We start from the raw sequence: 44,866 nt of genomic DNA on the forward strand, positions 1-44,866 counted from the left end.
CCTTTCACATAGTAGCCACTCTCAGGATCCGTAGTACTTTCTTTAATTGCTTTGGTTTCTTCCTTATCAAATTTATCTGGTGGAAAAGGCTTCTTTCCATGGTTTTCACGATCTTGATTGATTTCTTCTTGAAGACGTCCTTGATACGCTCGTGTTTCTTTACGAACGATTTTCTTTTCAAATTTCCGTTTATTCGCACTGGCTTTCACATGTGTGGAATCCACGAAAACGTGTTCTACACTTATTAACTTTTTATTAGCAGCTGTCATTAAAATGCGACAGAAAATCTGTTCAAACAGGTCTGTATCTTTAAAGCGTCGCTCATAATTTTTTCCGAACGTAGAGAAATGAGGTACTTTATCATGGAAACCATAGCCTAAGAACCAACGATAAGCCATATTGGTTTCAACTTCTTCAATCGTTTTACGCATGGAACGAATACCGAAGGTATATTGAATGAAAGTCAGTTTAACTAAAATAACTGGATCAATACTTGGGCGTCCTACCTCTGAGTACATATCTTTCACCAAGTCATAAATGAAAGTGAAGTCAATGGCAGCCTCCATTTTACGAACCAAATGGTTCGGTGGCACCAGTTGATCTAAAGTAATCATTTCAAGTTGATCTCGCTGAATAGAATCATGTTTAGAAAGCATCCTCATCACCTCAAGTTTTAATCCTTCAATTTTAAAACAAAAATGACTCCAGTCAAAAGTGTTCTATCTAAAAGGTACGACAAAGTTGATTGGAACGGAAGGTACGAGACTCCTGCGGGAAAAGCGCGTCTAGGGGAGACCCCGCAGGCAAAGCCGAGGAGGCTCCCCGACCGCCCGCGGAAAGCGAGTGCCTGGAGTGGAAATCAACGTCTAAATTGTACAGGCCATAAAAATAGACAAACTCGATTTTCATCGAGTTTGTCTACAGTCTGAAATCCCTTATGCATCGACTTGCATAAGGGATTTTTTCATTTCATCAGGAATAACAATCTTTTTTCCGCTGCAATGCCTCCATTCACTTTCTGAAATTTGTGGTCGTTTAGCTTCGAATGAGGTGAAAAGATGCTAAATTGATCGAATCCTTTAATCTAAAGTACCCTTAAGTTGAGGTGCCTGTGATGGATAGAGTAGTATGAAAAGTAGAATGTTTTCTATCTCGGCATGCGTAGTCTCATATTGACATGCTGGAGTCATTTTTTTAAGCTGAAGAATGGTGAAAGTCGATAGGAAGAAGCGAGCATCAAAATGTGAAAGGATGTTATTATGAAATTAAAGCTGCAATTGACGATTGCCTTTTTAGTGAGTGTGTTTGCTTTACTCGGGTTCAGCTTCATGGCCATTGCCGTAAGTGCCAATGATTACTTGCATTTTGACAGTGAAGTGATTTCCTTTATACAGGGATGGGAGTCGCCGCTACTTACAGGTATCATGAAGGTCTTTACATACATAGGTTCCACCGGTTCCATAATCGTTCTATCCTTGTTCATTTTAATTTTTCTATATAAAGGTTTGAAGCATCGTGTGGAGTTAGTGTTGTTCATTGCCGTCATGGCTGGGTCTCCGATCCTCAATGCAATGGTTAAGCTTTGCTTTCAACGGACAAGGCCCGATTTACATCGCCTCATCGAAATAGGAGGCTATAGCTTTCCAAGCGGGCATGCGATGAATGCCATGTCATTGTACGGGATTCTCACCTTTTTGTTGTGGCGGCACATCAAGGTTAAGTGGGGAAGGATTCTCTTGATCGTGTTGAGTACATCGATGATCCTCACGATAGGGATAAGTCGGATATACTTGGGAGTCCATTATCCTAGTGATATAATAGCGGGTTATTTGGCAGGCGGTTTTTGGATTGCGACGTCGATTTGGTTCTTCCAGAGGTATCAGGACCGCCGGCAGGACAAAAACGATAAGCAAATGTAGGTGATACATGCTTTTGGGAGATTCAATACAGTTAGGGGCGTTAGGTATGGAAAACTGGATTACGGAATTCATGAATGATTTTGGTTATATAGGCATCTTTCTTTTGATAGCGTTGGAAAATATTTTTCCGCCCATCCCATCGGAGGTCATTCTGACGTTTGGCGGTTTCATGACAACGACAGCGAATATGACGATCCTTGGCGTCGTGATCGCGTCGACCTTTGGATCGGTGGCAGGAGCGGTCATCCTTTATTGGATTGGTTCGATTCTTGATGTGAAAATAATTGAAAGGTTCGTCGAAAGGTGGGGGCATATTTTCCGGTTAACGGTATCTGACGTCCACAAGGCGAACGCATGGTTTGAAAAGTACGGTGCATGGACCGTATTCTTCTGCAGGCTCGTTCCGTTGATCAGGAGTTTGATCTCGCTGCCGGCAGGCATGTCGCATATGAACTTTTGGCTATTCCTGCTATATACAACATCCGGAACGTTAATTTGGAACATCATTTTAGTGAATATCGGGGCGGCTGTTGGATCTTCGTGGGAAGATATCGTCGGATACATGGACATTTATTCAAACATCGTGTATGCCGTATTGGCAATGCTTTTGATTCTTTTCATAGTCTGGATTTTCAAGAGAAATAAAGGCAAAGTGAAATAATTGGATGATTGGGCCATCCAATTCCAACAAAACCGAATAAACCTCAAAGACTGTCGATTTGGCGGTCTTTTTCTTTTGTCTTCGATTCTGGTTGAAATGAACTGAGGAAGAAGGGAAACACAGAATAAAGGGTATACCCTTTGGACAAAATGAGTGAAACGAAAAAGGAATGAGGGTCGGTGCAATGGTTTCTTTTTTCAAACAAAAAAGACAAGGTAAGCAGCATGATACGAAAAAGGAAGAGGACAAACAATCGAAAACGGCTGATTATATCCAAAGCTCCCTTTCTGCCAATATGGAAATCGTGAAGCAAAGAACGGGAAACAGTCCGGATATCATTATCAGAACGTTGAAAATCAGCCAAAGCCCTGAAATAAAAACGACGATTGTGTACGTCCAGGGTCTGATCGATAATCCTAGTGTTACGGATTTTTTAATTGAATCGATGATGAAGAACCCTCATCTGGCAGAGAAAATACTTCCGCAAAAAGCGTTGGACATAATCACCGAGGACGTGGTTTCCCTCGGTGGTGTAGCGACCGTCAATGACTGGGAAAAACTGTTTTTGGCGTTATTATCAGGTGATAGCATCATTTTTGTTGATGGGATAAACACAGCGCTAGTTGCCAGTACAAAAGGGGGAGACCGGCGCTCCATCCAAGAACCAAGCACCCATTTGACCGTCAGGGGATCGCGGGAGGGCTTTACGGAATCGATAGAAACGAACATCGCCATGTTGCGCCGCATCATCAACAGTCCGGATTTATGGATCGAATCGATGAAAATCGGTACGGTGACCAAAACGGATGTTTCGATCATGTATATAAACGGAATTGCGAAAAAAGATATCGTCGTGGAGGTCAAGAAACGCCTCCAGCGAATCAATATCGATAGCATTCTTGAATCGGGATATATAGAACAATTGATAGAGGATCAGGTCATGACCCCATTTCCCACCATGAATCATACGGAAAGGCCAGATATGGTCGCGGGGAACCTGTTGGAGGGAAGGGTCGCAATATTCGTTAACGGCACTCCATTCGTCCTCGTGGCACCTGCACTATTCGTCCAATTTTTCCAATCTGTCGAAGACTACTATAATCGCTTTGACATTGCATCAGCCACACGTTTTTTACGGATCATCGTATTTATCATTTCAATCGTGGGACCTGCCCTCTATGTGGCAGCCACGACATTCCATCAGGAAATGATCCCGACGAAATTGCTCGTCATCGTCGCGGCGCAAAGGGAAACGGTGCCATTGCCCGCCGTCATTGAAGCCCTTCTCATGGAGATAACCTTTGAAATCCTGAGGGAAGCGAGCCTCCGGATGCCAAAGGCAGTGGGAGGGACAATGTCCATTGTCGGTGCCCTGGTCATCGGACAGGCGGCCGTACAGGCCGGCATCGTATCTCCGGCGATGGTCATCATCGTCTCGATCACGGCGATTGCCAGCTTTGCAACGCCTTCCTATTCCATTGCCATTTCTGCCCGGTTGGTGCGTTTTGCATTTATCATCTGTGCCGGCGTAATCGGATTCTATGGCATGATCTTAGCCTTTATCGTCCTCATCGTCCACTTATGCAGCCTGCGTTCATTCGGTGTCCCGTATATGTCACCGCTTGCGCCATTGAACCCGCAAGGATTGGGCGACACATTCTTCAGAAGGCCGATGTGGGCGTTCAAGGAAAGGCCCAAGTTGATAAGCTCCAAAGATAACCTGAAACGGGAAGGCGATAATCAAAGACCTCTGCCTCCTGAATCACGTGGAATGAAAACATCTGACGAGGGAAAAGGTGATGGAAATGAATCGTAAAAGACTCGTTCTGCTCTTGATGTTGATCGGCACAACCTTCACCTCCGGCTGTTGGGATAAAACGGAGTTGAACGAAATGTCGATCGTCTCTGCCGTCGGAATCGATAAAAATAAAGAAGGAAAGCTAGTGGGAACGTTTCAAATCATCAATCCGGTCAATGTGGCGGGTTCACTCCAGGGCGGAGGGGGGACCAATCCCCCCATCTCCATTTATAGGGCCACTGGGGATAATGTGCTTCAATTGGACAGTATCGCTTCAACCAAAATATCGCGTGACATGTATTTTGCCCATGCAAACCTGGTGGTCATAGGTGAGGATGTCGCAAAAGAAATGGGAATCAATTCGATTTTGGATGCCTTCGAGCGCTCCCCGGAATTCCGGGCCACCACGAGGCTCGTCATTGCCCGTGGTGTAAAAGCAAAAGATATCGTCGAAACGCTGACGGCGATCGATAAGTTATCGTCTGAAAAAGTCATCAAAACGATTGAATCGACGGAAAAGCAGCAGGGCGGAAGCATTAACGTCAATTTGCAAGAGGTAATCAAGAATCTCGTCAGCTCCGGTAAAGAGCCGTTAATCAGCGGATTTACAGTGAGGGGGAATACCGGTAAGGAGAATAAGATGGAGAATACCCAATCCTCCAGTATCGCCGCTAATCCAAATGCCGTCGGGATAGGTGTTTTTAAGGATGGCAAATTGGTTGATTGGCTGGATGGTAAAGAGGCAATCGGAACAATGTGGGTGATGGATAGGATCGTGAATACGAATGTTAACATTGATTGGGGAGGCAAAAAAGGCGCAGTCACCTATCAAGTGCTTCGCCAAAAAACCAATATCGAGCCAAGAATGAAAAATGGCAAACCTAAAATGCATATTACGGTCCGTGCTGAAGGCGATATCCGCGAAGTGAATGTTCCGCTTGATCTTGTGAGTCCGCACGAACTAATAGATATCGAAAAGGAGCTGGCGAAGGATTTAAAGAAAGAAATGGAGAATGCGATCGCAATCGCCCAAAAAAATAAATCGGACATTTTTGGCTTTGGGGAACTGATTCATGAGTCCCATCCAGGATATTGGAAGAAGCATGAAAAGAATTGGGATGATGTGTCTTTTCCTAAGCTGGAAGCAGAGATACAGGTTGAGTCATTTATCCGCCGCACAGGATTACGGAACAAGCCGTTTCTTTCGGATATTAAAAAGGGCGACCAATAATGGAAAGGAAGTGCCAACCACATGGAAAAGGCAAAAATCAGCGGCTACCAGCTGTTCGTCCTTATTTTCTTGTTTGAAATGGGCAGTGCACTTTTGGTTCCCCTTGCAGGTGAAGCCAAACAGGGTGCCTGGCTGGTCATCCTCATTGCGACAATCGGCGGCATTTTATTGTTTTTCGTTTATTATGCCCTGTTCCGCTACTACCCAGATCAGATTCTTACTGAATTTGTAAGGAGCATATTGGGCAATTTTTTCGGAAGGATCGTGGCTTTTCTTTATATCCTTTATTTCATGTATCTTGCGGCAAGAGTTTTGAGGGATTTCGGCGAGACTCTGCTTACCTTTGCCTATCCGCACGTTCCGCTATTTTTTGCCAATGCCGCCTTCATTTTAGTTGTGATATATACCGTCCGTAAAGGAGTGGAGGTACTGGCAAGGACAGGGGAACTATTCTTCGTCCTCGAGAATTTGCTTTACATTACTTTCTTTATTCTGATCATCGTTTCAGGCATGATCCATATGAACAACCTCAAGCCAGTTCTTGAAATCAGTGTCGTCGAGATGGGCAAGATGGCCTTTTCCAAAACGATTTTCTTTCCTTTTGGCGAACTCATTGTCTTTTTGATGATTTTCCCTTATTTGAACGAGCCTCAGCGATTGAAAAAAATTGGAGTCGCTGGCTTGGCAGCAAGTGGGATCTTCCTTTCTTTCACAATGGCATTGAATATTGCGGTGCTGGGAGTCGACCTTACATTACGCTCCCAATATCCGCTGCTGACCCTGATTCAATCCATCGAGGTCGCTGGCTTTTTGGAACGTCTCGATGTATATTTTTTGTTGAAGCTGATGATTGGCGGATTCATCAAAATAACTGTTTTCACCTATGTAGCGGTATTGGGAACGGCCAATGTGTTCAATGTAAAGCAATCATCGCGGCTTGCCTATCCGGTCGGCATCGTCATATTGCTGGTATCGATCGTGATAGCAAGCAGCTATACGGAACATATTCATGAAGGTCTCGAGGCCGTGCCGATTTACATCCACCTCCCGTTTCAGGTGATCATTCCGCTGCTGCTCCTGATCATAGCTTTTTTCAAGAATCGGAGAAAAACAAACAAGCACCAGCAACATACTGCGGAGCTGGAAGGTGGAGTGGATAATAAATGAAATTCTTCGGTATTACGCTAATGTTGCTGGTTCCCTTGGTGCTCTTCTCATTAGGGATGGATATTCTATTAGGATTCGATTTGGATAATTCCATTAAGCATGCCTTCAATCCATTTTTGGTAAAGGACCGTGCGGAATTGATTCTGTTCATGGTGCTTCTTGTCATCTTATTGTTTAGTTTCATTTATCGAAAAAAAGAGAAGGATAACAAATCCAAAGGCCAGCAATGAACGCTTACCTAGCCAGTATGGCATGATAGATGAACTCCATTTCAAATCTTGGTTTGAATGAGGGGTTTGTCTTTTTGCTTTTTTACCACCCCGTTCATCCATTTCATAGTATGATGATGAAATGGGCTTATCTTTCATATAGGATGGTTACATAGAAATCCTCAGCAAGGAGGTCTGCCATTTTGGATATCAAATTAAATCAAAAAATCATAAAAGACATGTGTGGGACAGTTTCCTTCAAAAGAGGGGGGCCTTCCAGCGGACGAATAAAGTGACTTTTGAAAGCTACCGCCCCGATGGCTGTGAAGCAATTGTCGCTGGAAAGGAAATCTTTCATGTTTCCGTTGCAGCGGATGCCGCCGGCGGAATAAAATCGACATGCACCTGCCCTACACTCGCTTCCTTCGCAAAGGATTGCCAGCATATTGCAGCCGTACTGCTGTCGGTTTACGATCATCAGCGCCAAGGAACGGTCCCTGAAGGGGCAGACACAGCCCAGGTAGATGCGTCAAGGCTGTCCGAGGGGTTACTGACGCTGTTCAATAGCCAGACTGTACGAAAAAGCGGGCATCAGCTCCACTTCGAAAACCGGCAGATGCTTGAAGCCGAGTTTACGCTGAAGCCAATATTGATGGGCAAGAGGCAATATATGCTCGGAATGGAACTGGAAATCGGTAAGGTTCATGTAGCGGATGTCCGGGATTTCCTGAAGCGAGTAAAAGAAGGGGAACCTGCCTTGCTCTCCCCGTCATTTCTGTATGACCCTGAGCTTCATTGTTTTCAGCGTGAAACGGACGCAGTCCTGCAGCAGCTCATTACCGTGCTATCGGATGAAAAAGTCTATGCAGACGCCCTAGCGGATGAATCGGAATACAAGATGGACGATCACTTATTGCTTCTGCCTCCATCTTCCTTTACCAGGCTCCTCCCTTTCCTTGCCAGTGTACCGTGGGTGAAGCTCGCTCATGGCGGCAAAACGTTTCAAGGTCTGCTGATTTCATGCGAGTCGCTACCTTTGCGTTTTCATTTTAACCAAAGCGAGGGTGAAGGATATCGACTGGATATTAACGGCCTGAATGAGATGATCGTCATGGATGCATATAAAACGGTTCTTTTTGATGGAAGTCTCGTCCAGCTCGAATCCGAAGATTGCCAACGCCTATCGGACTTGAAGCAAATGCTTGAAGATTCAGGGATGGATCGAATTCCCATCCATCATGATCAACTGGAATTATTCTTCGACAAAGTCGTGCCGGGCTTGAAAAGGCTCGGGGAAGTCCAGATTGCAAGGTCCATCAGTGAACGGTTTATGACGGCACCGCTTGTGGCAAAGCTATATCTGGATCGAGTGAAAAACAGGCTGCTTGCCGGTTTGGAATTCCATTATGAAAATATCGTGATCAACCCCTTGGATGAATCCAAAGTACCTGCGATGCTCATAAGAGATGCAAAAAAGGAGGCGGAGATACTTACGCGTATGGAGGATGGCCGATTCGCCAAGACGGACGGTGGTTACTTTCTGCATAATGAAGAGTTGGAGTACGAGTTTTTATACCATATCGTCCCGAAACTCCAAAATTTGGTCCAAATCTATGCCACGACAGCGATAAGAAACCGAATATCGCGGGGGAATTCGGCACCGCGCATCAGGGTGAAAATCAAGAAGGAACGAACGGATTGGCTGGAATTCAAATTTGAAATGGACGCGATCCCCGATAAGCAAATACGGGAGGTGTTGGCAGCGCTTGAAGAAAAGCGGAAGTATTACCGCTTAAGGAGTGGATCGCTGCTTTCCCTAGAGACGAGGGAGTTCGAGGAAATCCAACGTTTCCTGAAGGCACTTCCCGTGCAGGATCAAGATCTGGAAGGCAGTCTGAACATGCCAATCGTAACAGGGCTTCGGCTTCTGGATTCCGTGAACGACAGCGGCACATTCACGTTCGAGGAATCATTCCGTAAGTTCCTGGAAAACATCAAGAATCCGGATGAATTGGAGTTCCCAGTGCCAATGAGCCTGGAGCCGATATTGCGTGATTATCAAAAACACGGCTACAAATGGATGAAAATACTCGCCGGATACGGATTCGGAGGGATTCTTGCAGATGATATGGGACTCGGGAAAACCCTGCAAAGCATAGCGTTCATCGTATCGGAGCTGCCCGACATTCGTAAGGAAAAGCGCCCGGCCCTCATTGTCTGCCCCTCATCCTTAACCTATAATTGGCTGGCTGAATTCGTAAAATTCGCTCCGGATATCCAAGCTGTCATCGTCGATGGGCACAAGCTGGAGCGGACAAAGCTATTGAGGGAAGCGATGGACATGGATGTCGTGATCACCTCGTATCCGCTGCTGCGGAGGGATATTTTATGGTTTGAAAAACAGGACTTCCATACGGTGTTCTTTGATGAAGCACAGGCGTTCAAGAACCCAGGGACACAAACGGCCCGGGCGGCCAAGAAGATAAAGGCCGGACATCGTTTTGCGCTGACGGGCACGCCGATCGAGAATTCGCTTGAAGAGCTCTGGTCACTATTTCATGTTGTCTTTCCCGAGCTGTTCATGGGGTTAAAGGAATATAGCAACCTCTCCAGGAAGAAGATCTCCCGGAGGATCCAGCCTTTTCTGCTGCGGAGGATGAAAGAGGATGTACTGGGGGAGCTTCCGGAAAAAATCGAGTCGCAGAAATCGATGGAGCTGCTTCCAGATCAAAAGAAATTATACGGTGCCTATCTGGCGAAGCTTAAAGCTGACACGCTCAAGCATCTCGACAAGGATACCTTCCGCAAAAACCGGATCAGGATTCTCGCTGGCTTGACCAGGCTTCGGCAGATTTGCTGTCACCCCGCCTTGTTCGTGGACGGGTATACAGGCAGCTCGGCAAAGTATGAACAGCTTATGCAAATCATCGAGGAATCGAAGCTTTCAGGAAGACGGGTGCTGATTTTCTCGCAATTTACGAAGATGCTTCAAATGATCGGCAGGGATTTAGCGAGGCAGGGACAAGACTACTTCTATTTGGATGGGCAAACACCATCGAAGGAACGTGTGGATGTCTGCAATCGATTTAACTCAGGAGAACGGGATATATTCCTCATTTCTTTGAAAGCTGGAGGGACTGGGCTCAATTTGACCGGTGCCGACACGGTCATTCTTTATGACCTTTGGTGGAATCCGGCCGTTGAGGAGCAGGCTGCCGACAGGGCCCACCGAATGGGGCAGGAAAACGTGGTCCAAGTCATCAAACTTGTTGCCCGGGGCACCATCGAAGAGAAAATGAATGAGCTTCAAGAGAAGAAGAGACATCTGATCGAGGAAATCATCGACCCTGGAGAGAAGTCATCATCCGCACTTACGGAAGAGGACATTCGGGAAATTTTGATGATATAGGAAGGGGGGAAGCTGTTTCAGCCACCGTCATAGCCCTTCCTGTTAGGCCGCCTGCAAATGGGCGGCCTTTTTTTCTAAACTAGGAAACGAGTTTCAAGCCGACAGCTGCACATAGCACCATCGCTATGAACACGATTCTCCGCCAATCTTTCGATTCACCATATAGGAGCATCCCGATTATCGCTCCGCCAGATGCGCCGATTCCAGTCCATATCGCATAGGCCGTTCCCATCGGCAATGTTTGCATGGCATAAGCAAGAAATAGGAAACTTGCACCGAATCCGGCGAATAACAGCGTCAAGGATTGCCAATTCCGGTCTTTATGCAATTTATTGATCATCGCAACACCAAACATTTCACATAGACCCGCTAAGATTAAAGAAATCCAAGCCATCATGATTCCTCCCCTTTTGCAGCTTTATCATCGGTCACTACCTTTAAACCGATTACCCCTCCTAATAATAGGAGGATCAATAGCGTTTTGCTTAACTTGAATGATTCTCCAAAGAAGATGATTTCAGATAAAACGGTCCCGGCGGTCCCCATCCCTACAAAAACGGCATATACCGTTCCGACGGGAAGCTTCCGTCCAGCCATGATCATCAAATAAAAACTGATGATGATGGAAATGACGGTTCCGGTCCAAGTCCAAAAACCATCCGCATGTTTTAAGCCAACCACCCAAAAAACCTCAAAAAAAGCTGCAATGAATACTTTAATCCAGTTGATATGCATGACACCAACACCTCCAATATCATTATTCTTTACCAAAAAACAAAAAAGCCAAAGAGATGACTGTTAAACAGTATCTCCCAGGCTTTTATCCTTCCGTGACACAGCAAGCTGTGAGTTTTCTCTCGGACCAGGCCAGCCATTAGACGTGCTGCGGAACCCTAGAAAACATTTGACGTATGCAATTACCTTACATTATACATACTTTTGAAACATACTCAAGAGAAAAATCATGACAAAATCAAGTAGCGCTTCATGATGCAAAGCACCAATCAGGCATTGACTGTCCGTTTTCGGGCTGGCCCTTCATTTTTATGTGATACATAGCTATGCAGGATCATTCCGATGATCACGATGAAGATGCCGAACCACGATAAAAGGGAAGGAATCGCTAAAGCAAGGAATAGTAATTCGCCAGCCAGGGCAAATAGCACTTCCATCGATTGAGTGGCTTCCACGGAAGCTAATTTCTGCATATTTCCGCGTGCCATATCGGTCGCCTTGAAAAAAAGGACGGTCGCAATAACGCCGGAAAACAAGGCTACCAAAAGGGATTGAAAGCTCTGCATCTTCGTCGGGGCGCCTACTGTCATGAATCCGTAAATGGAAAGCAGGAACCAAAACGGCAGACTTGCCAACGTCATGCCTAATACCCTTTGATAGGCATCCAGCCTCCCTTCTGACACTTCCATCATTTTACGATTCCCCAAAGGATAGGCGAATCCAGCGATGATGATTGGAATCACGCCTAACCAGAGGTTAGCCATGGAAATATGCTTCGTATGCTCCAGTTGCATCAGGATGATACCGAGCAGGATGATCATCGACATGAAGAGCCCCTTTACGGAAATCTTCCCTCTTTTCCTTTCAAGCCCATCTTTTGTTTCGATATTTTCAAAAAAGAGCGGGGCCAGTAAAGCTCCCGAAATGATCGTGATTTGCCAAGTTCCGGCAATCAGCCAACCCGGTGAGTAGGCGGAGGCAAAGCATAAGGGGGCATAAAATAACCCGAAGCCCACAAAACTCCAAAGCAGCCAAGTTCCCGGCCGTTCTCTCATCACACGCAATAGGGGAAGCAGGTTTTTCCTGCTTAAAACGATACACAATAGAAAGGGCACCATGAAAATATATCGCAGCGAAGCACTCCAAATCCAACTCCCGCCAGACAATTCCATCGCCTGATTCAAAACGAACGTAAAGGCAAAGAAGAAAGCTGAACAAATCCCTAATATAATCGGACGCAATGGACTCACCTCCATCTGTTTTATGAGCCAATAATTAGCCAAGCCCCTGAAAGAATGGCAATCGTTTCGGCTTTCGTTATGATGGTACGAACATATTCGCAGTGGGAAGGACTTAAAGAAATTTTCTGAATAGATAATCAACCAATATAAATTGTCCTTCAAAAGTGAGGGAAAATCAACAGGATTCTGCTAGATTTGTAAAATCATCCTTCATCGTTCGACATGAACGTTTTGTCGGCACGGAAAGGAAGCGCTATCATGTTTGCGTTTGATTTGCCAGTATATTCTATAAGGAAGGAGGATAAACGCTGACACGACGGGGTTCAGATCCGTTTAAGCTGAAAAAATCATATAAAGGTAGATAATATCCGAAGATGCGAGAATTGACGGATATGGTAGGGAGTGGTATCTTTATAGAAGTGCAAATAATGTCGAATGCTGACGAAATACATAGATGCAACATTCGCAAGAAAATGAGTGGGGTAAATAATCATGAAATCTACAGGTATTGTACGTAAAGTTGACGAATTAGGACGGGTAGTCATTCCGATTGAACTGCGCCGTACATTAGGAATTAAAGAGAAAGACGCTTTGGAGATCTATGTCGAACAAGATCGTATAATCCTTCAAAAATATAAGCCAAACATGACTTGTCAGGTAACAGGTGAAACATCCGATGACAATATGAAACTAGCTGACGGAAAATTGATCCTAAGCGCTGAAGGTGCTGAACTTCTAATCAAGGAAATTCAAGCTAGCCTCGAAACTGCTAAATAAAGCTAAAAGGCATCCAAGAGCAGGGAAATAACATTTCCCTGCTCTTTTTTTATTGGACGATGGAGAAATGATAAAAATAATTCGTTTCGCGAGCGAATCCTATTTTTTCGTAAAGGCTTTGTGCCTCCACATTATCCTTGCCTGTCTCGAGTGTAATCCCTTTTGCGCCTGATTCCCGTGCGAAAGCGATCGCCGCCTTCAATAACTCCTCGCCATATCCCTTTTTGCGCGCTGAATCCTTCACGAATAAGTCGTTCAAGATCCATGAATGCCTCATGCTTACTGATGAAAAGGAAGGATACAGTTGTACAAACCCTACAGCATCCTCCTCTTCACTGGCCATGAACACGACAGAATCTCCATTCGCCAGCCTTTCACCCAAAAAATTCCTTGCCGAAACAAAATCAGACACCTGCTCATAAAACACTCTGTATGCATCAAAAAGACCCGTCAGAGATTCGAGCTGGTCCAATGTAGCTCTCTGGATATTCATATAGGATACCTCCAAATGATTAGAATACTCATAATTTACCATTTCTTCGTGCGTAATGAAACGTATTCATGACTTCTTTACGCGTGTTGCTCGTTTTTTTGAAGGTTTTCCATTGTGTTTGGCCATTAACTCGAAATGTGGTGCACGGGGCTTGTATTCAGTAGTTACATATTGTGCGAATGAAGCATTGCGCCATCATCTTAAAGGTTTAGCTTCCAAGCCGCCTGTGTTCTTGATATGGACTTTGACGTTGATCGCATGGATTGAATGGGGATCCAGGTAATCCTTCGGTTCTTTAATATCATTTTCCTGCCAGTATTTGGTTTCTTTGATATAGAGGATTTTGCCTAGGCTTAGTGGATCTGCATTCTTTTTGAGTCCTGCTTCAAAGGTCGATTGAATTTCTTTTTTAATTTGGCTTTCAAATTTCCGTTTTATTTTATTCATATCCATTTGGGTATCGAGTCCGAGTATTTTGCCTGGCACGACAACCTCGATATCGTATTTAAACTTTCCGTTCTTGAAAACTGGTTTTACTTTATGATAGGGATGGGAGAAGGACGCATAGATATCTTCCTTGTTGAAGCTAATATTTACGGGTGCCTTGTTGGTTCTTTTAGTTAGCCAGCGGACGCCGCTCAATTCTTGTTCAGAAAACCAGGGCTGTGACACTTTGAAGAAAATGACAAAGGCTCCATCCATATAAAGGCTTTTGCGTTTAGTCCCTTTTTCTTTCCACACCTTATTGTTCCAGCTAATGGAAGGCAAAATGGTCGTCGATGCTTTTTCACGTTGATTGGAATAATATTTTTGAACGGTAATGGGTTTAATGAATGAGCGATTACGATAGATATCTTCCGGAAGATATAAAGTCGTGTACAAAGGTGACAAATTAAAATAGCCATTGATGGAAAAAAGCTCATCCATGGAACTTTTCGTGGCGAAAATATTGGCTGAGTATCTAAGCAGTTGGTTCCTATAAATATAATCGACTATTTCGGTGCTTTGCTGTTTCAGTACATTTTCACTGAGCACAAAGGTGGAAACATGCCCCATATAAAGGGCTTGCTGTGTATTGTGCATCAGTTGGTTCATGGCCGTCGAAATGGAACGGCCTTTTTCCTTTCCTACATATACAGGAGGGTTTTGCGTCGGTTTCGCTTCCGTTTTAGCTACGGCAGCGAAGTCCACAAGCTGCGCATAAACGATATATTCCCCATCTTTGAAATCGATGCCGATCGCTGTTGTATAGTGGAAATCCTGGATCGTTTTTTCGTCCCAGCAACCGGAAAGTAACAGGAATAAGGGAATGGTCAACAAAATTTTAGTGATGCGGAACATGTCCTTATTGCCCCTTCCTTGTTTTATCTTTGGCACCTAGGGATCGCTTGGCCATTGAATTCCATGGCCTCTTTATGAAGGAATCCAGGACCTTCGTCAATCTTGGGGGATTTAGTCCGCCAAGATAGGAAACACCGAATGAATCGAGCCTCGATAATAAAGTGACGATGGACAGGAAGCCGATGATGCAGCCGTAGATTCCATAAATGCAGCTGAGTGCCAGGACGAACATGCGTAAGATGGTGACGGCTCCAGTTAATGATTGATTGACAAGGGTATAAGACGCGACAGATGTAACAGCTGTTACCACTAGCATCGTTTGGGAGGTCAGCCCTGCCCGGATTGCGGCATCACCGACGATGAGCCCGCCGACCACTGCGACGGTTTGGCCGACGGCTTTAGGCAATCTCACTCCGGATTCACGGAATAACTCGAATAAAATGAGCATGAGAATGAACTCCATCGTCGCAGACAACGGAAGCCCGAGTCTTGAAAGGGTTATGGTCGCAAGTAAAGGAAACGGCACCTGTTCGATATTGAAAGCGGATATCGATATCCAGAATCCAGGCAATAAAATGGTAATGCCCAGTCCCAGAAAACGAAGAAGTCGTTCAAGGCTTACATATAAATAAGGAAGATTCGAATCTTCAGCTGTCTTAATTTGCAATAATAAAGTAGAAGGAGCGACAATGACCGTGGGCATCCCGTCAACGATCAGGATGAACCTTCCTTGATTGATGGCCTCGACTACAAAATCGGGACGGCTCGTATAATGAGTGAGTGGGAATATGCTGAATTTACTGTTTGAGATCATTTCCTCCAATTGCTGGCTGCTGACCAATATATCAATATCGATCGAGTTCATCCTGGCTCTAATATTGGCGATAAGATCTTTATTGACGATGTCATCCATGTACATCAGCGCTACTTTCGTTTGACTTCGCCTGCCTACGATAAAATCCTCGTAGGCGAGTGATTTTGTTTTTAAACGCTTTCTGACCAAGGCTGTATTTATGCTTAAATCTTCGACAAACCCATCTCTTGGCCCCCGTACTGAAACCTCGAAGGAGGATTCCTCAGGCTGCCTGTTCGGGACATTGGACAAATTCATCGAATACACCTTCTGGGTGGAAGGGATGAACAACAAAGCATAACCGGAGAAAATCGACTGTTGTACACTAGTGAATTCATCATCGATGGTTACCTTCGTCAAATCCACCAACGGGTTCAGCTTGTTAATGGTTGCCTCGGCATCGATTTTCTCATCCAACGCCATCATTTTGTTCAGTTTTTCCAATATCCCCTCATTCAATAAACTGATATCGACCATGCTCGTGCAATAAAAGATAAGGGCAGGAATGGGATTTTCGGTTTCCCCGATATAAATCGTGTCAAAGAGGATGTCTGAACTCTTGCAGAACAACTTGCGAAATGTTTCCTCCTTCAATTCAGGCAGTTCCGGTTCATTTTTGGATCGTTTCATTCTCATGCTTTTTCCCCTCCTTCGAATGGATGAATGTGCCGATAAACAAAAAGGCGGTCAAAAGTAAAAGGAAATAAAAGGTGCCAGGGTAATAATAGTTTTGACTGATATGCAGGAACTTGAAATTACTGAAGGGCACGATGGAGATGATCACCATGAGAAAGCCGATGGCGAAAAGGATTCCGAGCTTCATATTGTTCGATTTTCCTTTAAAGGTCTCCGTTATAAGGAACAACGCCAAAGAAACACGGATATAAGCACCGGCAAGCCATTGATAAATGGAAAAGAAATCGGTATGTTCGATATATTTCCCAATTGTCAGCAAGCGCCACTGTTCATAGGCGGGGTATCTCATCGCTTCGGCTAAGATCGGTCCGAATTCCGCAATAGCTGCAGTCAGCGGGCCAAGAAGCAGGAACAACATGCCAAGGCATAAAAGGGCCAATCCCTTGCGGCTAAGTGTATCGGTAAGTTTTTCCTGGAAAAAAGCAAGTAAAATCAGTTCAGCAAAGCCGTACGATGAGTAAAGAAAGGCTCTAGTGCCGTGAAAATACCCATTTTCAAAAAGGGGAAGAAGGTGGCTATAATCTTTTTTCGGAATATTTCCCGTCGCAACGAACAGGCCAAGAATTACGACGATCGGCAATAATACTGAAGAACTGATGGCAATGGAACGCAAGCCAGAGTGGGCCATGAATATGCATAGCAGGGCAAACGGAAGGATGATGGCCAAACTAGGGGTTTCAAAAAGGAAGCTTGTCGTGATCCAATCCATCGTTTCCTTCGTGGTGGCCAAAACCAGGCTTATCAGATAAATCTTGATGAAGAATAAAACGATATTTTTAATCGGTTTGCCGAATTTATTTTCAAGCCAAGCCGCCAGAGTATCATTATTCATATTCTTGATTATCCTTGATAAGAGATAGACCCAAATCGGGATCAACCCGATAGTAAGAGCGGCAAAAAACCAAGCATCCCTTCCGCCGGCAGAAAGAAGGAAGGGGATCAAGATGACATGATTAAGAAGGCCAATAGATAAAAAGAAAATACTAAGAACTTGTATCGAACTAATTTTCTTCAAAATGCTCTGATCCCCATTTCCATTGTTGAGTAAAGTGTTTAAATAACCGCGATCATATATTTGTTTATGGTTGCTAAAAGTGGAAATAGTATACCTTTAATGATTTGGATTAATATTCCTGCTGAGAAATCTTTGAAGGAGCAAGCATAAATGCCGTCGATTCAGAGGATTTATCATGAGCGATAAAGAATGTAATAAGATAGGTTGATGAACATAAAGGGAGCGATGTAGATGGAGTTGAAGTACCCGGTTGGGACATTTCGATTTGAGGGGGAAATCGCAAGTATGGCCGATGGCTGGATCAGAGAGATTGGGGCTTTGCCTGGACTGCTTAAGGAGGCTGTAGGCAACATGGATGATGAACAGCTTGATACGGCTTATCGTCCGGGCGGGTGGACGGTGCGTCAAGTCGTGCACCATGTTGCAGATAGTCATATGAATGCGTATGTCCGTTTTAAGCTTGCTCTTACAGAAGAAAATCCAGTCATCAAACCTTATGAACAGGGACGCTGGGCAGAGTTGCCTGACTATGAAATGCCGGTTGATATATCGCTGACTCTATTAGAGGCGGTTCATGGCCGCTTGCACAAGCTGTTATCGGGCCTTTCCGCCGAAGATCTGAACCGGACATTCCTTCATCCTGAATCAGGAGAGGTGAAGGTCGGGGAGAACATCGGCATGTATGCGTGGCATGGCCGCCATCATCTTGCTCATATCACTTCTTTATCAAAACGCCAGGGGTGGTGAATGGGTAATATCCCTGCTGGAGGTTGTGAAACTAAAATTACAGGGTGAGGTAGGCGGGCGCGTACAGTTGCATGGATGTTTAAAGCAAAACGGCAACATGAACGATCGGGACTGGTTGTAAACGAAGTGGCATAGGACGTTCACTCATGGAAAAGACTGTATTTATCCTGTATACATGGGAGGGGATTCTTCCAATAATGTGTATATTCCCTTGATAATGTATCGGAATATGAAAAAAATGATTGGGGTGATCTAGATGCAAGCTGTCATCGAAAAAGAAGGGAACGGGATTATCGCTAGATTCGATCGCCAGTACAATCATTCAGTGGAAAAGGTATGGGATGCTTTAACGGAGAATGATAAGCTGGAGAAATGGATGAGCAATCTGGAAATAAAGGATCTTCGAAAAGACGGAAACATTCAATTCCATTTCAATGATGGGTCAGGGAAATCCTTTGATATGAAGATAAGGGATTTTCGGGAACGTGCCGTTTTAGAGTTTGAATGGGGCGATGGCTGGGTTCGTTTCGAATCATCTCCTGAAAAGGGCGGATGCGCGCTGATTTTGACGGAATCCATCAGTACGCTCAGTAATCATACATCAAAGGATTTGGCAGGCTGGCATGTGTGTCTCGACATGCTAGGGGAAGTATTGGATGGGCGTGCGATTGACTTTCCGATGGATGCATGGGAAAAGTGGCATGAGGAATATATCATTGCCGTCAAACGGATCGACGGATAGAAGTCATGGAAATACATAAAGATGGGTACGAAACACAGGCAGCTGGCCTGTGTTTTTTTTGTATATGGAACGAGGCGGAAAGGTTATCGCGGGTTTAATCCGTTTCTTCTTACATGGAGCAAGGCTGACTCACAGATTGGAAGGATGATGGTCATGAAAATCATGTAATTTATGGAAAATTGATTGACTCGAAAAAACCTTGGAAAAAAGGGTGATTGGGCGAGAAATGCATGTTTTCTGTTAATTTACACGGTCTAAATGGTATTTTTAATGCGACTCGAACCTTTGGACCCATCGGATTCAACAAAATTGGTAATTGACAATCTTAAAATAGGTATATAGTATGTTTATGTGGAAAAATAAAGTAAGTCATGGAGAATAAGGTATGAACCATTTTGTGCATAGATGGCATCTGTGTTTTCACGTGAAAGAATTAGGAGGAAAATGTTAATGGGAAGTTCACGGGGTGGCAAGAAGGAAAAAGTAAAGAGAAGGATATCAATCCGGGTAAAGTGGTTACTATTCATTTGTTTATCCGTTTTTCTTGCGATAGTCGTAGCCGTTTCGATTATGGGGGTAAAGGTAACGTCCATTTTTAAAGAAGATAGTATATCCCTCAACAAAAGTTCGGCACAAAATGCTGCGACACAAATCAATCTGAGCATGGCTACCTATGAAAATTCGCTAGAGCAATTATCTCAATTAATCTCCAATCAAGTTAGAAGCGGTGATTCGATCAAGGATATCCGCAAGACTGTAGAAGCATTCCAGACAAATAATGAGGATTTGATTTCGGTTTATTATATGGATGGGAAGGATGGTTCCCTGAACGCTTCACCCGTAATGGAGTTCAATCAGGATGCGCGGGAGACCAAAACTTATACGCAGCTGACGGAAAGGCCGGAAACGAAATGGATGGATGTGTATAAGGATACGACTTCAGGAACGATCATGACTTCCGTTGTCACACCGGTTTTAGTGGACGGAAAAATGGTCGGGGCCCTTGGTTATGATATTGACCTCTCGACCATCGGGAAAATGAGGTCCAATATCGAAAAAGATTCCACTAGCAGTCTGATCATCTTGGACTCGCAAGGGTTTATCGTAAGCTCCTTCATGAAGGACATGGACGGTAAGAATATGAATCCTGAAAAAAGCGGGATGGAAGAGGGCGTTGAGGATTTCGTTTCGGACACCGACCGCTTCGATTCGGAATTCAAGTGGGTGGCGGACATGTATAATGGAGAAACGACAGCCAATCAACCTTTGACCCTGGGAGATGAGGAGTTTACTGGTGAAGTGAGTGAAGTACCAGGAGTAAACTGGAAAGTATTGGGGTTTACTCCGGATAAGATCCTCCAATCCAAGTTGGATGATATGAAAAACATCGTCTTGATATCGATAGTATTAGGATTGTTATTCGGGACTTTATGTGCCCTTTATTTAGCAGGAAAGTTAACGAAGATCATGGCCGACTTCAAGAAGGTAATCGAAAAGACGGCGAATGGTGATTTAGTAACCGAATTTGCCTTTACCTCGAATGATGAGATCGGGGATTTGAGCAAAAGCTATAACTCGATGCTCGCGAAATTAAGGGGATTGGTTGCCAAGGTGAACGGCAATGCCGAATCGGTGACGAATGCCAATGCAGGACTAAGCCAAATAGCTGCAGAGAATAGCTCGGCGATTACGGATGTTTCACGCGCGATAGACGAGATTGCATCGGGTGCATCCAATCAATCTGAGCAAGTCGAGCATGGAGCGGGCACCATCCAGGTATTAAGTGATGAAATCGATGGATTGTCCAAACAATCCAGGGAGACCCAATCCGTATTGGAGCTCGCATCAGAAAAAATCGAATCAGGGAAACAACAGGTTGGCAGCCTGGAAACTTCTTATCAAAAATTGGAGCTGGCGTTTACGGCAGTCACCGACATGAGCTTAAGGCTTGTGGAGAAATCGAAAACCATTTCCGATGTTACGAATGCGATTTCGAAAATATCGGAGCAAACCAATTTGTTATCCTTGAATGCATCGATAGAGGCGGCACGCGCCGGTGAATCTGGCAAAGGATTTGCGGTCGTGGCCAATGAAGTGCGAAGCTTGGCGGATGATTCGAAAGAGGCTACTAAAAACATTCAGGATATCATCCAGAGCATTCTTTCTGACACGGAGGAACTTTTGAAAACGACCAATGAAACGAACCAAATCAGCAAGGATCAAAAGAATGCCGTGATTACAGTAAGTGAGGCCATGAAAGAGCTGGAGGACTCGGTCGGGAGGATTTCCAATTCCATTCAAGAAGAAACAAGATCGATCGAAAGCATCAATCAGCAAAAAGAAACGGTCGTTCAAGTGATTGAAGAAATCACCGCTGTTTCCCAGCAAACAACGGCTTCATCAGAAGAAATTGCCTCATCTATGGAGGAACAAGCTGCTTCATCCATTGAACTTGCCCAATATACGGAGCAGCTCACACAATTAATAAATGATTTGGAAACCACGCTTGGGGAGTTCCAGATAAACAAGTAGAGTCACGGATAAGGCAAAAGGGGAGACCGCTCAATCGGGTTTCCCCCTTTTGGCATGCGCATACGGTGGACTCTCTTGTGATGATCGCAGGGGTCATCTCTCTTTGGCGGACATTTCCACTGGAAGTACAAAGGTACAATTTTACGAGTCTGGTCAAGCAACCGGTGCCTTTTCAGGTAAGGGGAATATACATATAGGAATCGGACATGTAGGGTCCAAAGGCTCAAGGCCCAAAGGGGAGAACAGCATGCATTTCGAAATTGGAATGGCTATTTTTGTGTTTGTCATGACAATGATCGTTATATTATGGAGGCCGGGAGGAATAAATGAAGCTTGGCCAGCTTCGATTGGTGCAGCGATCATTTTGCTATCCGGCACAGTGTCCCATGGAGATATTTTGGATATCATCAGCAAAATTGGGGGGGCATCGATCACGATCATGGCAACGATCGTGATGGCGGTCATCCTTGAGAGTTTCGGTTTTTTTCACTGGGCGGCGGCAAGGCTCGCCATCCTTGCCAGAGGATCTGGATATCGTCTATATTGGTACATTCAATTATTGTGCTTTTTAATGACTTTGTTATTCAATAATGATGGCAGCATCCTGATCACGACGCCCATCTTGATCTTGCTTCTGAAAAATCTCAGGCTGAAGCCGCACGAAGCGGTTCCCTATCTATTGAGCGGAGCATTGGTTGCAACCGCTTCCAGTGCCCCGATAGGTGTAAGTAACATTGTGAATTTAATCGCTTTGCAAATTGTGCATATGACGCTTTATATGCATACAGCCATGATGTTTGTACCTGCAACCCTGGGGCTGCTTTTCATGTCATGCTTGATGTTCTTGGTGGTCAAGAAAAAATTGCCCAAGAAATTACCTGAGCTTTCATATGACATTGAAGAAAGTTTCTTTACGAAAAATTTCCATCCCTTAAAGGGGGGCATGACGGTGGAAACAAAACGGCAGCGTACGATATTCATGCTAAAAGTATTGCTCTATGTGTTTGTTGTGCGCTGTTTACTCTTCGTCGCCTCTTATTTTTCCATTCCCATTGAATGGGTTGCCGTGCTCGGCTCGTTATCTTTGCTGATCTGGAGATGGTATCATCTACGCACACATCCAGCCGATATCTTGAAGAAAACCCCATGGCACATCCTGATATTCGCGTTCTCCATGTATGTCATCATATACGGACTCCATAATGTAGGGCTTACGGCCATACTCATAAAAATTTGTGAACCGATCGTGAACCAAGGCTTATTGAGTGCCAGTTTTGTCATGGGCGGGTTAGTATCGCTGCTATCAAACATATTCAACAATCACCCGGCATTAATGATAGGCACCATTACCTTAACGGAGATGGGACTTGATCCAATTACCTTAAAAACCATCTATCTGGCCAATATAATCGGCAGTGACATAGGCTCGTTGTTGTTGCCCATCGGTACTCTTGCCTCTCTTATCTGGATGTATATCCTGAAGCAAAATAAAGTGAAAATAACGTGGAAAGATTATTTAAGCGTATCCCTGGTAGTCATACCGCTGACTACAGCGGTGACACTGCTATTGTTATATTTTTGGGTCCAAATGATATTCAGCTAAATAACCTTCTAGGAGGAGATAGTAATGAGTGATGCGGGTGCATTACTGGGTAAGCAAATCGATGTCCAACTCTCGGGAAAAAAAACGTACAAAGGAATATTAACGGATCTGGGCATGGATATTCTCGTGCTGTACAACGGAAAGCAGTTTCTGTATTTTCCGATGCTGCAAATCCATCAATTGAATCTCAGTAAAGAAATAGATAACGAGATTGAATATCCGCTGGAATCTCCGATGATGGAGGACATGGGATCGATTTCCTATCGAAAAACGTTAATGAATGCCAAAGGTGTGTTTTCAGAAATCCACGTTGCAGGCCACATTCCGCTGCACGGTTATATCACCAATGTTTTCAATGATTACTTTGCGTTCTACTCGCCAGTATACAAAACGATGTATATTTCACTGCATCACCTGAAATACCTTTCCCCCAATAATCAAAGTGCCATCCCCTACTCGCTCAGTAAAGAATGCTTTCCCGTCAATCCATCAGCCGTGCCAATGGTGCGCTCCTTGGAAGAGCAATTAAAGAAAAATGCAGGAAAACTTTTGGTCCTTGATGGAGGGGAAGACCCCATGAAGATCGGGGTGCTGAAAACGGCTGCGAATAACTTTGTCGAGTTAACGACAGCAAGCGGCGATCAAGTGTTTTTGAAGCTTGCGCATATTAAAAGTGTGTACATGCCATAGATTCATGGAGTGAGGGGAAAGCTATCTAGCTTTCCCTTTTTAATTCTAGCGCGTCACTGAACATCCCATCCGTTTTCCTTATGTGATAGCCGAAAGGAGCGTTGGTTTATTAATTTAAATGATTGATAGGCTAAAAGATTCATTCGTTTTACCGATATTAGGTATATTAGTGAGTATTATAGGATGTCAATTCGATTTTAATAGGTAATTAGTTTTACTCCAGTGGCATTTTTATTGGATATTCTGATCAAGAAGGAAGGGCTGAAATGTTTAAGGCAAAATTAAGCAGCAGAGCATGGATTGTGGTGTTCATCATCAGTTCAATTTTTTTCCCGGGATTTATGGCGGAGGCGGCAGATCGTGTTCATACGGTGGCTGCTAATGAAACGGTAGAATCGATTGCAAGGACCTATCATATATCCCCGGCGCAGTTAATGAATGCGAATGGATTGCCCGATAACAAGCTATACGCTGGCCAGAAGGTAAAGATCATTCAAACGGCATCCACTCCTGCCGCCTACCAGTGGTCGGAGAGGGGAAAAAGGATTGCCGACTATGCGAAAACATTTGTTGGGTTTAAAAAAATGGCCGGAGAAGAGACGCCTGCAAACGGCTTTGACTCCAGCGGGCTGATTCATTGGGTTCTTTCCAGGCAGAACATTTCCATCGACCGTTTGACAGTTGACGGTTTTTATAAGCAGGGAATGGATACAGCGGCTCCGAAAGCAGGAGATCTTATCTTCTTTCTTGAAAAAGCAAGTTCGAAGGTCGTGACTGCCGGAATCTACCTCGGCAAGAACCAATTTGTCCATTCCGGATATGGGGCAGAAACGGTCCAGGTGAGATCGAGTACGGAGAACTACTTTGGAAAATATAAGATGGCCTATAAAACGTATACCCCAAAAGGTGAGCACATCGTCCAAAGCGGGGAAACACTAAAAGGGATAGCGGAAAAATACGGCATTTCCATGAATGCGATCAAAAACCGAAATGCCCTTCCAGCTGCTGGGCTGATACAAGGGCAGTATCTTCAAATATACAGCAGTCCTTTGTTTCCTTTTTACGTTAATCAAGAGGCTGCTTATGATAAGGCTGAGGCTGTCATTAAGTACGCTTACACATTTCGCGGCTTTACCTATGCTTTTGGGGAAGATGATCCCACGCTCGGAATGGACTGCAGCGGATTCATCTACTGGGTGATGAAGGAGCAGGGCCTTTCGGTAAAGCGTGGTTCGGCGGAGGAATACTTCTCCTTGCTGCCGAAGATCGAAAACCCAAAAGCAGGCGATTTAGTGTTTTTTAGGGATACTGGCGCCAGGCGGGGTGTAACTCACGTTGGCATCTACCTGGGGGGAGGAAGATTCCTTCATACAACCGAGAAACCTGGCGTTCATATTTCCAGCCTATCGTCAGGTTATTTTGCCGAAAAGTTCGAAAGCTTCGGTCAAGCTGAAGACCTAATGAACTAAACCGTTCCTTGTCACATGATAAACCGTTTATAAGTGAGGGCCCCTGTTTCAAGTGCGTGAACGAAGCGGTGAAAGGATTCCGAGTGATTGGTCCTGTTCTTGCTGCTAAAGTCATGGCCTTCGAACAAGCTTTTCCGAAGCTTTGTGGAAAGCTCCAACTGTACGCCGGCACCCATTTTGCAGCTGTTCGTGATGTTGCTTGCATTCGTGCCCGAAAGGCGCCTAGGGGCGTCATATGTTTGAAATCCAGCTCGATTCAGAGAATGCTTGATCACGTTCTTGAAGGTTTCATTCCGCCCTCCGATGTAAACGAACGAAGCCTGTTCGTTGCGGTGTCCATGAATGGTAAGGGTGGTTTCTGCATCCGCCGCCATGGACACCCCGACCGGTTCATTGAACAAACTGGACTTTATATGAAGGATCTGGTTTTCCCGGGATTTCAGTCCTTCGAAAGAATAGGTGCTCGCACCCATTCTTTCGCCAAGGGCGACAGCCAGTTCACTGGTTCCAGGTTCAATATTCCCGCCATGGATGGCAAGGACGGCAATAACCGGATTCCTGTGATAAGCGATGATGCGATAATCGAGGAATTCTTGTTCATTATTTGTAAGCTCGGCGAAATTTGTGTAGCTAGTAGAAGTCATGGCGATCCTCCGGTTTTCGTAGTTTAATGGCGAAAATAAAAAAGCGGGGTATCAGCCCCGGCTTTTTCATTTTTCAACTGTCGTATATCGTTCGATTTTCTTTTGTTCGTCAGGTGTTAAAGTTTCGGTCCGTTTGAATGTATTCATCGTCACAAGCAGGGCTGCAATGAGAATAACAGGTATGACCCAGCTCGTTATTTTTTTTGCGATATTCATTATCTCGCCCCCTTAGATTGTATTCAAACTGCATTTTTATTGATGTGCTTTCCAACTTCCGTTTCTTCGCTTATCCCCAGCTCCGGATAACCGTCCATTGTGCTCGTTTCTTACGAGAACTTGAACTCCGCCATAAAACATGGGGTTTGTATCGTGAATGACTTCATATCCTGAATCTTCCAGATCAGATATCGTTTTTTTCGACAGTCTTGCCTCTGTGTGAATGTTCTTTCCATCAAAGACGAAACGTTTACGGTCGATGATATCCTGGAAAGAGCCTTCTTTCTCGGAATATGAGTAAAGAACCTGCATCAATACTTGGGGAATCCTATCGCCGCCGGGTAAACCGATCCCAATCGATTCCTGCCCGTTTTTTTTGAGAATGGTAGGTGATGTGAACGTTCTGGATCGTTTATAAGCCTCTTGATCATTCAAGTCTGAACCGAAGTTTTTCAGTTGATCATTAAGGAAGAATCCATTCGTATAGTCACCCGATCCAAAAAAGTTACTAAGCGTATTTGTTGCAGAAACGATCGTGCCATACTTATCCATGATCACAAAATGTGTGGTGCTTTCATGTTCTTCCGATTCATGCGATTGTTTATATTCCCAGCCACCATTTTTGATTTTTTGGTTAAGATTGGTTATGTGGATGGGGGAGAGCAGCTGTTCCGCTTTAGCTGGGCTGGTTCCGTCCCCGATATGGTCGATCCGATCTTCGTAAGCGGTATGGGTGATGGCCCCCAGTACTTTCATATAAGCTGATTTGCTTTTTGCATCACCAAGGTTCGCTTCCTCGGCAAGTTTTAACATCTCAAGAACTGTTACGCCTGAAAAGGGGGGAGGGGCCGTCCAAACGTCGTACCCTGCAAATGTTCCCTGAACCGGTTCCCGTTCTTTCACTTCATAGCGCTTTAAATCCATCAAGTCGACGTCTGTTTCTTTTTTTATATCCCGGGCGATTTCCCCTTTATAGAAACCATCAGGGCCTTCTTGTTGAATTTCCTTCAATGTATCGGCAAGCTTTTCCTGTCTTAGCGTCTCGCCTGGTTCAAGAGCCTCGCCATCCGGGTAGAACAGTGAAGTTTCATCGGATGAAAGCCTTGGTTCGGCTTCAGCCAAGCGTGCGGATAACATGTCGTTCACTTTAAACCCGTCTTGTGCCAAATCGACTGCCGGCTGGATGAGATCTTCCATCGGTACGCTTCCATATTTATCGTGGATAACCTGCATGCCGGCCACTAAGCCGGGTATCCCCGTTTGGTGTCTTGAACTTGGGTCTTCCGGAGAGGATTCCCGATAATCGATGAAATTCGGTTTGCCGGATTTAGGGGCAATCAGCATGCCGCCGCCACCGCCTATACCAGATCCATAAGGCTCGGTTACCCCCAATGCATAGGAAACCGCAATGGCGGCATCGGCCGCCGTGCCTCCGTTATTCAATATCTTCATTCCCACCTCTATTGCGATCGGGTTGGAAGAACTGACTCCATAGGATTTATCATCAATTGGGTCATTCGTGTCAGAATTAGGGGGTGACTTCGAGCATCCTGCAATATATATGAGCATGCAAAGGGAAAGGAGCACTTTTCTCGTCATATGGTTAATCATCGTTGGATCCCCCTTTTTCGGTGAGTATCTAAGTTGTGTGTCTCTCTTGTTCACGTAGTAGTCAATCGTTCCCTATTGAATGGGCTGTATGTCCTTTTGTTTCGCTTGGGCAGCTTTTTTTGCATCCGCTGCTTTTTCCGCTTGTTCACGCTCTGTTTTATGGTCGATTACCTTTTTGTGGTTGATGTTGATTTCGATATGATCCGCTTTTTTCGACCATTGCACGTTCTTACCCGTTTCCTTCGTCAGCTGTCGGTAAACCCGGGATCGGTCCGCTTTCGAGGTTGCTGGCCTTGGTGTGGCCTCTTCTATTTGCAGGGGAACGACATCGATTGATGCTTTTCCGTCCTCCGCCAAATGGTATTGGACCATGGCGGAATCCTTTGTCCGTGTCCAGCCTTGATCGAATATGAAGTTACCTAAACTATAGAAAATGATACCGTCCTTATAAACGTCAAACGACTGAAGGACATGGGGATGATGCCCGATGATGATGTCAGCCCCCGCGTCGATGACCGCTTTGGCCAAGTCTTTTTGGCGCAAGGTTGCGGATGTGGAATATTCCTGACCCCAATGCATATTCACGACAACCAAGTCTGCATTGCCTTGCTTGGCATCCTTTGCTTTTCCGATCATTTCAAACAATAAATCAGGATTTGAATTCAAAATCCCGGCTTGAGTATCCGTCGGTACGGCATCCTTGCCATACACATCGGTGAAGCCAAGAGTTGCCACCCGCACGCCGTTAACATCAGCATAGTCGATGCTAGCTTTAGCCTCGGCGGTGTTTTTTCCAACACCAACAAAGTCCATATCGGTCCGTTTGAATTGATCAATCGTATCCAGCAGCCCTTGCTCCTCAAAGTCCATCATATGGTTATTGGCGAGAGTCATGACAGAAAAGCCTGCATCCTTGACCGCTTTGACGCCGCTTTTATTGGAGTTTAACCTGATGGCTGTATCGGCTTCCTTGTAGCTGGATGCCTCTTCTTTTAAAGCTGGGTGTTCATAATTTCCACTGACATAGTCCGAATCGGCAAAATAGGGTTTCATGTAACGGAACAGGTAATCATACCCGTGTTTTTCCGTCACTTCCTCCACATAACGACCCATCATCACATCACCGACCATTGTCATCGTCGATGGATGATCGGATTCGGGAGCGACCGTTTTCACTTCCTCTGCCCGTCCCATCCACGTGGTGATGACTAAGGCGATCAATAAGATCGGCAGGATGATACCAGCGTATTTAAGGTTATTTTTCTTCGTCCGTTTAATAAAAATAAGTGTTTTTTCTTTAGCGTTTAAAGTCCGTTTCATCTTATGCACCTCAGAATAGGTAATACACGTTCATTAAACCGAAAGTTAAGCCGGATAATAAAAGCGTGCTGCCAAGTGTTAATGGCATTCCTTGTCTTTGAATGGTATTCGCGATCAAGCCAGGTACGATTATCCCGATTCCCCGAAACTCGAATATTTCAAATGGCATGACGGGATAGACGAAGTCCAATAGTAGCTTCAGGCAAATTCCTGTCACCATCATCGCTGCGAATTTTCTTCTTCCATATAAAATCACCCATCTTGAAAGGCCGTGGGTGACGATTAAATACGTGACGACACTGATGATCATGATGACCAGCATGATTTCCCATTGATCAAATACGAGTGCCAAATAACCTGGCACGATAAGTCCTGCGGGCACGACACCCGTTTTTTCTGAAAAAATAAGGCTAAGCGTTACTCCCAATACTAGGGCTACATATAAATCCGATCCAAACATTAAGGTTCCTCCTACTTAACTCGCTTTTTGCTTTGTTTTAGATTTCATGAATGCTTCAATTAATGGTTCCGCTGCACCATGTATGTTACCGACACCGTATACGACGCGGTTTTTCATGGCTGGGCTGAGACGGGCGACGATTTCTTCCGTCGTCCAGTTTTCCAGATCCCAATACTCATTGGTATCCAATTTCCCTTGTTCGAATGCCCGGGTGATCGGTGATGTCGTTTCACCAATGGCAATGACGATGGTGGATTTTATGTAAGGCAATACATCTCTTGCAAACTGCTCGGTACGGTCCACGCGGTCGGGCCGGCAGTTCATGATGACGATAGGAGGTTCTGTGCTGTATCCAAACGTATTGACACGTTCCCAGATATTCAAAGTCGATGATGCGTCATTTGCAGCAAAACCATTTACAAAGTATGTAGGCTGTCCTGGATTCCCGAATTTGGTGATCCGCATGGCGCCTGGATCGGGATGTGCATTCAACATGCCGCGAAAGGCTGTTTTTTCATCGATGCCCAAAGCTTCCGCAACGGCCAAAGCGAGTGAAGCGTTATCCGGAAATACCATATAGTCGAATTCTCGCAGGAACTCTTCCGAGATTCTGGAATTATCAGCGACAATCACCTTTGTGTTGCGTTCCCTGGCAATATTTTTGAAAAAGTCCAGATACTCACTTTCGATCGTGATTAAGTGACCATTATAGGGGATGGTAGCAGTGAATGCTTCGGCAACCTCGTCCAAAGTCGGACCCATGACATCCATATGGTCTTCCAGTACATTCACGATGACCCCGATATTGGCTTGAATCATTTTATTTTGGAAGATTAGTTGATAATCAGGCTGAACGGCCATACATTCACAAACTAGTGCTTCCGTGCCTAAATCAGCCACCTCCTTGACGACACGCCGTTGTTCGCCAATGTTCGGTCCCTCCGGGCGCCGTATGATCGGTTTTTCTTTGTCCGTAAACCAATAAATCATCCTTGCTGAGGTTCCGGTCGTTTTTCCTACTGTTTTATACTTGGCTTCTTGAATTACACCTGTTATCAGACGCGTTACAGTCGATTTTCCGCGAATCCCATTCACATTCACTCTTACCGGAATGGAGTCGAGACGTTTCTGATGGCGCTTTTGTTCAACTAGGCCATAGCCAAGCAAAAAGATCGCACATATAAGTATTGGTGCCATTTTTTACCCTCTCTTTTTTCACATATTTGATTTACTGAATACACACTACATGATTTTAAACTTAATAGGCAAGGGTCAATTATTCTATCGTAATATAGTTATTCTCATTTTTTGCAAATAAATGTATATAGAAGTGTAATAATATCTAATGGAAGGAATTGTTTTATGAGTCTAAAGATAGGGGAGGGAACTGGGGAATGCCTCGATTTTTTTACACTAAAATATGGTATTTGTAATAGGAACACTATATTAAGAGAACAAATGTCAATAAATGAGTATTTGAACCCGATTCTTAATGACTATATTTATATAATAAATAGTCTTTAGGAGTGACCTTTATTACAGGTAGATAATTGTTTTTACCCATGTATTTGCTGCTTGTGTAACATTAATTATTCATTTGTCATTCAATGTAAGATATTGCGTCTATCGACTCAATTATTTAGACTGTTTTGAATATGTTTAAAGATGAGTAAAAGAACACAGCTCTTTTTTTACGGTTTTTTGGGTTTTTACACAATAAAAACCGATTTGCCTATTTTGTGAACCATTACCTGAAACATGAAAAATGCTAAAGTTAATCCATTTTATAAAAAAATACCTAGTTTCTTCTATTAATATAGTGTTAATAGAAGAATCGAAAAATCAAAAAAGCCCAGAACTGAATCCTGAGCTTTTCGTTAATATATTTTCTCTAAATGGATTGTGTTTTGCGGATGTGATTAGGATCTTACGGATGAGTGTAAAAGAAATAGGGTTAACTGGATTTCTTTCTATCAGAAAACGCATGAGGAGCGCCTTTTTTACCACCATCAATAACATATAGTTTAGGAGCTAATCTCTTTTTTGCTCCGTTTTCAGGATGGAGCTTCATATAATTTTCGTATTCTTTGCGAAAGAATTCGTCGGTTTCCCGTTCGAGTGCTTTCCTTTCGTTAAACTCTGCTACGAATCTAAATAGATGCTTCATATGAATTCCTCCTTGTGGGGTTAAAAGGTCTTAGTTTAATAGTAACATAAAGCGGGTGAATATTAACCTTTTTTTACAATTTTGGAGAAAATAATGGATATTTATGATAGTAAAGACTTAAAAAGATAATGTATAAGAGAACCTTACATTAATCCTGGTGGTTAGATATGCCTGGGTTTCAAAAAAAGGAAACGAAGGCATGGTTTCATTTCTTTAATAGTAAAAAAATTCCTTTGGATATATCTATTATACACTAAATATTCTGATAATGGAGCAAAATATTGATTCTTGCTTTCTATTGATAGAGAGTGTCACTAATGTTTATTTAATGTCCATAGTGATTCATTCCCCGAATCGACGAAAATAAAACAACCCCGCCATAGGGGAAAACGCCGATTCCCGCCTGCAAGTGACGGGAATCGGCATTGTCATATCCTGAAATTCTGGACTTGTTCAATCAGTTGCGCCGCTGAAGATTCGAGCTCACCGGCATGTCTGGTAATTTCATCCATAGCCGAGCTGGATTGTTGAGCGGAGGCGGACACTTGCTCGATCCCTGCTGCGGACTGTTCTGAAACGGCTGCGATGTCTTCGATGGCCAGATTGATGTTTTTACTATTAGTAGAGATATAGTTCAATTCATCTGTAATATGTTGGATTTTCGTACTCATGTCATCGACAGAATGATTGATCGTCTCAAAGGTTTGACCGGTACGGGTAATTTGTTTCGTTCCCTCATCGACCTGTGAATAACCATCTTCCAGGGAGCGGACGACGTTTTTTGAACCAGACTGTATAGTGCCTACGATTTCGGTAATATCTCCTACGGAATGGGTTACCTCTTCTGCAAGTTTTCGCACTTCATCCGCGACGACGGCAAAGCCTTTGCCATGTTCGCCAGCTCGTGCAGCTTCTATGGCAGCATTCAGGGCCAAGAGGTTGGTTTGATTGGATATATCCTTGATGACCTGAACGAGCTGCGAGATTTCCTGTGAACGAGAATCGAGCCCTTTCACCTGCTCGACGGCATCCTTGACGATGCTATCGACCGTTTTCATTTGCTGGACTGAACTGCGCATCAAAATGGTTCCTTCCTTTGTCAAGGTAAGGATTTCGCTTGAACTCATGAATACCGCTGCCCCGTCAAGATGGGCCTGTTCGATCTTACCGGTGAAATCCTCCATCATGCGGACCATTTCCGTTGCCCGGTTGGCTTGTGACTCCGAACCTTCCGAAAGTTCATACATCGTGGTGGCGATCTGCTTGCTGCCCTGCTGCCCTTCAAATGCTGATTGTGTCAGGCTTTGGCTTTGGTTGGAAACGGATTCGGATACAGCCAGTGTTTTTTCGATCGTATCACGGAGGTTTTTCTGCATTTGATTGGCAGATGCCGTTAATTCGCCGATTTCATCATTTGACTTATGTTCCAGTGGATCATGATCCAGCTCTCCGGCTGCCACCGATTTCATCCGATCCCTGATTTTAAGGAGGGGAGCGGTAATGAGCTGGGCAGTGACGATTGCGAGCAGAGTGCCAATGATGACGGCGGCAATGGAGATGATGATGCTAGTCACCTTGACCGATTTCCCGCTTGCCATGACGGTTTCGCCTGAAGCTTGAATCAATTCCTCCTGTTCCGAAGCGAGTCCCTTGAAGCCCTCCATTATATCGTTACTGATGGGTGACACTTCGTTTTTGAGGATTTCTTTAGCTCGTTCCGGATTTCCCTTTTCATATTGGGTGAATACCCGCTCGACAATCATCGTCCTCCAATCCACACTTTTTTCGATCAAATCCTTCGCTTCCTCCGAATCGCTCAAAGACAAAAGCTTCTCCTGGATGTTTTGGCTATCATCGGTATATTGTAAGAACTTTTCTTTATAACTTTCGTCGCCGTATAAAATGTAGGCTCTAGCGAATGCCGTTCTTTGGGAAAGATTATATAACAGTTTTTCGCTCTCGATCAGAAGCGGCAGTTCCTCTTCAATAATATTTTGCGAATGTTTCAGTGACTTGTTGCTACTATAAATACTGAATGCTCCTAAGATGATACATAAAGATATGGTGAGTGAAAATGCCGCCAGTATCTTTCCTTTAATGCTTTTCAAATGAATGGACCCCTTTATCAATAAGTTTGTTCACTTATTTATCGGAAAAATGATGAATATGTTAATGGGTTTGTCCAGGATACCAAGTTTCCCATTAGGTCTGGTCACCCTATACAAACAACTTGATTTCTTCTCGTTTTCAGGGTACGATTGGGTTGGAAAATAGTATATTCCGCGTTAAGGCGGAAGAGGTTCTAGCTACCCTCTCAAAAAAACTAAGGAGAAACAGTACTCTATTCTTAGGGTGCTGTTTTTTTCCGTAAAAAGGAGTTTTATAGAAATGAAGAAGAAAGAAAAGGCAGTGGTAGTGTTTAGCGGAGGTCAGGACAGTACGACCTGTTTGTTTTGGGCGATGGAGAGATTCGAGGAAGTCGAGGCAGTGACCTTCGATTATAATCAGCGGCACAGCTTGGAAATCGAATGCGCCCAACAAATAGCGAAGGAGCTGGGCATCAACCATCATATCCTGGACATGTCGCTGCTGAACCAGCTGGCGCCCAATGCGTTGACGAGAAGTGACATTGCAGTGGAAGACGGGGAAGACGGCGAATTGCCATCAACCTTCGTTCCGGGAAGGAATTTGCTGTTCCTTTCGTTTGCCGGGGTTCTGGCCAGCCAGATCGGGGCTAAACATATTGTCACAGGCGTCTGTGAAACGGATTTCAGTGGATATCCTGACTGTCGCGATGTTTTCATTAAATCGTTGAACGTAACCTTGAACTTGTCGATGGACCAGTCATTCGTAATCGATACGCCGCTTATGTGGCTGAATAAAGAAGAAACATGGGAGCTTGCCGATCAGCTTGGAGCGTTCGAATTTGTCCGCGAAAAGACGCTGACTTGCTATAATGGCGTCATATCGGACGGCTGTGGGGAATGTCCGGCATGTAAGCTTCGTAAAAAAGGGCTGGATGACTACGTAAGCAGACGGAGGGTCCACTCATGATGTATGGTTTTAAAATCGTCGATAAGCTTCAAAAAATAGATGTGGATATAAAGCGCAGCCAGCTGAACTATACAAAGAAGAGGGTCCTGGTCAGCAAGGAATTCACTTTTGACGCAGCACACCATCTTCATGACTATGAAGGGAAATGCAAGAATCTTCATGGTCACACCTACAAGGTCGTTTTTGGATTGAGCGGCTATACGGATTCACGCGGTTTGATGATAGATTTCGGTGACATGAAGGAAATATGGAAAAATGAAATTGAAATCCACCTCGACCATCGTTATTTGAATGAAACGCTGCCGCCCATGAATACAACCGCCGAAAACATGGTTGTTTGGATATACGAAAAAATGGCCGAAGCCCTTTCAATGAAAGATTACCAGGGTGCCAGGGTTGAATTTGTCCGTCTCTATGAAACACCGACAAGTTATGCCGAGGCGAGACGGGAGTGGATGGAAAGTGAGTAAACTTCCGGTTATGGAAATCTTCGGCCCGACCATCCAAGGTGAGGGAATGGTCATTGGCCAAAAGACGATGTTCGTTCGTACTGCTGGCTGCGATTATTCCTGTTCGTGGTGTGATTCGGCTTTTACCTGGGATGGATCAGGGAAGGAAGATACCGTCCACATGACGGCAGAAGAAATTTGGGGCGAGCTGAAGCGAATTGGAGGCTCGGGTTTTTCCTTCGTGACCATATCCGGGGGGAATCCGGCCCTTCTGAAAAATCTGAATGGCTTGATCGCCTTGCTGCACGAACACAACATCAAAATCGGTGTCGAAACGCAAGGAAGCCGTTGGCAGGACTGGTTTCTCGATATCGATGAACTGACGCTATCACCTAAGCCGCCGAGCTCGGGAATGAGCACGGACTTTACGGTGCTCGATCAAATATTGGAGAAGCTTGCCGGCCGAAATCCCAACAACCATGTCTCATTGAAGATTGTCGTCTTTAATGAAGAAGATTATCAATATGCCAAACATGTACATGAGCGGTATCCTGGCATTCCTTTTTATCTGCAGGTCGGCAATGACGACAGCAGGACGGCGGATGATCAGCATCTGATCAGCGGATTATTGAAGAAATATGAAGAGCTAATCGATAAAGTGATAGCCGATGATGAATTGAATGACGTGAAAGTTCTCCCGCAGCTGCATACCTATATATGGGGCAACAAGCGGGGCGTATAAAGAAAAAAGGCAGTGTGAAGCATATTCACACTGCCTTTTTTCTTAAACTGTTTGAATATATGAAGCTTTCAATGAAGTGGTCTATTTAAGTCCAAAACGATCCATTTGCGTTACGGTATAGGCAGGAAAGACGTCATAAACCTTTGACCCTGTATGTCCACCGAAACGCCAGGGGACAAGATCAGCTGAAATCGTATTGAGAAAGAAAAGATTATGAGCCAACATGACCTGCCATATTCTTTACCAATGGTCAGTAATTTCATGGCAAATTTTCACGGTGGTTAATAAAAAGGGTAGATCACTTAAAAAAACCGTAAATTAGCCATTTTTATGAAACGAAACCTCGTCTACTTCGTCTAATATAGTAAACCATGAACGGTGGAAGGAGACCTATGAAATCAAAAAAGGCTGTTTTATTCATGTTGCTGCTGACCGGTTTGACAATGCCCAACGAGGCTGATGCTGATGAAATAGGATTCGCTTCCGATTACCAAGCTTTACACGCGGCACCAACATTCACGATAACTGAACAAGTAAAAGATGTGATGATGCTGCATGTGGTCAGGGGGGAGGAGCGAAAATTCGGATTTATTGATAAACCTTTAGTGGTGGATAAGGAAACTGTATTGGAATGGCTCTTTTGGAGAAAGGGTGAAGAGATTCCTTTAGGCGAACTTAAGGTAACGGCCGCTCAAGCTGGCAGTGGAATGAGCCATACAGTTAAAGGGGAAGTGATCAATGGTAAAACGCCGATCGAAGAATTACCTAAAACGTATACGCCGCAGCCAGTCAGCTTTAAAAGCGGGGGCAATGTGGTTCCTGCCTCCATGGCGACCACGATTTTGACCTTTACGGAAACCGGCATCTGGGATTTACAGATTTTTATTAATGATGAATTCATCGGCAATATGAAGGTATCAGTAACCGAAAAAGGCGAATCCGTTATCGATTTGTAATATACAACCATACCCATTTGTATTAAAATAAGGATGGTTAAATATGGATGGAAGGGATGAATGAATGAAAAAGAAAGTAGGCATATTATCTTCAATAATCATCGCATTGACCGGTTGTTTTGTATTCGCTCTCCTTTTTTTTAAAAAAACTGATCCTCTAGAAGACATGTTTATCGTTCATCCAGCAAATCGAGTAATCACAAATGAAGTCATACTCAATGGTGATGAAGCGGATAAGGGCAACCTCGAAGATATTGATTGGAACGATGAGGAACAGATAAGGGAATTGGCAAGAAAACAATATAAGCAAGGGGAGAGTGGGGAAATCATTTTCGTGAAGGAACCCGATTACAATCTAGAATAATGAAGAGGGGTGCAGTGAATCTTGATCGTTTCGGATAGTGTCTATGGACAGTACGTTGTAGAGGGGGTTCTTGAAGAGCTGATGTTAAGTAAACCGGTCCAAAGGTTGAAGGGGGTGCATCAAGGAGGAGCCAGTTATTTAGTGAATGAGAAATGGAATGTGACACGATTTGACCATTCCGTTGGCGTGATGTTATTGATCATGAAGCTTGGTGGATCATTGGAGGAACAGATTGCTGGCCTGCTGCATGACGTATCCCACACGGCCTTCTCGCACGTCATCGATTTCGTTCTCGATTGTGAAGAGGAAGATTATCATGAAAAAATATATGAACAGATCATCATGAATTCCGAAATCCCCTTTATCCTGAAGCGGTATGGATTTCAGTTGGAAGCTATTTTTGATTCGGAATGGAAACTATTGGAACGATCCGCACCTGAGCTATGCGCCGATCGAGTCGATTATACCCTCCGTGACATGTATCACTATGGAAACATCACGCTGGAATCCGTAACGGACTTTCTGGAGCATATAATCATCGTGGACGGACGCATGTACCTCGATGATCTTGAAGCTGCTGAATGGTTCGTGGAGACATATTATGGCGAAGTGATCGATTTTTTCATGGATCCGCTTAATATTTATGGCTATGATGCTTTGGCCAGGACCTTGAAATGGGCTTTGGATAAAAAGCTGATCGGCCTTGATGACCTGCTTGGTGAAGATGAAGAAGTTATGCTCTTGTTACACGCCATTGAAGACGATGACTTGAAAAAACTGCTGAAACGGATACATGGGAATGTTAAGCTGTATGAGGTTCAAACGGACTACGATCTCCATCGGAAAACGAAAGTGCGACTGATCGACCCCTCCGTCATGCATGGAAGCCAATTGGTGAGGGCCTCGAATCTATCGAAAAAAGTGAAAACCATGGGAAACGAGGCCTGTGAAAAAGCTACAAGGGGAATGTATGTAAAAGTGATGGACCCAAGGATGAACAGCCATCCTTGAGTCCATGTTAAAAAAGGATGGACGCCCTCAATGTATGCACGCCATTTTCCAGATAGCCCTTTAAACAGGTTAATGTATAGACCCAGCCTTCTTTTTGGCCGATCATTTTGTTGATGATCTCGGGGTCATCCGCTTTCAAACCTTTTTCGTTCACTTCAATGATCGTATTTGTCTCATCCACTTCTTCCAACAGGATGGTAACCATCGTTTCTTCATCATTGCTACCCCAGGAAAATGCGATTTTCTTATTTTCGACCATTTCTAGTACAGTTATCATAACCTCGGCCGCGTATTCCTCATATTTCAATGTAATGGTTTTGCCTTGACCCCATCTTTCAGAACTTGTCGAGAACCAAAAATTCCCGATTTTATCAGGGCTTACGATCGCTTCGAACACATCACTGCTAGGTTTGACAATTTTGAATTTCGTTGTTACCTGGGTATCCATACAAAAACGACTTCCTTTCCCATCATGATTTTCCTTTTCTTCCCGATTGTATCATGATATTTTCATCGTAGCTGGAAACTGCTTGATTTCCAACCATTTTCAAGCTACGATAAAAAAAGGAAAATAATAATCCGCTCGGGCGGAAGAGGTTCTAGCTACCCTCTCAAAAAAACTAAGGAGAACAGTGCTCTTTCTTGGGGTGCTGTTTTTTCTGTAAGAGGAGATTGTAAGACATGTTAAGAATTTTATTGTATTTAGTATCCATCATCACCGCAAATGTGGTGACAGCAGCTTTTATGCCATTACATTTTGGTATGTTCATCATACCGATGGGGACGTTGCTGATTGGAGGAACATTCATCTTTCGAGATCTGGTCCAAAATAAATTCGGCCGGGCGAAAACCTATTTTTGCATCATCATCGCACTCATATTATCTGCCTGTGTATCCTTTTTATTAGGGGATACTTTATTGATCGTATTCGCTTCCGCATTATCGTTCGTAGTGGCTGAAACGGCCGATACGGAAATTTATACCCGGCTAAAGTTGCCCATGAGCTGGAGGGTGCTGTACAGCGGAATCGTGGGAGGCTTTTTCGATTCGGTGCTTTTTGTCGTGATCGGCCTAAGCCCACTCGGTGCCAACATCCTGCCATGGGAAGCCGTACCAGCCGCGATCATCGGGCAAATCATCGTAAAAACGATCATTCAGTCGATCGGTGCCGTACTGCTCGGACAAATCCATATCAGGCTGGAGAAGCGCGTAGTCTCCGGTTAAATGGGAGGAGTGAAACGCTTGATGGATGGATCCAAAAAGAAAGAAGACAGATGCTATTGCCTCGAAGCCTTTCGTGAAAAATACGGTCCGCATGTCCAAGGCGAATGCATGAAGCTCTCCTGCGCCAATTATCGCAAGCATAAAGAAATAGATGAAAAAGGGCCAAATTAGGCCCTTTTTTATATGGCGGAATTACCTATTCCTACGGATGTGAGCAGCCTGAACACTCGACAAAAAGCCATCATCCATAAGGACACGCCCGATTTGCGAGTACAAGCGAGTAAACGCCTGGAATTCGCGAGTAGAAGCCTTAAAATCATGAGAAAACGCTCAAATTGACGAGTAAACGCCCAATTTCCGAGTGAATCCCCCAAATTCGCGAGTCAAGCATATCGTTCAAAATTTTTCTGAACTTTTTCGAATGAGGGTTTCCAGGAGGGAAAAGCATTGTCGTTTCCGTTCGAGTTCAAGTTGGCCCATTTCGGTGACGGAATAATATTTCCTGCGGCCGGATTCGGATTCTTTCCAGTGGCCTTTTATGAATTGTTTTGCTTCCATCCGTTTGAGGGCGGGGTAGAGGGTGCCTTCGCCGATCTCATATTTTCCCATGCTCATTTCCTTCAAGATCTTTGTCATTTCATAGCCATAGAGCTTTTTTTGTTGTAGGAGTGATAGTAAAAGGAGGTCGATGCTTCCTTTCATTAATTCCTTATCCAAAGCAACCCGCCTCCTGATTTTGTTAGTAAAGTGTAATGCGTTGTACATCGTATCACAAGGTTCATTTTACTTTTCTTTTAAAAAATGGTTAAATGACGATTGCTAAATAAATTCAATCATAGTAAAATGTGCTTCGGAACGGATGAGTTGCATGTAGTGTGTAAGGTTACTATATCCAATTATGAATTGTTCTATGAGATTACGGATTGGGATAGGAGAAAACCTTACTCAAGGGGTATTGATTGATTTTTTGTTAAAAATCATTTAGATTCTATTTATCAACAAGAGCAGAAAGAAGGTCCTAGTTAGATGAAAGTGAAAGCACCTGAGTCATTCACATACAGAGGTGGAAATAGAGCTGTCCTTTTACTTCACGGGTTTACCGGAAGTACGGGGGATATGAAAAAATTGGGGAAATATTTACATGATCGCGATTATACTTGCCACGGACCTCTTTATAGAGGGCATGGATTGCCTGCGGAGGAACTTGTTCAAACGAGTCCAAAGCAGTGGTGGGAAGATGTAGAGAATGCGTATCAATACTTGAAGGATGAAGGCTACGAAGAAATTGCCGTTATAGGCATTTCCCTTGGCGGTGTCTTTTCATTAAAAGTCGGAATTGAATTGCCTGTAACAGGTGTCGTTTCCATGTGTGCCCCTACAATAGGGAATGATGTAGACCGATTAAATAATCGGATGCTCAGTTATGCACAAGCTTATAAGAAGTTTGAGGGCAAAGATGCAGAACAAGTTGCCGCTGAAATGGATAAGCTTAAAGAGGAGCCAATGTCATCCTTACAGGAAGCACTTGATATGATTAATGATACAGCCGATAAACTGGATTTGATCACTTCACCTACACTTGTGTTACAGGGAAGTCTTGATGACCCGGATTACAGAAATAGTGCATCTATTATATATAATGAAGTGGATACACAGCATAAATCATTGATATGGTATGAGAAATCTGGCCATATCATTACATTGGGCAAAGAGCGTGAACAGGTGTATGAGGATGTATACCGGTTCTTGAATACACTGCCTTGGTAATTGCAATTCGGTTTATCTTTATGTATAACAGGGCACCCCTGTCAAAATGAAGCCACCAATTTGGTGGCTTTTTTGCTGAAGCAGTTGTGAAAGCTTCTCGATTTGTATCTCGCCCAGGTCGAGGTCAGTAAGTGTTTCATCTTTGTCGAAATATTTATATTAATATAATAATTACAAAACGTATTGTAATTGAAAACAAAGTAATTTAAGATTATATTTTCCCTAAGAATATAAAAAAAATATCCTTGTATAATATCAGTGACGATGGTCTGATAGTTTCTACCTGGCAGCCGTAATGCCGGACTACAAGGAAGTATGAAAAATGGTGAGATGAACGGGTATAGGTTTGTTGGCTTTTTGACCAGCACACCGCCCTGTTTTGATGCAGGCCCTTACCTTTTCACACTTTCTTCCTGCGGCTGAAAGTGTGAAAGGGTAAGGGCTTTTTTATAATGAATGGGAAATGATAAAACAAAGGGGATGAAAGCATGTATTTCTTATTGAATATACTAGGTGTTTTAGTTGTAATGGGCATCGTTTACCTTTGTTCACCCAATAAAAGGAGAGTTAATTGGAAGGCCATCCTTACTTTGCTGGTGTTTGAATTGCTTATCACGTGGTTCATGTTATCGACCAAAATTGGGGCATGGGTCATTAATCTGATTGCTTCCTTCTTCACTTGGTTAATTGAATGTGCAAATGAAGGGATTTCTTTCGTGTTTCCTTCACTTATGGCAAATGAACAAGTGGATTTCTTTTTTAGTGCCTTGATGCCAATCATTTTCATTATTACGTTTTTTGATGTTTTATCGTATTTTGGCATACTTACTTGGATCATTGATAAAGTGGGTTGGCTCATTTCGAAAGTTTCCGGTTTACCTAAGCTAGAGAGTTTCTTTTCCATCCAGATGATGTTCCTTGGGAATACGGAGGCACTGGCCGTCATCCGGTCTCAGCTCGGTGCGATTAAGGACCAGCGATTATTGACATTTGGCATCATGGGCATGAGCAGCATAAGCGGCTCGATCATTGGTGCCTACTTATCCATGGTTCCGGCAACCTATGTTTTTGTAGCGATTCCTTTGAACTGCCTGAATGCCTTGCTGATTGCCAACATGCTTAATCCTGTCGAGGTCAGTAAGGAGGAGGATGTCGTATATGTTCCTTCTAAAGAGGAAAAGAAGGATTTCTTTTCCACCATTTCGAACAGCATGCTGGTTGGAGCCAAGATGGTTTTCGTCATCATGGCAATGGTTATCGGTTATGTTGCGTTAACGGCAGCTTTAAATGGCATTTTCGGCTTCTTTATTGATGGCTTGACGATCCAAAAGATTTTTTCCGTAATATTTAGTCCTTTTGCATTTCTGCTTGGACTATCTGGACATGATGCCATGTATGTGGCGCAATTGATGGGAATCAAGCTGGCCACGAATGAGTTCGTCGCCTTGCTCGATTTAAAAGATAAAATCAGCAGCCTGCCACCGCATACAGTCGCTGTTGCTGTCACCTATTTGACGTCATTTGCCAACTTCAGTACAGTCGGGATGATTTATGGAACCTTCAATTCGATCCTCAGTGATGAGAAATCGAACATCATCGGAAGGAACGTTTGGAAACTGTTGGTCAGCGGAATGGCCGTTTCCTTGCTGAGTGCCATGATGGTAGGGTTATTTGTTTGGTAATGTACCGGTAAAAAAAGGAGTGCACCCATTCCATAAAGGGCGCACTCCTTTTTCCGTTTCCGTTCATTTCCTCAAATAGTTTTCTGTGTAATAGGGTTTCTGCTCTTGATCGAAAGCGACTCCGACACCGAGTGATTGGAAATCCTTCTGTAATTTGTTTTCCCTGTGGCCGATGGAATTCATCAACCCTTCATGGGCGAAGATGCTGCTGTTCTGCCCAGCAGCCAGGTTCTCGCCGGCCATTCGAAACTTGATATGGTCATCCTCCATCCGGTCGAAGGGAGATTCCCCTTCAAGATTGGTATGGTTGAAATATTGATTCACGGCCATATCCTTACTATGGTCCTGGGCAGTGACTTTGACTCGCTTATCCCATGTAAGCACGGAAAGATCATGATTGACCCGGGCTGCATTGGTCAAATCGAATAACTGGTATTCAAAGCCCTGCTTTAGCTCGGGGCTGGCCGCTGTAAAATAACCGCTCTTTTGCTTTTCGAGATCAGCGTTGATGATTTGGATGGATGTGACGGTATTTTTTTCGTGTTTATCATAAAAGATGGTCACATAGCTCTGATCCATTTCAAACATCTCGTATTCGCCATCGCTTTTGATCTGGTAATAGACGTTTCCTTTAAGCAGCTTGGTGATGGGCTCCCCCAGTTTTTCAGCGACGTCTGCTTTAGGTGTGCCCCGTTTGATGCCTTGCTTCGAAGAAATCAAGTCCTGGTTCGTATATAAACCGACGACTTGATTGTTCGTATCGTAGGCAACCATGAAGAAGTTTTGGTAATTTTCGTGATAGGCATACCATTCAACTCCATATTCGTTCCGTGTATGGCGCTTCGCCTCACCAGCAAGTTTTTCCACATCGTCCTTCGAGTCGCCCATTTCGATATTACGGACGGAAAAACTGGCTTCAGCTGGCGCTTCCAGTGCTGGTTTTTTCACTTTTTCCGTTTCCTGCCGCTCCTTATCGGTAGCGGTATCCAATGTTTCGGTCAGCGATCCCATCAGGTTGTTGACGCATGTGTTAAGCTTTTCCAGGGCGTTCGAAACCTCTGGCCCGGTTATGAGGGAATGAAAATCGGATGCAAAGGATTGAACCCCCGCCTTGACCCCAGACTCCTGAATGTCTTTTCCATATCCATGCCAAAAGGCACCGAGCAGGAGGATGAGGACAACTATATTAAATAATCTCTGCAAATAGTTCACTCCGCTCTATTTAAAATAGACTTAAAGAATGGGTGGGGCACATAATAGCAATAGTGAGCAGATGATCAGTACGTTCGAGGCCGTTTTAGGCAGCCTTTCCTTCCCCTTGCCAGCGTACCAACCACTGAATTGGAGTTTATTTCGATACCAAACAAACAATAAAATCAGGATGGCGACCGTACCCAACCAGCCATACTGCCCCGTGTTCACGCCTATGCTATTATAAATGCCATATACAATCGCCGAAAAAACCGAACCGGCAATGCCGAATATCAAGATGATGCGAATCAATTCCAATAAAACTCTCATAGGTCACTCCTTAGTTTCCCCAATTATACTCATTCGTTTACAAAATAAAAAATTTAAAGAATCAGCATGATCCTGTTTCATGCAAAAAAGCGTATGAATGGTATTACATATTATACCAAAAAATGGCGAGTATTAAAACAGGGCAGGATGTTTCGGATCGAACTTAATTTAGCGGTTGATGGATATGTGGTAGTAAAAAAAGATTAGCCGACTAGGCTAATCTCAGTTTGTAGACAAAAGGTTACGAGAGTTGGGCTCTTCGAGCCGCTATGTTAAGCCGTTTTAGGACCTTGCCATGTCCAAGTGGCCATCTTCTTTAAATTCATGGCAGCGAAAGTAAGCATCGCCTG

Annotated in this window: 43 protein-coding genes, 1 pseudogene and 4 riboswitches; of the genes and pseudogenes, 24 read left to right on the forward strand and 20 right to left on the reverse strand. The window is 44.1% G+C overall.

Annotated features, from left to right (window positions below):
* The coding region (locus tag AS888_RS14995; protein ID WP_185113107.1) for a transposase at nt 1-656 on the reverse strand (656 nt) is incomplete at its 3' end.
* Between the two features lie 603 nt (nt 657-1,259).
* Between AS888_RS14995 and AS888_RS15000 the strand changes: the two genes are divergently transcribed.
* The 7 genes and pseudogenes from AS888_RS15000 (at nt 1,260) to AS888_RS15030 (ending at nt 10,394) form a co-directional block, all read left to right on the forward strand.
* Nucleotides 1,260-1,919, forward strand: a complete 660-nt coding sequence (locus AS888_RS15000; protein WP_061142949.1) for a phosphatase PAP2 family protein — start codon at nt 1,260-1,262, stop codon at nt 1,917-1,919.
* A 46-nt stretch (nt 1,920-1,965) separates the two neighbouring features.
* Entirely contained in the window at nt 1,966-2,580 is a 615-nt protein-coding gene (locus tag AS888_RS15005) for a DedA family protein (RefSeq protein ID WP_061142950.1), read from the forward strand.
* Nucleotides 2,581-2,764: 184 nt separating this feature from the next.
* Nucleotides 2,765-4,396, forward strand: coding sequence for a spore germination protein (locus AS888_RS15010; RefSeq protein ID WP_061142951.1), 1,632 nt, complete (start codon nt 2,765-2,767; stop codon nt 4,394-4,396).
* A complete protein-coding gene (locus AS888_RS15015) occupies nt 4,386-5,609 on the forward strand; it encodes a Ger(x)C family spore germination protein (RefSeq protein ID WP_061143017.1) in 1,224 nt (407 codons plus the stop codon). The genes AS888_RS15010 and AS888_RS15015 overlap by 11 nt, the downstream gene beginning before the upstream one ends.
* Before the next feature lie 21 nt (nt 5,610-5,630).
* Nucleotides 5,631-6,776 carry a GerAB/ArcD/ProY family transporter gene (locus AS888_RS15020; RefSeq protein WP_061142952.1) on the forward strand — a complete coding sequence of 382 codons (1,146 nt, stop codon included), beginning with the start codon at nt 5,631-5,633 and terminating at the stop codon, nt 6,774-6,776.
* Complete coding sequence (locus tag AS888_RS15025; RefSeq protein WP_061142953.1) at nt 6,773-7,006, forward strand: YczF family membrane protein; 234 nt, start codon at nt 6,773-6,775, stop codon at nt 7,004-7,006. The genes AS888_RS15020 and AS888_RS15025 overlap by 4 nt, the downstream gene beginning before the upstream one ends.
* Nucleotides 7,007-7,188: 182 nt before the next feature.
* Nucleotides 7,189-10,394: pseudogene (locus tag AS888_RS15030) on the forward strand (DEAD/DEAH box helicase).
* Between the two features lie 79 nt (nt 10,395-10,473).
* On the opposite strand, the gene AS888_RS15035 reads toward AS888_RS15030, so the two are convergent.
* From AS888_RS15035 to AS888_RS15045, 3 genes are all read right to left on the reverse strand, one after another.
* Nucleotides 10,474-10,788: a DMT family transporter gene (locus tag AS888_RS15035; protein ID WP_061142954.1), complete on the reverse strand. Its 315-nt coding sequence runs from the start codon at nt 10,786-10,788 to the stop codon at nt 10,474-10,476.
* Nucleotides 10,788-11,129 (reverse strand): DMT family transporter, encoded by a 342-nt coding sequence (locus tag AS888_RS15040; protein ID WP_061142955.1) that lies wholly within the window; start codon nt 11,127-11,129, stop codon nt 10,788-10,790. The genes AS888_RS15035 and AS888_RS15040 overlap by 1 nt, the downstream gene beginning before the upstream one ends.
* A gap of 72 nt (nt 11,130-11,201) precedes the next feature.
* Nucleotides 11,202-11,302, reverse strand: a riboswitch (guanidine-I (ykkC/yxkD leader).
* Between the two features lie 96 nt (nt 11,303-11,398).
* Nucleotides 11,399-12,370: a DMT family transporter gene (locus AS888_RS15045; protein WP_061142956.1), complete on the reverse strand. Its 972-nt coding sequence runs from the start codon at nt 12,368-12,370 to the stop codon at nt 11,399-11,401.
* Between the two features lie 486 nt (nt 12,371-12,856).
* Between AS888_RS15045 and AS888_RS15050 the strand changes: the two genes are divergently transcribed.
* Nucleotides 12,857-13,147: an AbrB/MazE/SpoVT family DNA-binding domain-containing protein gene (locus AS888_RS15050; RefSeq protein ID WP_198512575.1), complete on the forward strand. Its 291-nt coding sequence runs from the start codon at nt 12,857-12,859 to the stop codon at nt 13,145-13,147.
* Nucleotides 13,148-13,196: 49 nt separating this feature from the next.
* Here AS888_RS15050 and AS888_RS15055 read toward each other — a convergent pair whose 3' ends face one another.
* The 4 genes from AS888_RS15055 to AS888_RS15070 form a co-directional block, all read right to left on the reverse strand.
* Complete coding sequence (locus AS888_RS15055) at nt 13,197-13,640, reverse strand: GNAT family N-acetyltransferase (RefSeq protein ID WP_061142958.1); 444 nt, start codon at nt 13,638-13,640, stop codon at nt 13,197-13,199.
* A gap of 195 nt (nt 13,641-13,835) precedes the next feature.
* Nucleotides 13,836-15,017: a Ger(x)C family spore germination protein gene (locus AS888_RS15060; RefSeq protein ID WP_155645507.1), complete on the reverse strand. Its 1,182-nt coding sequence runs from the start codon at nt 15,015-15,017 to the stop codon at nt 13,836-13,838.
* The gene (locus tag AS888_RS15065) at nt 14,986-16,470 is read right to left on the reverse strand and encodes a spore germination protein (RefSeq protein ID WP_061142960.1); all 1,485 of its coding nucleotides are present in this window, start codon (nt 16,468-16,470) and stop codon (nt 14,986-14,988) included. The genes AS888_RS15060 and AS888_RS15065 overlap by 32 nt, the downstream gene beginning before the upstream one ends.
* Nucleotides 16,445-17,545 (reverse strand): endospore germination permease, encoded by a 1,101-nt coding sequence (locus tag AS888_RS15070; RefSeq protein ID WP_061142961.1) that lies wholly within the window; start codon nt 17,543-17,545, stop codon nt 16,445-16,447. Before AS888_RS15070 ends, AS888_RS15065 begins: the two co-directional genes overlap by 26 nt.
* Before the next feature lie 231 nt (nt 17,546-17,776).
* Between AS888_RS15070 and AS888_RS15075 the strand changes: the two genes are divergently transcribed.
* The 6 genes from AS888_RS15075 to AS888_RS15100 all read left to right on the forward strand — a co-directional run bounded on the left by AS888_RS15075 (nt 17,777) and on the right by AS888_RS15100 (nt 25,328).
* A complete protein-coding gene (locus tag AS888_RS15075) occupies nt 17,777-18,292 on the forward strand; it encodes a YfiT family bacillithiol transferase (RefSeq protein WP_061142962.1) in 516 nt (171 codons plus the stop codon).
* 256 nt (nt 18,293-18,548) lie between these two features.
* Nucleotides 18,549-19,034, forward strand: coding sequence for an SRPBCC family protein (locus AS888_RS15080; protein WP_061142963.1), 486 nt, complete (start codon nt 18,549-18,551; stop codon nt 19,032-19,034).
* A 450-nt stretch (nt 19,035-19,484) separates the two neighbouring features.
* Nucleotides 19,485-21,566 (forward strand): methyl-accepting chemotaxis protein, encoded by a 2,082-nt coding sequence (locus tag AS888_RS15085; protein ID WP_061142964.1) that lies wholly within the window; start codon nt 19,485-19,487, stop codon nt 21,564-21,566.
* A 247-nt stretch (nt 21,567-21,813) separates the two neighbouring features.
* Nucleotides 21,814-23,169 (forward strand): arsenic transporter, encoded by a 1,356-nt coding sequence (locus tag AS888_RS15090; RefSeq protein ID WP_061143018.1) that lies wholly within the window; start codon nt 21,814-21,816, stop codon nt 23,167-23,169.
* A gap of 24 nt (nt 23,170-23,193) precedes the next feature.
* A complete protein-coding gene (locus tag AS888_RS15095; RefSeq protein WP_061142965.1) occupies nt 23,194-23,859 on the forward strand; it encodes a hypothetical protein in 666 nt (221 codons plus the stop codon).
* Nucleotides 23,860-24,125: 266 nt separating this feature from the next.
* Nucleotides 24,126-25,328, forward strand: coding sequence for a C40 family peptidase (locus tag AS888_RS15100; protein ID WP_061142966.1), 1,203 nt, complete (start codon nt 24,126-24,128; stop codon nt 25,326-25,328).
* Between the two features lie 11 nt (nt 25,329-25,339).
* On the opposite strand, the gene AS888_RS15105 is transcribed toward AS888_RS15100, so the two are convergent.
* From AS888_RS15105 to AS888_RS15135, 8 genes are all read right to left on the reverse strand, one after another.
* On the reverse strand, nt 25,340-25,972 hold the full coding sequence (locus AS888_RS15105) for a poly-gamma-glutamate hydrolase family protein (RefSeq protein WP_061142967.1): 633 nt from the start codon (nt 25,970-25,972) through the stop codon (nt 25,340-25,342).
* A 66-nt stretch (nt 25,973-26,038) separates the two neighbouring features.
* On the reverse strand, nt 26,039-26,188 hold the full coding sequence (locus AS888_RS25810) for a CapE family protein (RefSeq protein ID WP_155645508.1): 150 nt from the start codon (nt 26,186-26,188) through the stop codon (nt 26,039-26,041).
* A 36-nt stretch (nt 26,189-26,224) separates the two neighbouring features.
* The gene (locus AS888_RS15110; protein WP_081092466.1) at nt 26,225-27,799 is read right to left on the reverse strand and encodes a gamma-glutamyltransferase family protein; all 1,575 of its coding nucleotides are present in this window, start codon (nt 27,797-27,799) and stop codon (nt 26,225-26,227) included.
* A 72-nt stretch (nt 27,800-27,871) separates the two neighbouring features.
* Nucleotides 27,872-29,119, reverse strand: a complete 1,248-nt coding sequence (locus AS888_RS15115; RefSeq protein WP_061142968.1) for a CapA family protein — start codon at nt 29,117-29,119, stop codon at nt 27,872-27,874.
* Nucleotides 29,120-29,129: 10 nt separating this feature from the next.
* Nucleotides 29,130-29,579, reverse strand: coding sequence for a poly-gamma-glutamate biosynthesis protein PgsC (gene pgsC / locus AS888_RS15120; RefSeq protein ID WP_061142969.1), 450 nt, complete (start codon nt 29,577-29,579; stop codon nt 29,130-29,132).
* A 15-nt stretch (nt 29,580-29,594) separates the two neighbouring features.
* Nucleotides 29,595-30,776: a poly-gamma-glutamate synthase PgsB gene (pgsB, locus tag AS888_RS15125; protein ID WP_061142970.1), complete on the reverse strand. Its 1,182-nt coding sequence runs from the start codon at nt 30,774-30,776 to the stop codon at nt 29,595-29,597.
* Nucleotides 30,777-31,533: 757 nt separating this feature from the next.
* Nucleotides 31,534-31,746 carry a hypothetical protein gene (locus AS888_RS15130; RefSeq protein ID WP_061142971.1) on the reverse strand — a complete coding sequence of 71 codons (213 nt, stop codon included), beginning with the start codon at nt 31,744-31,746 and terminating at the stop codon, nt 31,534-31,536.
* Between the two features lie 428 nt (nt 31,747-32,174).
* Nucleotides 32,175-33,854, reverse strand: coding sequence for a HAMP domain-containing methyl-accepting chemotaxis protein (locus AS888_RS15135; protein ID WP_061142972.1), 1,680 nt, complete (start codon nt 33,852-33,854; stop codon nt 32,175-32,177).
* A 182-nt stretch (nt 33,855-34,036) separates the two neighbouring features.
* Nucleotides 34,037-34,079: riboswitch (PreQ1 riboswitch) on the forward strand.
* 55 nt (nt 34,080-34,134) lie between these two features.
* On the opposite strand from AS888_RS15135, the gene queC reads away from it, so the two are divergent.
* The 6 genes from queC to AS888_RS15165 all read left to right on the forward strand — a co-directional run bounded on the left by queC (nt 34,135) and on the right by AS888_RS15165 (nt 38,322).
* Nucleotides 34,135-34,800, forward strand: a complete 666-nt coding sequence (queC, locus tag AS888_RS15140) for a 7-cyano-7-deazaguanine synthase QueC (protein ID WP_061142973.1) — start codon at nt 34,135-34,137, stop codon at nt 34,798-34,800.
* Complete coding sequence (gene queD / locus AS888_RS15145) at nt 34,800-35,270, forward strand: 6-carboxytetrahydropterin synthase QueD (protein WP_081092476.1); 471 nt, start codon at nt 34,800-34,802, stop codon at nt 35,268-35,270. The genes queC and queD overlap by 1 nt, the downstream gene beginning before the upstream one ends.
* A complete protein-coding gene (queE, locus tag AS888_RS15150; protein ID WP_061142975.1) occupies nt 35,263-35,991 on the forward strand; it encodes a 7-carboxy-7-deazaguanine synthase QueE in 729 nt (242 codons plus the stop codon). The genes queD and queE overlap by 8 nt, the downstream gene beginning before the upstream one ends.
* A gap of 392 nt (nt 35,992-36,383) precedes the next feature.
* The gene (locus tag AS888_RS15155; RefSeq protein ID WP_061142976.1) at nt 36,384-36,947 is read left to right on the forward strand and encodes a hypothetical protein; all 564 of its coding nucleotides are present in this window, start codon (nt 36,384-36,386) and stop codon (nt 36,945-36,947) included.
* Nucleotides 36,948-37,011: 64 nt separating this feature from the next.
* On the forward strand, nt 37,012-37,311 hold the full coding sequence (locus AS888_RS15160; RefSeq protein ID WP_061142977.1) for a hypothetical protein: 300 nt from the start codon (nt 37,012-37,014) through the stop codon (nt 37,309-37,311).
* A 21-nt stretch (nt 37,312-37,332) separates the two neighbouring features.
* Nucleotides 37,333-38,322: an HD domain-containing protein gene (locus AS888_RS15165; RefSeq protein WP_061142978.1), complete on the forward strand. Its 990-nt coding sequence runs from the start codon at nt 37,333-37,335 to the stop codon at nt 38,320-38,322.
* Nucleotides 38,323-38,329: 7 nt separating this feature from the next.
* Here AS888_RS15165 and AS888_RS15170 read toward each other — a convergent pair whose 3' ends face one another.
* On the reverse strand, nt 38,330-38,770 hold the full coding sequence (locus AS888_RS15170; RefSeq protein WP_061142979.1) for an SRPBCC family protein: 441 nt from the start codon (nt 38,768-38,770) through the stop codon (nt 38,330-38,332).
* 139 nt (nt 38,771-38,909) lie between these two features.
* Nucleotides 38,910-38,952, forward strand: a riboswitch (PreQ1 riboswitch).
* A 51-nt stretch (nt 38,953-39,003) separates the two neighbouring features.
* On the opposite strand from AS888_RS15170, the gene AS888_RS15175 reads away from it, so the two are divergent.
* Together AS888_RS15175 and AS888_RS25815 are read left to right on the forward strand one after the other, a co-directional pair.
* Nucleotides 39,004-39,546, forward strand: a complete 543-nt coding sequence (locus AS888_RS15175; protein WP_061142980.1) for a VUT family protein — start codon at nt 39,004-39,006, stop codon at nt 39,544-39,546.
* Between the two features lie 21 nt (nt 39,547-39,567).
* The gene (locus AS888_RS25815) at nt 39,568-39,717 is read left to right on the forward strand and encodes a hypothetical protein (RefSeq protein WP_155645509.1); all 150 of its coding nucleotides are present in this window, start codon (nt 39,568-39,570) and stop codon (nt 39,715-39,717) included.
* Between the two features lie 225 nt (nt 39,718-39,942).
* Here AS888_RS25815 and AS888_RS15180 read toward each other — a convergent pair whose 3' ends face one another.
* Entirely contained in the window at nt 39,943-40,263 is a 321-nt protein-coding gene (locus AS888_RS15180) for a PadR family transcriptional regulator (RefSeq protein WP_061142981.1), read from the reverse strand.
* Nucleotides 40,264-40,572: 309 nt separating this feature from the next.
* Between AS888_RS15180 and AS888_RS15185 the strand changes: the two genes are divergently transcribed.
* Both AS888_RS15185 and AS888_RS15190 read left to right on the forward strand, forming a co-directional pair.
* Entirely contained in the window at nt 40,573-41,313 is a 741-nt protein-coding gene (locus tag AS888_RS15185; RefSeq protein ID WP_061142982.1) for an alpha/beta hydrolase, read from the forward strand.
* A gap of 225 nt (nt 41,314-41,538) precedes the next feature.
* A riboswitch (purine riboswitch) is annotated at nt 41,539-41,639 on the forward strand.
* Between the two features lie 162 nt (nt 41,640-41,801).
* Entirely contained in the window at nt 41,802-42,995 is a 1,194-nt protein-coding gene (locus AS888_RS15190) for a NupC/NupG family nucleoside CNT transporter (RefSeq protein WP_061142983.1), read from the forward strand.
* 63 nt (nt 42,996-43,058) lie between these two features.
* Here AS888_RS15190 and AS888_RS15195 read toward each other — a convergent pair whose 3' ends face one another.
* Together AS888_RS15195 and AS888_RS15200 are read right to left on the reverse strand one after the other, a co-directional pair.
* Nucleotides 43,059-44,198, reverse strand: a complete 1,140-nt coding sequence (locus tag AS888_RS15195; RefSeq protein ID WP_061142984.1) for a CAP domain-containing protein — start codon at nt 44,196-44,198, stop codon at nt 43,059-43,061.
* A 30-nt stretch (nt 44,199-44,228) separates the two neighbouring features.
* A complete protein-coding gene (locus AS888_RS15200) occupies nt 44,229-44,516 on the reverse strand; it encodes a hypothetical protein (protein ID WP_061142985.1) in 288 nt (95 codons plus the stop codon).
* Nucleotides 44,517-44,866 lie beyond the last annotated feature (350 nt).

Origin of the sequence: Peribacillus simplex (assembly GCF_001542915.1) — a bacterium.
GTDB lineage: Bacteria > Bacillota > Bacilli > Bacillales > DSM-1321 > Peribacillus > Peribacillus simplex_B.

What these genes read in the sequence shown, in the direction of transcription:
- queC (WP_061142973.1), top strand. Translation starts at nt 34,135, where the DNA reads ATGAAGAAGAAAGAAAAGGCAGTGGTAGTGTTTAGCGGAGGTCAGGAC.
- AS888_RS15075 (WP_061142962.1), top strand. Translation starts at nt 17,777, where the DNA reads ATGGAGTTGAAGTACCCGGTTGGGACATTTCGATTTGAGGGGGAAATC.
- AS888_RS15155 (WP_061142976.1), top strand. Translation starts at nt 36,384, where the DNA reads ATGAAATCAAAAAAGGCTGTTTTATTCATGTTGCTGCTGACCGGTTTG.
- AS888_RS15085 (WP_061142964.1), top strand. Translation starts at nt 19,485, where the DNA reads ATGGGAAGTTCACGGGGTGGCAAGAAGGAAAAAGTAAAGAGAAGGATA.
- AS888_RS15105 (WP_061142967.1), bottom strand. Translation starts at nt 25,972, where the DNA reads ATGACTTCTACTAGCTACACAAATTTCGCCGAGCTTACAAATAATGAA.
- AS888_RS15100 (WP_061142966.1), top strand. Translation starts at nt 24,126, where the DNA reads ATGTTTAAGGCAAAATTAAGCAGCAGAGCATGGATTGTGGTGTTCATC.
- AS888_RS15000 (WP_061142949.1), top strand. Translation starts at nt 1,260, where the DNA reads ATGAAATTAAAGCTGCAATTGACGATTGCCTTTTTAGTGAGTGTGTTT.
- AS888_RS15065 (WP_061142960.1), bottom strand. Translation starts at nt 16,470, where the DNA reads ATGAGAATGAAACGATCCAAAAATGAACCGGAACTGCCTGAATTGAAG.
- AS888_RS15175 (WP_061142980.1), top strand. Translation starts at nt 39,004, where the DNA reads ATGTTAAGAATTTTATTGTATTTAGTATCCATCATCACCGCAAATGTG.
- AS888_RS15130 (WP_061142971.1), bottom strand. Translation starts at nt 31,746, where the DNA reads ATGAAGCATCTATTTAGATTCGTAGCAGAGTTTAACGAAAGGAAAGCA.
- AS888_RS15095 (WP_061142965.1), top strand. Translation starts at nt 23,194, where the DNA reads ATGAGTGATGCGGGTGCATTACTGGGTAAGCAAATCGATGTCCAACTC.
- pgsC (WP_061142969.1), bottom strand. Translation starts at nt 29,579, where the DNA reads ATGTTTGGATCGGATTTATATGTAGCCCTAGTATTGGGAGTAACGCTT.
- AS888_RS25810 (WP_155645508.1), bottom strand. Translation starts at nt 26,188, where the DNA reads ATGAATATCGCAAAAAAAATAACGAGCTGGGTCATACCTGTTATTCTC.
- AS888_RS15200 (WP_061142985.1), bottom strand. Translation starts at nt 44,516, where the DNA reads ATGAGAGTTTTATTGGAATTGATTCGCATCATCTTGATATTCGGCATT.
- AS888_RS15115 (WP_061142968.1), bottom strand. Translation starts at nt 29,119, where the DNA reads ATGAAACGGACTTTAAACGCTAAAGAAAAAACACTTATTTTTATTAAA.
- AS888_RS15015 (WP_061143017.1), top strand. Translation starts at nt 4,386, where the DNA reads ATGAATCGTAAAAGACTCGTTCTGCTCTTGATGTTGATCGGCACAACC.
- queD (WP_081092476.1), top strand. Translation starts at nt 34,800, where the DNA reads ATGTATGGTTTTAAAATCGTCGATAAGCTTCAAAAAATAGATGTGGAT.
- AS888_RS15025 (WP_061142953.1), top strand. Translation starts at nt 6,773, where the DNA reads ATGAAATTCTTCGGTATTACGCTAATGTTGCTGGTTCCCTTGGTGCTC.
- AS888_RS15160 (WP_061142977.1), top strand. Translation starts at nt 37,012, where the DNA reads ATGAAAAAGAAAGTAGGCATATTATCTTCAATAATCATCGCATTGACC.
- AS888_RS15055 (WP_061142958.1), bottom strand. Translation starts at nt 13,640, where the DNA reads ATGAATATCCAGAGAGCTACATTGGACCAGCTCGAATCTCTGACGGGT.
- AS888_RS15170 (WP_061142979.1), bottom strand. Translation starts at nt 38,770, where the DNA reads ATGGATACCCAGGTAACAACGAAATTCAAAATTGTCAAACCTAGCAGT.
- AS888_RS15190 (WP_061142983.1), top strand. Translation starts at nt 41,802, where the DNA reads ATGTATTTCTTATTGAATATACTAGGTGTTTTAGTTGTAATGGGCATC.
- pgsB (WP_061142970.1), bottom strand. Translation starts at nt 30,776, where the DNA reads ATGGCACCAATACTTATATGTGCGATCTTTTTGCTTGGCTATGGCCTA.
- AS888_RS15020 (WP_061142952.1), top strand. Translation starts at nt 5,631, where the DNA reads ATGGAAAAGGCAAAAATCAGCGGCTACCAGCTGTTCGTCCTTATTTTC.
- AS888_RS15035 (WP_061142954.1), bottom strand. Translation starts at nt 10,788, where the DNA reads ATGGCTTGGATTTCTTTAATCTTAGCGGGTCTATGTGAAATGTTTGGT.
- AS888_RS15010 (WP_061142951.1), top strand. Translation starts at nt 2,765, where the DNA reads ATGGTTTCTTTTTTCAAACAAAAAAGACAAGGTAAGCAGCATGATACG.
- AS888_RS15185 (WP_061142982.1), top strand. Translation starts at nt 40,573, where the DNA reads ATGAAAGTGAAAGCACCTGAGTCATTCACATACAGAGGTGGAAATAGA.
- AS888_RS15040 (WP_061142955.1), bottom strand. Translation starts at nt 11,129, where the DNA reads ATGCATATCAACTGGATTAAAGTATTCATTGCAGCTTTTTTTGAGGTT.
- AS888_RS15080 (WP_061142963.1), top strand. Translation starts at nt 18,549, where the DNA reads ATGCAAGCTGTCATCGAAAAAGAAGGGAACGGGATTATCGCTAGATTC.
- AS888_RS25815 (WP_155645509.1), top strand. Translation starts at nt 39,568, where the DNA reads ATGGATGGATCCAAAAAGAAAGAAGACAGATGCTATTGCCTCGAAGCC.
- AS888_RS15110 (WP_081092466.1), bottom strand. Translation starts at nt 27,799, where the DNA reads ATGATTAACCATATGACGAGAAAAGTGCTCCTTTCCCTTTGCATGCTC.
- AS888_RS15090 (WP_061143018.1), top strand. Translation starts at nt 21,814, where the DNA reads ATGCATTTCGAAATTGGAATGGCTATTTTTGTGTTTGTCATGACAATG.
- AS888_RS15005 (WP_061142950.1), top strand. Translation starts at nt 1,966, where the DNA reads ATGGAAAACTGGATTACGGAATTCATGAATGATTTTGGTTATATAGGC.